This is a genomic window from Rathayibacter sp. AY2B9 (genome assembly GCF_002931595.1).
Classification (GTDB): Bacteria; Actinomycetota; Actinomycetes; order Actinomycetales; family Microbacteriaceae; genus Rathayibacter.
Genome location: NZ_PSUB01000010.1, coordinates 1 through 55,859, shown reverse-complemented (window position 1 = coordinate 55,859; position 55,859 = coordinate 1). Strand labels below are relative to the sequence as shown.

Sequence of the window (55,859 nt, the reverse complement as noted above, 5' to 3'; positions counted from 1 at the left end):
GCGACTCCGCCCACTCGGTGAAGGCCAGGTAGACCGCGTCGTCGTCGACGCGCCCGTCCGCGTCGGGCGTCGGCATCCGGTCGAGCAGCGTCGAGGTCATCCCCCCATCCTCCCAGCCCGCGGCCCGTCGCTCAGGTGCGATCCGTCACGGACGGCCCGTGCGCCCCCGCCTCACGGGCCGCGGGTGACGGATCGGTCCGCCCTAGCGAGGGCGCCGTCGACGAGCCCGACGACGCGGTCGGCATCGGCCAGCACGGAGGGGTCGTGCGAGACGCAGACCACGGTCGCGCCGCGGTCCGCCTCCGCACGCAGGACCGACCGGATCCGCTCCGCACTCGCCGAGTCGAGGCCGGTGGTGGGCTCGTCCAGGAGCAGCAGGCCGGCCCCGCGGGCGAGCCCCTGGGCGAGGAGCGCCCGCTGCCGCTGACCGCCGGAGAGCACCGCGAAGGGCTCCCGGGCGAGCGCGGCGATCTCCATCCGCTCGAGCGCGGTGGCGATCGCGTCCGCCGCGCGCGCGTCGCTGCGGCGGAGGCGGCCGAGCCGGCCCCAGGTGCCCACCGCGACCACGTCGCGCACCGTCACCGGGAGGCGGTCCGGGATCGACGCCCGCTGCGGCACGAAGGCGATCGCTCCGGTGACGTCCCGCGTGCCGGACGTCAGTGGACGCACTCCCGCGATCACCTCCAGGAGCGTCGACTTGCCGGCGCCGTTCGGCCCGGCGATCACGGTGAGCGAGCGCGCGGCGACGTCGAGATCGACCCCCGCGAGAGCGCGGCGGGAGCCGAAGTCGACGTGAGCGCCTCGGAGGCGGACCGGGGGCTCGGGCAGGAGGGAGACGTCCATCCCGACGAGCGTACAGGAGTGATAACTGTTCTCATTATCGTGTACGGTCGGGCACCATGCCCAGCCTCCTCGCCGGAATCCTCGAGCCGTTCGCTCTCGACTTCCTCCAGCGCGCCCTCCTCGGCGGCGTCCTCGTCGCGGTCCTCTGCGGCGTCGTCGGCACCTGGGTGGTCCTCCGCGGGATGGCCTTCCTCGGCGAGGCGCTCGCCCACGGGATGCTCCCCGGCGTCGCCCTCGCGACGGTGCTCGGCGCGCCCGTCCTCGTGGGCGGCGCAGCCAGCGCGGTGCTGATGAGCCTCGGCATCGCGGCCCTGCAGCGGCGCGGACGACTGTCCTACGACACCAGCATCGGCCTGCTCTTCGTCGCCATGCTGGCGCTGGGGGTCATCGTGATCTCGCACTCGGGCAGCTTCGCCACGGACGCGACCTCGATCCTCTTCGGCGACATCCTCGCGATCACTCCCGTCGACATCGGGCTGCTCGCCGCCGCCGCCGGAGTCGGCCTCCTCGTCGCAGCGGCCTTCCACCGCCCGCTCGTCGCCCTGGCGCTGGATCCGCGCATCGCCGCGGTGCTCGGCCTCGGTCCGCGCTCGGCTCAGGGCGCGCTGGTCGGCCTGGTGACCCTCGCCGTCGTCGCCTCCTACCAGGCGGTCGGCTCGCTCCTCGTCGTCGGGCTCCTGCTGGCTCCCGCGGTGGCCGCCGGTCACTGGACCACCCGCATCCCGACCCGGATGCTGCTCGCGTCGATCCTCGGCGCGGCCTCCGTGCTCGTCGGCCTGCTCGTCTCCTGGCACGCGGCCACGGCCGCGGGCGCCTCGGTCGCCGGCACGGCCATCGCGGTCGCCGCGGTGTCCTGGGCGGTCCGCTCGGCCGCGTCGGCCCTCGCGTCCCGGTCGGGCCCTCAGCCGGTCGCCGCATGAGGCCCTGCCGGCACCGCTCCTCCCCCGCTCACCCTCGAAAGGACTCCGTGCACTCCCGAACCACCGCCTCCACCGTCCTCCTGGGCGCTCTCGCGCTGGGCCTGGCCGCCTGCTCGACCGATGCCTCCGCGCCGGCCGCGGACGACACGGGCTCCGGCCACGGCGCCGTCGCGAACGCCGCCGAGCTCGCCGAGCCGCGCCTGGGGCTGACGTCGATCGACCCGTCGGGCGCCGTGTCGCACCTCGACCTCCTCGACGAGACGGTCACCGGCCTCGGCACCATCGGCGCACCGAGCGCGATGACGACCGACGGCCGCTACCTCTTCGCCCAGACCGATGCGGGCGTCGAGATCGTCGACAGCGGCGTGTGGACCTGGGACCACGTGGACCACTTCCACTACTACCGCGCGGACCCCCGCCTGATCGGCACGGTCGAGGGCTCCGGGACGGCCGTCGTCGCCACGACGAACCTCTCGACCACCGGCGGAACCGGACTCTTCTTCCCCGACTCCGGCGAGGCGGTCCTCCTCGACACCGAGGCGCTGTCGAAGGGGGCGATCGTCGAGCGGTTCCGGAAGGACGTCGAGCCCGGACCCGGGATGGTCGTGCCCGTCGGCTCGTCCGCACTGGTGACCGAGGGGTCCGGATCCGGAGCGGCCGTCGCCGGCTACGACTCGGACGGCGAGCCGACGGGCCTCCGCGAGGCCTGCCCCGACCCCGCCGGGACGATCACCACCCGCGTCGGCGCCGTCATCGGCTGCTCCGACGGCGCACTCCTGGCGTCGATCGAGGACGAGGAGCTCATCGTCGAGCGGATCCCCTACCCCGCCGGCACCACCGCGCCACCCGCCGCCTCCTTCGACAACCGCGAGGGCCGCCCCACGGTCGCCGGCCTCGCCGGGGACGCGGGCATCTGGCTCCTCGACACCCGGGAGCGCTCCTGGAGCCTCCTCCCCTCTCCCGCCCCGCTGGCGCAGGTCACCGCGGTGGACGACGCGGACGAGACCGTCCTCGCCCTCGCCGCCGACGGCCGCGTGCTGGTGCTCGACGGCTCCGACGGTGCGGTCCTCGCCGAGACCGCGCCCCTCGTCGCGGACACGACCGCGGACGGCTCGCGGCCCGTCCTGATCGCCGACCAGCAGCGGGCCTACCTCAGCGCGCCCGCCGAGCGGAAGCTGCACGAGATCGACTACGCGGACGGCGCGCGCCTCGCCCGCACCTTCGAGACCGCCACCGAGCCGGCCTTCACGGCGGAGACGGGCCGATGAGGCGCCGCTGGGCCCTCGCGTCCGCCGCGGCGGTCCTGCTCCTGTCGGGCTGCACGTCCGCGGAGGAGGACGAGAGGCCCCTCGTCATCGTCTCCACCAACATCCTCGGCGACGTCGTGGGCGAGCTCGTCGGCGACGAGGCGCAGGTCGTCACGCTGATGAAGCCCGACGCCGACCCGCACTCCTTCGAGATCTCGGCGCAGGAGGCGGCGCGCCTGCGCTCCGCCGACCTCGTCGTCTCGAACGGGCTCGGACTCGAGGAGGGCCTGCAGCAGCACCTCGACGAGGCCTCCGGTGAGGACGTCCCCGCGTTCGTCGCCGGCGACGCCGTCGACGTCCTCGACTACAGCGAGGGCGACGCGGAGGGGAGCCCGGACTCGCACTTCTGGACGGACCCCGGCCGGATGATCGACGTCGTCGACTCCCTCGGGCCCGTGCTCGCCGCGCTCGACGGCGTCGATCCGGCCGCCGTCCGGGACCGGACGGCCGGCTACCGCGCCGAGCTCGAGCGGCTCGACTCCGAGATGGCCGCGGCGTTCGCCGCGATCCCCGCCGAGCGCCGCGCCCTCGTCACCAACCACCACGTCTTCGGGTACCTCGCCGACCGCTTCGACTTCGACGTCGTCGGCGCCGTCATCCCGGGAGGCACGACCCTCGCGGCGCCGTCCGCCTCCGACCTCGCCGATCTCGTCGACGCGGTCGAGCAGACCGGCGTCCCCACGATCTTCGCGGAGTCCTCGTCTCCCGACCGCCTGGTCCAGGCGCTCGCGAGCGAGGCCGACATCCGCGTGGAGGTGGTCGAGCTGTTCACGGAGTCCCTGACGGGGCCCGAGGGCGGCGCTCCCGACTACCTCGCCATGATGCGCGTCAACACGCAGCGCATCGCCACCGGGCTCTCCCCGTGAGCCCTCCGATCCACCACCAGGAAGAAGAAGCACCCATGCAGAATCCCCACGTCCGGCGGGCGGGCCTCGCCCTGATCGCCGCCTGCTCGATCACGGTCCTCGCGGCCTGCTCGTCGAGCTCGACCCCGGCCGCCGAGTCCTCGGCGTCCACCGCACCGGCCACCGAGGCCGCGGCGGCCGCCGGCGCCCGCGTCGCCGTCGCCTACGAGGGCGGCATCCTCGTCCTCGACGGCGAGACCCTCGAGACCGTCGCGGACATGGACTCCGAGGAGTTCACCCGCCTCAACCCCGCCGGCGACGACCGCCACGTCATGGTCACCATGAGCGAGGGGTTCCAGCTCCTCGACACCGCCGCCGGCACCGGCGGCGAGCCGGAGCTGACGGACATCGTCTTCCCCGCGGACACCCCGGGCCACGTCGTCCGGCACGCCGGGAAGACCGTCCTCTACGCCGACGGCACGAGCGACACGACCGTCCTCGAGACCGCCGACCTGGCGTCCTCGGACGGGATGCCCGAGACCGAGACCATCCCGGGAGTCGAGGCGCACCACGGCGTCTCGATCGTCCTCGAGGACGGCACCTTCCTCACCACGGTCGGTGATGCCGACGGGCGCAACGGCATCGAGGTGCGCGACGCCTCCGGCGCCGTGACGGCCACGAACGACCAGTGCCCCGGAGTCCACGGAGAGGGCACGGCCGAGAACGAGGTCGTCGTCTTCGGCTGCGAGAACGGCGCCCTGGTCTACGACGGCGGCGAGATCACGAAGCTCGAGGCTCCGGACCAGCCGTACGGCCGCATGGGCAACGCCTGGGTCAGCGAGACCAGCCCGATCATCGTCGGCGACTACAAGGACGACCGCGACGCCGAGGGCTACCTCCTGCACCGCGTGGCGCTGATCGACACCGAGGCGAAGACCCTCGACGTCGTCGACCTGCCCGAGGGCGTCGAGTACACCTTCCGCGGCGTCGCCCGCGGCCCCGACGACCTGGCGTACATGATTGCCTCGGACGGCGCGATCCACGTCCTCGACCCCGAGACCGGCGAGCTGACCGCCTCCTACCCCGTCGTCGACGCCTGGGAGAGCCCGGTCGAGTGGCAGGACCCGCACCCCGCGATCACGGTCGCCGGGGACATCGCCTACGTGACCGACCCGGCCGCCGACAGCATCCACGCCGTCGACCTCACCACGGGAGAGGTCGTCGCCACGGGCGAGCTCGACGTCACGCCGAACGAGATCGCCGTCGCCGCGAGCTGACCATCGGCACGGAGGAGGGGCGCGGGGCCGTGGGCTCCGTGCCCCTCCTGTTCACCTGGAGGGGCCAGGATCTCCGCATGACGACCGACTTCGATCTCGACCAGGTGGTGCGCGACGTGACCGCGAACGTGCGCAAGAAGTTCCCCGACCACTCCGAGGAGCAGGTCGCGCCGCTCGTGCGCGAGGAGCTCGCGGACCTGCAGGACCGGCCCGTGCAGGACTACCTGACGGTGCTCACGGAGCGAGCGGTCAAGCGCCGCCTCAAGCGCGAGGCGCGCGGGGAGTAGACCGGGTCAGGCGAGCGCCCGCTCGATCGACGCCCGCAGCGCCGGAGCCGGCCGGAGCGCACCCGCCTCCTCCGCTTCGAGGAGCGCCTGCGCGTCCGCCGGGCTGTGCTCGCGGTACCAGCGGTCGACCGGGACGCCGTGCCCGGGCCGGCTCAGCATCTCGACGGCGTCGCCCGCCTCCACCGATCCGCGGTGCAGCACCCGCAGGTACGCGCCGGTGCGCCCCTCGTCGGCGAAGCGCTTCACCCACTGAGGCTCTCCGAGGGCCCGCTGGAACGTCGCGCACGGCGTCCGCGGCATCGTCACCTCGACCTCGACCGCCTCGCCGATCCGCCAGCGCTCGCCGATCACGGCTCCGCTCACGTCGAGGCCCGCGATCCGCAGGTTCTCGCCGAACATCCCCGCGGCAACGGGCCGCCCCAGGCGCTCCGCCCACCAGAGCGCGTCCTCGTCGGAGTAGGCGTAGAGCGCCTTGTCGAGGCCGCCGTGGTGCGCGCGATCGGCCTGCACGTCGCCGTAGAGGCCCAGGTCGCGCACTCCGACGGGACCCTCGACCGGCCGCTTGTCGATCGCGGTCACGCCGACCGTGCCGGAGTCGGGCAGGAGGCGGGCGACGCGGCACACGGCGAGCAGGCGGGGCATGCCGCCATGGTGCCAGCACTAGGCTCGCCGCGTGCGCGACGCGACCGCTCCTCCCCGGCTCGACCCCCTCCTCCTCGACGGCCTCGCCGAGGGGTACGCCGGGGACACGGGCGCCCGGGAGCACGCCGAAGGACTGCGCTTCGCCGGCACCGACCTCACCGGCGCCGATCTCACCGCGGCCTCCTTCAGCGAGTGCGTGCTGGAGGGAGTGGTCCTGGACGGCGCCCAGCTGCGGGCCGCGTCGATCGCGGAGTCGCGGCTCGAGCGGCTGGACGTCCCCGGGCTCTCGGCGCCGCGGAGCCGGCTCCGATCCGTCGAGCTGCTCGCCTCGCGGCTGGGCTCGGCCGAGCTCTACGAGAGCACCTGGGAGCAGGTGCGCGTGGCCGACTGCAAGCTCGGCTACCTGAACCTCCGCGGAGCCGCGGTGCGCGACGTGCTGCTCGAGCGCTGCACGATCGACGAGCTCGACCTGGCGGGTGCGACCGGCACGCGGCTGCGCCTGGTCGACTGCGACGTCCGCTCCCTCGATCTCTCCCGGGCCCGGATCGAGCACCTCGATCTGCGCGGCGCCGAGCTGCACGTGCTCACCGGGCTGGACGGCCTCCGCGGCGCCACCCTCTCCGAGCTGCAGCTCAGCCTCCTGCTGCCGCTGTTCGCGGAGCACTTCGGGGTGCGGGTGGGCTGAGCCGCCGGTCCGCCTAGCGCCGGCGGGCGATCAGCCGCGTCAGAGCGCGGCGGCCGAGGAGGAACACGGCCAGCACGACGGCCGTCACGATCACGAAGCTCCACTGCACGCCCTGCCCGGAGGCGATCCGCAGGAGCATCCCGCCCGCGACGGTCACGGCCCAGACGACGAGCCCGGCGGGCACGATCCGGTCCGGGGAGCGCCACGAGCGCGTGACGACCCAGCCGAGCAGGAGCGCCGCCAGGAACGGCCAGAGCGTGGTGAGCAGGCCGATCAGCGCCGACCCCTCGTCGTGGCTCCCGCGGCCGATCAGCACGAAGACCAGGACGAGCACGGCGTCGAGGGCGAAGCCGAGCCCCGCGTGCCGGGTCATGCGGGCTCCGTCACGAAGTCGATGAGCTGCTCGACCCGGCCCAGCAGCGCCGGCTCCAGGTCCTGGAAGGTGCGCACCCGGCCGAGGATGCGCTGCCAGGCGCGCGCGATGTCGGCCTGCTCCTCGTGCGGCCAGCCGAGCGCCTCGCAGATCCCGTGCTTCCACTCGGTTCCGCGAGGGATCTCGGGCCAGCGCTCCAGGCCGATCCGGCCGGGCTTCACGGCCTGCCAGACGTCGATGTAGGGGTGGCCGACGACGAGGACGTGGGCGCCGTGCGGACCGGCGGCGACCTGCTCGGCGATCCGCGACTCCTTCGAGCCGCGCACCAGGTGGTCGACGAGCACGCCGATGCGGCGCCCCGGACCGGGCCGGAACTCGCGCACCAGCTCGTCGAGGTTGTCGACGCCCTCGATGTACTCGACGACGACGCCCTCGACCCGCAGGTCGTGGCCCCAGACCTTCTCGACCAGCTCGGCGTCGTGCCGACCCTCGACGTAGATGCGGCTGGGCAGGGCGACCCGCGCCTTCGCGTCGGCGACGTGGAAGGAGCCGGAGGCGGAGCGCGCGCGACCGAGGCCGGCGTCGCGCTTCAGCCCGGGCGCCTTGAGCGACACGGGCTTCCCCTCGAGGAGGAACCCGGGCCCCAGCGGGAACACGCGGACCTTGCCGAACCGGTCCTCCAGCCGCACCATCCGCAGCTCCACGCCGAGCACGGCACCCACGAAGCCGGAGGCGACCTCCTCGACCACCAGATCGCGCTCGGCCTCGACCACCGCCACCTCGACCCTGCCGCGGGCGCGCCAGTCGCCGGCGAGCACGTCCTGCCCGTACCTGTCCTCGTCCATCGCACCGAGGGTAGCCGGAGGCGCGCGGGGCGCCGCGCGGACACGGCGCATGCACCTCTGCTTACATGAGCAGATGACCGAGGACCTCGAACCCGCCGCCGAGCTCTTCAAGGTGCTGTCCTCCTCCTCCCGGCTGCGCCTGCTCCGGGCCCTCGCCGAGGAGACGTCGACGGTCGGGCGGCTGGCCGAGGTGACCGGGCTCTCGCAGCCGCTGGTCTCGCAGCACCTGCGGATGCTCCGCACCGCCGGGCTGGTCGCGGTCGAGCGCGTGGGCCGCGAGGCGCACTACTCCGTCGCCGACACCCACGTCACGCACATCGTCGACGACGCTGTCCGGCACGCCCTGGAGGGGTGACCTCCGTCCCTGTCGGGAACGATGATCGCTCTCGATTAGGCGCATCCATTGCAATGCGTTTATGGATCTGGTCGACTGGAGCCCGTCGCGTCCGCGGCCCCCGCATCCGGAAAGGCAGCACCATGAGCACCACCGATCTCCACGCCGAGCACCCCGTCACCGAGCACGAGCACGGCGAGGGCTGCGGCCACCCGGCCGTGCAGCACGAGGACCACGTCGACTACGTCCACGGCACGCACCACCACGCCCTGCACGGCGACCACTACGACGAGCACGAGTCGGAGGCCGAGCACTCGACCGCCGACCACGAGCACGGCGACGCCTGCGGCCACGAGACCGTGCAGCACGACGACCACGTGGACTTCGTCCACGACGGCCACAAGCACGCCGCTCACGCCGGCCACTACGACGAGCACTGAGGCCGTGCGCGACGGGAGGGCTCGCACCCTCCCGTCGGCGCTCAGCCCTGACGGGCCTTGAAGCGCGGGTTCAGCTTGTTGATCACGAAGACGCGGCCCCGGCGGCGGACCACCTGCGAGCCGGGCTGCGCCTTCATCGACCTGAGGGAGTTGCGGACCTTCACGGATGCTCCTGTCGTTAATGAGAACTGTTATCGATAGAGTAGCGGTCCATGGAGCCCCACCACCCCGCACCCCCCGTCCTCGCCGTCACCCTCGTCAGCGCGACCGACCCCCGGGACGCCGGGCGGACCGCCGCGCTCCTCGCCGGCAGGCCCGAGTCCCGGATCGCCTTCGAGGTCGATCCGCCCGGCGCCGACGGTCCCGCTCTCGCCGAGGAGCTCCACCGGCGCCTCGCGGCCGACGCCGACGACGGCCACCGCGGTCACACGGTCGTCGCCCTCGATGGCCGGGCCGACCCGCTCGAGATCGGACTCGTGCTCGAGCACCTCTGCGCGCAGCGGCATCCCGCCGACACCCGCATCGCGATCCTCGACGTGGTCGCCGTGACGTCGACGGAGGAGATCCTGCGCGTGCTCTGCGGCGGCGCGGGCCCCTCCTTCGACTCGGCGGAGCGCCTCGCCGCCCGCCTGGAGTTCTCGAGCCTCATCGCCCTCGCCGAGCCCCTCTCCGAGAGCGACCCCGAGCGGACCGCACTCGTCCGCGACCTCCTGCGAGCACTCGCCCCCACCGCCGATCTCCTCCCCGCCGGTGAGCTCCCGGCGGCGCCACGGAGGCTCCACCCCCGGCGCGCGCACGCGATCGCCTCCTCGATGGGCTGGCAGTGCGCCCTCAACGGGACCTCGCGGCGCCGCGCCTCGGGCACGACCGTCGAGGAGTTCGTGTTCCGCGATCCGCTGCCCTTCCACCCCGGCCGCCTGAGCACGGCGGTCCACGGGGAGCTGGTGGCGGAGAAGGTGGGCCGCATCCTCCGCTCCCGCGGCCTGGTGCGCCTGGCGACGCGCGCCGACCGGGTCGGCTCGTGGTCGGTCGCCGGCGACGTGCTGACGCTGGACCCGACCAGCCTGCTCAGCTGGGACGAGGACGCGCCTCTCGGCCAGGAGCTCGCCTTCTTCGGGACGGGCCTGGACACCGGGAGGCTGACCGCCGTCCTGCAGAGCTGCCTGCTCACCCCCGAGGAGCTGCTGGCCATCCCCGCCGCCTGGGCGGAGTACGCGGACCCCTTCCCGCGCTGGGTGGACGAGCACCGGCACTGAGCCGGGCGTCCTCCGCCGCGCGGGACTCGACGAGCGCGACCCGGCCCCTGCTTCCGAGCGCCGCCCGCCCCGCGCCAGCCGACCGTGCGCCGGGAGTGTGACGCGCGGAGGCTCCCGCCGGGCGGCGGGTGGGTAGGCTGACCGGACAGCACGTGCTCCGGGGTCGGTGGGAATTCCGAACCGGCGGTCACAGTCCGCGAGCCGCAGCCCCTCGAGAGGGGCGGCGGTTGACCTGGTGGAACTCCAGGACCGACGGTGAAAGTCCGGAGGAGAGGCAGCACGAGCGTCGCGCATCACCGCGCGATGCTGAGCGACGGTGCCCGCGCACCGTCGATCGAGACCCCGGAGTTCGGCGACGAACGGAAGAACCGGGAATGACGATCGACTACGAGCACGCGATGCGCCGGGCGCTGGCGCTCGCCGAGCGCGGGCCCGCCCGCGGACCCAACCCGCGCGTGGGCTGCGTGATCCTCGCGCCCGACGGCACCGTCCTCGGCGAGGGCTGGCACCACGGAGCCGGCACCGCGCACGCCGAGGTCGACGCCCTGTCGCACGTCGCGGCGGGCGCCGCCGAGGGCGCGACGGCCGTCGTCTCGCTCGAGCCGTGCGACCACACCGGGCGCACGGGTCCCTGCAGCCGCGCCCTGATCGAGGCGGGCGTCTCCCGCGTCGTCTACGCCGTGCCGGACCCGGGCGAGCGCTCGGCCGGCGGCGGTCGCACCCTCCGCGAGGCCGGCGTCGAGGTGATCGAGGGCGTGCTCGCCGAGGAGGGAGAGCAGTTCCTCCACCCGTGGCTCACCGCGACCCGCCTGCACCGCCCCTTCGTCACGCTCAAGTGGGCCTCGACCCTCGACGGCCGCACCGCGGCGGCGGACGGCAGCAGCCGCTGGATCACCGGAGCGGCGGCCCGTCAGCGCGTGCACGAGCAGCGTGCCGCGCACGACGCGATCCTCGTCGGCACCGGGACCGTCCTCGCCGACGATCCCGCGCTCACCGCCCGCGGCGACGGAGGCGAGCTCCTCGCCCACCAGCCGGTGCCCGTCGTCGTCGGCACGCGCCCCGTGCAGCCGGGCGCCCGCCTGCACGAGCACCCCCGCGCCGTCGTGGTCGAGCGCACCCGCGACCTCGCCGCGGTCCTCGCGCACCTCTACTCCGCCGAGATCCGCAGCGTCTACGTCGAGGCCGGACCGACCCTCGCCTCCGCGCTCGTCGCCGCCGGACTGGTCGACGAGTACCTCGTGTTCCTCGCGCCCGCGCTCCTCGGCGGCCCCCGCCTCGCGCTCGGCGACCTCGGCGTGGAGAGCATCGGCGGGGCCCGGCGCCTCTCCCTCCGCTCGGTCGAGATCCTCGGCGACGACCTCCTCGTGACCGCGCGCCCCGACGTCCTCCCCGCGGGCGGTGCCGGCACCCCGGCCCGCCTTCCCCACGCCCTGCAGATGGAGACCCACTGATGTTCACCGGAATCATCGAGGAGAAGGGCGTCGTGACCGCCGTCGAGGCGGGCGCCGACGCGATCCGCCTCAGCATCCGCGGGCCCCTCGCCGTCGAGGGCGTGCGGCACGGCGACTCGATCGCGGTCTCGGGCGTCTGCCTCACCGTGGTCGAGCACACCGACCAGGGCTTCACCGCCGACGTCATGGCGCAGACCCTGCGGATGTCGACCCTCGACACCGTGGGGGTCGGCGACCCCGTGAACCTCGAGCGCGCCGCGCTGGTCGGCGACCGGCTCGGCGGCCACATCGTCCAGGGCCACATCGACGGCACGGCGACGCTGCTCGCCATCGCACCGGGCGAGGCGTGGCGGGTGCTGCGGTTCTCGCTGCCGACCGGCATCGCTCCGCTCGTCGTCGACAAGGGCTCGATCGCGGTGGACGGCGTCTCGCTGACCGTCTCGGCGATCAGCCCCGCCGCCGAGCCGGAGCAGTGGTTCGAGGTCTCGCTGATCCCCGAGACGCTCGCCGTCACCACTCTGGGCGCGCGCGCGATCGGCGATCAGGTCAACATCGAGACCGACGTCCTGGCCCGCCACGTCGAGCGGATGCTCGCGCTGCGCGCGATCGCGGAGGCCCGCTCATGAGCCTCGCCACCATCCCCGAGGCCGTCGAGGCGCTGCGCGCCGGGCGCCCGATCATCGTCGCGGACGACGAGGGCCGCGAGAACGAGGGCGACGTCATCGTCTCGGCCCAGCTCGCCAGCCAGGAGACGATCGCCTGGATGGTCCGCCACTCCTCCGGGTTCATCTGCGCGCCGATGACCAACGAGATCGCCGACCGTCTCGCCCTGCCGCTGATGGTGGTCGAGAACGAGGACCCGCGCGGCACCGCCTACACGCTGTCCGTCGACGCGGCCGACCGGCTCTCCACCGGCATCAGCGCCTCCGACCGCGCGCACACCCTCCGCGTGCTGGCCGACCCCGAGGCGACCCCGTCCCGCCTGAACCGCCCCGGCCACATCCTGCCGCTGCGCGCCGTCGACGGCGGCGTGCGCGAGCGCGACGGGCACACGGAGGCGGCGGTCGACCTGATGAAGCTCGCCGGCCTGTACCCCGTGGGCGCGATCTCCGAGATCGTCGCCGAGGACGGCGAGATGATGCGGCTGCCCAGGCTGATCGCTCTCGGCGAGCGCGAGGGCGTGCCGGTGACCACGGTCGCGGCCCTCATCGCGTACCTGCAGGAGTTCCACTGCGACGCGGAGGTGCCCGTCACGGTCGCGGTCCCGGAGAGCGCGCGGGTGAGCTTCGAGGTCGAGACCACGGTGCCGACCACCCACGGCCCATTCCGCATCCGCGCCTACCGCGACCGGCAGACCGGAGCGGATCACGTCGCGATCCTCGCGGGAGAGGTCGCCGCGGGGCGGCCCGCACTGGTGCGCGTGCACTCCGAGTGCCTGACCGGCGAGGCGTTCGGCTCGCTGAAGTGCGAGTGCGGACCCCAGCTCGACGCCGCCCTCGACACGATCCAGCGGGACGGCGGCGTCGTCGTCTACCTCCGCGGGCACGAGGGCCGGGGCATCGGCCTGATCAACAAGCTGCGCGCTTACCGCCTGCAGGAGGACGGACTCGACACCCTCGACGCGAACCTCGCCCTCGGGCTCCCCGCCGACGCGCGGGACTACGGAGCGGCGGTCGGGATCCTCGAGGACCTCGGCCTCACCGAGGTGCGCCTGCTCACCAACAACCCCGAGAAGGTCCGCCAACTCACCGACCGCGGCATCGTCGTCGCCGAGCGCGTGCCGCTCGTCGTCGGAGTCGGCGCCTTCAACGAGGGCTACCTCGAGACCAAGCGCGACCGCATGGGCCACACCCTCGACAGCGTCCTCGACCACGACCCCCTCGACGCCGGGATCTCCGGCCTCGCCCTCGACGCCGGGATCGCCGGCGCCACCACGAAGGAGTAGCAATGGCCGGTAGCGGCGCCCCCACCACCTCCCCTCTCGACGGCGCGGGACTGCGCGTCGTCGTCATCGCGGGCACCTGGCACGAGCAGATCAGCGACGGCCTGATCGCCGGAGCGAGCCGAGCCCTCGACGAGGCCGGAGCATCCTGGTCGCTCGTGCGCGTGCCCGGCTCGTTCGAGCTGCCCGTCGCCTCGAAGGCGGCCCTGGAGGCGGGGGCCGACGCGGTCGTCGCCCTCGGCGTGATCATCCGCGGCGGCACCCCGCACTTCGAGTACGTCTCGGACGCCGCCACCTCCGGGCTCACCACCGTCTCGATCCTGACGGGCAAGCCGGTCGGCTTCGGCGTGCTCACCCTCGACACCGAGCAGCAGGGCATCGATCGCGCGGGCCTTCCCGGCTCGAAGGAGGACAAGGGGCGCGAGGCGGCCGAGGCGGCGGTCTCGACCGCTCTGCTCCTCCGCTCGCTGCGCAGCTGAACCACTGCGGGCGGCCCCCGTCCTGGGGCCGCCCGCACACGAACCTGGGAGAACACGGAGTAAAGTGGTCGGGTCGTCACGAGCGACCCCTCTCTCCTCCCCCTCGCCCCAGCGGTCCGCGACGCCCGATCGACGCCCCGCCCCGCCGGCTCGGGGGGAGTCGCCGTCCACACGGAGCCCCTCCCTCATGTCTTCTCCCGCCGTCTCCGACGCGCCAGCAGCCGCCCCGCAGAACTCCCGCGGCCGCGTCATCCTCGCCAGCCTCATCGGCACCTCGATCGAGTTCTACGACTTCTACGCCTACGCGACCGCCGCCGTCCTGGTCTTCCCGTCGCTCTTCTTCGTCAACGAGGACCCGGCCACGGCCCTCCTCGCCTCCTTCGCCGTCTTCGGCGTCGCGTTCATCGCGCGCCCGATCGGGTCGATCATCTTCGGCCACTTCGGCGACCGCGTCGGCCGCAAGGGCACCCTCGTCGCCTCGCTGCTCACCATGGGCGTCGCGACCTTCCTGATCGGCTGCCTGCCCACCGCGCTCACGCCCGGCTGGGAGTTCCTCGCTCCGTTCCTGCTCGTCGTGATGCGCTTCTGCCAGGGCCTCGGCCTCGGCGGCGAGTGGTCCGGAGCCGCGCTGCTCGCGACCGAGAACGCACCGGCCGGCAAGCGCGCCATCTACGGCACCTTCCCGCAGCTGGGCGCACCGATCGGCTTCATCGTCGCCAACGTCCTGTTCCTGGTGCTCGCGAGCACGATGAGCGACGAGACGTTCGCGGCCTGGGGCTGGCGCGTGCCGTTCCTGGCGAGCGCCGTGCTCGTGATCATCGGGCTCTACGTGCGGTTCAAGCTCGTCGAGACGCCCGCGTTCCAGAAGGTCGTCGAGAAGGGCGAGGTCGCCAAGCTGCCCCTCGCCCGCGTCTTCGTCACCAGCTGGCGCCCGCTCATCCTGGGCACCTTCATCATGCTGGCGACCTACGTGCTCTTCTACCTGATGACCACGTTCACGCTGACCTACGGCACCTCACCCGTCGACGGCGCGGTTCCGGGCCTCGGCTACACGCGCAACGACTTCCTCGTCATGCTGATCGTCGGCGTGGTGTTCTTCGGGATCTTCACGCTCGTCTCCGGCCCGCTCGCGGAGCGCTTCGGCCGCCGGCGGACGCTGCTCGTGGTGACCGCGGCGATCCTCGTGTTCGGCCTGCTCTTCGTGCCCCTGTTCAGCGCCGGCTTCGCGGGCGTCATGGCCGTCCTGATCCTCGGCTTCACGCTGATGGGCCTGACCTTCGGCCCGATGGGCGCCGTCCTCCCCGAGCTGTTCCCGACCAACGTCCGCTACACCGGCTCGGCGATGGCGTACAACCTCGCATCGATCCTCGGAGCGGCCCTCGCGCCGATCATCGCGGTCGCACTGTGGAGGGCGGCGGGCGGCAGCACCGTGCTGGTCGGCCTCTACCTCAGCGCCGCGGCCGTGCTGACGCTGATCGCGCTCCTGCTCTCCAAGGAGACGAAGAACGCCTCGTACCACGACAACGTCTCGTAGGACTCCTGCAGAGGACGGCCCGTCGGGATCCCCCGGCGGGCCGTCCGCGTCTCCGCCGCCTCCCTGAGCACCGGGCCCGCCCTCTGGCGGCCTGCTCGCAGCGACGACGGGGCAGAATGGACGGCGATGAGCACCACCACCTCCCGGCGCGGCGGACGACGACCCTCCCGCGACGACGGACCCCGCGCCTCCTTCTCGCAGCTCGTGCCCTACCTGCTCGAGCACCGCGGCATCCTCTCGGTCGTCGTGGTCCTCAGTCTGTTCGGAGCGGCGGCGAGCCTCGGCCAGCCCCTGCTCGTCGGCCAGGTCATCACCCGGGTCCAGTCCGGTCTCGATCTCGGCCCGCTGGTGTGGGCCCTCGTCGGCCTGGTCGTGGCCTCCGGGTTGATCTCGGGCTTCGCGCACTACCTGCTCCAGCGCACCGGCGAGGGGATCGTGCTCTCGAGCCGCCGCCGCCTCGTCGCGCGGCTGCTGCGCCTCCCCATCCGGGAGTTCGACGCGCGCCGCACCGGCGACCTCGTCTCGCGCGTCGGCTCCGACTCCACGCTCCTGCGCGCGGTGCTGACCCAGGGGCTCGTCGACTCGATCGCGGGCTCCCTCGTCTTCGTCGGCGCGATCATCGCGATGGCCGTCATCGACTGGGTGCTGCTGCTGATCATCGTGGCGGTGGTGGCGGTGGCCCTCGGGCTCGCGCTGACCCTCGGCCGCGGCATCCGCACCGCCAGCCGCAAGGCTCAGGAGAAGGTCGGCGATCTGGCCGCGGCAGTCGAGCGCGCCATCAGCGCCGTCCGGACGATCCGTGCCGCCGGAGCCACCGATCGCGAGATCGCGGTCGTCGACCAGCACGCGACGGAGGCGTACCGCCTCGGGATCCGCGTCGCGCACGTCTCGGCCCTCGTGGTGCCGGTGGCGGGGATCGCCATGCAGGTCGCCTTCCTCGCCGTCCTCGGCGTCGGCGGCTACCGCGTCGCGTCCGGCGCGATCGACATCGCCCAGCTGGTCTCGTTCATCCTCTTCCTCTTCATGATGGTGATGCCGCTCGGCAACTTCATCGGCGCCATCACCTCGGTGAACTCGGCGCTGGGCGCCCTCGGCCGCATCCAGGAGATCATCGATCTGCCGATCGAGGGCGACGGCGACGCCTCCGCGGGCGGCCTCGGCGCCGGCGTGGCGGAGGAGGCCATCTCCTTCGAGGACGTGGTGTTCTCCTACGAGGAGGGCGCCGTGCCCGACGCGGCGGCCGTGGCGGACGAGCGCGACCGCACCGTCCTGCGCGGCGTCTCCTTCACCGTGCCGCGCGGCAAGCGCACCGCCCTGGTCGGGCCGTCGGGAGCGGGCAAGAGCACGATCCTCGCCCTCATCGAGCGGTTCTACGACCCGGAGGCCGGCGTCGTCCGACTCGGCGGTGTCGACATCACGGCCATCGACCGCGACGCGCTCCGCGCGCAGATCGGCTACGTCGAGCAGGACGCCCCGGTCCTGGCCGGCACCATCCGCGAGAACCTCGTCCTCGGCCGCCCCGACGCCGACGACGCCGACTGCCTCCGGGTGCTCGAGGCGGTGAACCTGACCGACGTGCTCGAGCGCAACCCGCTCGGCCTGCACGCGCCGGTGGGCGAGAGCGGAGTGATGCTCTCGGGCGGTGAGCGTCAGCGCCTCGCGATCGGCCGCGCGCTCCTGGCGGCCCCGCCGATCCTGCTGCTGGACGAGTCCACGTCGAGCCTCGACGGACTCAACGAGCAGCGCCTGCGCCTGGCGATCGACGCGGTCGCCGAGAACCGGACCCTGCTGGTGATCGCGCACCGCCTGTCGACGGTGGTCGATTCCGACCGCATCGTCGTGCTGCAGAAGGGCGAGGTCGTGGGAGTCGGCACCCACTCCGAGCTCGTCGAGTCGACGCCGCTCTACCGGGACCTCGCCAAGCACCAGCTGCTCGTCTGACGGACGCCGCAGCGGCGTCTCGCGACCGCCGCTGCCTCATGCCGGTCGACCAGCCGCGCAGCGGCGTGTCGAGACGCCCGCACGTCTCGCCCGGCAGCCTGCGCCCGCTCGTCCCTCAGCGCGGCGGCAGCCGCAGAGCCCCGTCGAGCCGGATGGTCTCGCCGTTGATCATGGGGTTCTCGACGATGTGCCGCACCAGGGCCGCGAACTCCTCGGGGCGTCCGAGGCGGGCCGGATGCGGCGTCGCCGAGCCGAGCGCCTCGCGGGCCCTGTCCGGCAGCCCGGCGAGCAGGGGCGTGTCGAACGTGCCCGGTGCGATCGACACCACGCGCACGAGCCGGGCCGCGAGCTCGCGCGCGAGCGGCAGGGTCATCGCCGCCACGGCTCCCTTCGACGCGGCGTAGGCCGCCTGTCCGATCTGCCCCTCGAAGGCGGCGACGGAGGCGGTCGTGACCAGGACTCCCCGCTCCCCATCGATCGGCTCCCGCTCGGCGATCGACGCCGCGGCGAGGCGCAGCACGTTGAGCGTCCCGGTCGTGTTGATCCGCAGCACCCGGTCGAACTGCTCGAGCGGCAGCGGCCCGTCGCGTCCGAGCAGCCGCCCGGGTGTGGCCACGCCCGCACAGCTCACGGCGACGCGCAGCTCCCCCGCCGCCGCCACGGCGCGCGAGACGGCGTCCGGATCGAGGACGTCCCCGGCGATCAGCTGCACGGAGGCGGGCAGACGCGCGGCCTCCACCGCGTGCGGCAGGTCGAGCACGACCACGTGCGCTCCTGCGGCGTCGAGCGCCGTCGCCGTCGCGGCTCCCAGTCCGGATGCTCCCCCCGCGATCAGCGCGGACGTCCCCTCGAGTCGCACGGTCAGCCCGCCGGAGCGGGGGTGGAGTCGGCGTCGGGCTCGTCGGTCGGCTCGCTGCCGGGCTCCCCCGTCGGATCACTGCTCGGCTCTCCGGACGCGAGCGCCTGCGCCGAGCAGTCGGTCAGGGTGGCGTCGTAGGCGTCACGGGCGCGCTGCGCCGCCAGGCGGACCTCCTCCTCCGCGAGCGGGCTCGCGAGCGGCGGCCGGTCGCTCAGGCCGTAGCGGGCGAGGCAGTCGCTGATCAGGCGGGTCATGCGCGCGCCGCTCTCGGGATCGGCTGTGCCGGTGGGCGCCGGGGCGGCGGTCGCGACGGAGCCGGAGTCGCGGACGGTCCCGTCCGGCACCTCCGCGGCGGGAGCGGAGCAGGCGGTGAGGCTCAGTGCGAGCGCGACTCCGACGAGCAGCGCGACGGGCGGGCGGAGCGTCGTGCGCAGGAGCATGGACGACCTCGTTCGTGACGGCTGCGGGCGGGAGTGCGGCCACGGTAGCGCAGTCGATGCTTCCGGCGAGCGCTGGGCGCGCTCTCAGGTCTCAGTGGCACCCCCAACGGGGCACAGGCGCACCTCTCAGGAGGGCTCGGCGAGCGCCCACATCGCGACCGCCGACGCCGCAGCGACGTTGAGCGAGTCGATCCCGTGCCGCATCGGGATCTGGACGGCGACATCGGCGGCGGCGAGCGCTTCGGCGGTGAGACCCTGCCCCTCGGTGCCGAGCACGAGGGCGACGCGCTCCGGAGCGCGGGCGGCGAAGTCCCGCAGGGGCACCGCCTCCGGGGTCAGAGCCATCGCCGCGATCGTGAAGCCCGCTCCGTGCAGGAGCCGCTGCGTCGACGGCCAGTCGCCGACGCGCGTCCAGGGCACCTGGAGGACCGTTCCCATGCTCACGCGGATGGCGCGGCGGTAGTACGGATCGGAGCAGCGCGGCGTCACCAGCACCGCATCGGCTCCGATGGCCCCGACGGAGCGGAAGATCGCGCCGACGTTGGTCGGGTCGACCACGTCCTCGAGCACGACGACGCGGCGCGCTCCCGCGAGCAGGCCGGCCGGGTCGGGCAGCACGGGCCGGTCCATCGCCGCGATCAGACCGCGGTGCAGGGTGTACCCGGTGAGCTCGGCCAGGAGCTCACCCGGGCCCGTGAAGACGGGCACGTCGAAGCGGCCGACCAGGCGCTCGGCCTCGCCGGCCGAACCGCCGAGGGCGAGCACCGAGCGCGGCCGGTGCCCGGCGGCGATCGCGCGCTCGAGCACGAGCGCCGACTCCGCGATGTACAGGCCGTGCGGGCCGCGGGCGTTCTTCAGCGCGACGTCGGTCGCGTGCGCGTAGTCGCGCAGCCGCGGGTCGTCGAGCGCGGTGACCTCGATCCGCTCCACCGGATCAGGCGAAGGGGTCGGGGGTGAGCGTGTACTTGGTGCTGAGGTACTCGTGGATCCCCTCGAGTCCGCCCTCGCGGCCGAGGCCCGACTGCTTCACCCCGCCGAAGGGCGCCGCCGCGTTCGACACCACGCCGACGTTGAGGCCCATCATCCCGGTGGCGAGCCGCTCGATCATCCGCTGACCGCGGGCGAGGTCGCGCGTGAAGACGTAGGACACCAGTCCGTACTCGGTGTCGTTGGCGAGCGCGACGGCGTCGTCCTCGTCGGTGAACGGCACGATCGCGAGGACCGGGCCGAAGATCTCGGTGCGCAGGATCTCGCTCTCCCGGTCGACCCCCGCGAGCACGGTCGGCCGGTAGAAGTGGCCCGCCCCCTCGATCCGATCGCCGCCGGTGAGCAGGCGCGCGCCGCGGGAGACGGCGTCCTCCACCAGCGCGGACGCCTTCTCGACCGCGCGCTCGTCGATCAGCGGGCCGATGGTCACTCCGTCCTCGGTGCCGCGGCCGACGCGCAGAGCGCGCACGCGCTCCACGATCCGCGCGGCGAACTCCTCGGCGATCGACTCGTGCACGAAGAAGCGGTTGGCGGCCGTGCAGGCCTGGCCGATGTTGCGGAACTTCGCGAGCATCGCGCCCTCGACCGCCCGGTCGAGGTCGGCGTCCTCGAACACGACGAAGGGCGCGTTGCCGCCCAGCTCCATCGAGGTCCGCAGCACGTTCTCGGACGCCTGCTGCAGCAGCGTGCGCCCGACGGGAGTGGAGCCGGTGAAGGACACCTTCCGCAGGCGGGGATCCGACAGGATCGGAGCCGACACGGCTCCCGCCGAGGACGTGGTGACCACGTTGAGCACGCCGTCGGGGAGCCCCGCCTCGGCGAGCAGCGCCGCGAAGGCGAGCGTGGTGAGCGGAGTGAGCTCGGCCGGCTTCACGACGACGGTGCAGCCCGCCGCCAGCGCCGGAGCGATCTTCCGCGTCGCCATCGCGAGCGGGAAGTTCCAGGGGGTGATCAGGTAGCAGGGGCCCACCGGGTGCTGCGAGACGATCATCCGGCCGCTGCCCTCGGGCGAGACTCCGTAGCGTCCGCTGATGCGCACCGCCTCCTCGCTGAACCAGCGGAGGAATTCGCCGCCGTACACGACCTCGCCCCTCGCCTCCGCGACCGGCTTGCCCATCTCGAGCGCCATCAGGAGCGCGAACTCCTCGATGCGCTCCTGCAGGAGGTCGAACGCCCGCCGGAGGATCTCGCCCCGCTTCCGCGGCGCCGTCGCGGCCCACGACGGACCGGCGGCGACGGCGGCGTCGAGCGCCCGGACCCCGTCCTCCGGAGTCCCGTCGGCGATCGAGACCAGGACCGCTCCGGTGGCCGGGTCCTCGACGTCGATCGAGCCGCCGCCGGAGGCGTCCACCCACTCACCGCCGATCAGCAGCTGCGTGGGGATGCGGGCGAGCAGAGCGGTCTCGGCGGCGCGGGACGCGACGGAATCAGTCACAGGAGGGAACCACTTCTTCGGATCGGAGCGCGCAGACCGCGCCGGGAGGAGCTTCTCGTCCTCCCAGTGTAGGACGGGCGATCGCTCCGGGGGCGGTGTCGCCGGGAGCCGCGAGGAGCTGCGCCTCCCTGAGCCCTGTGGAGGGACGAGCCCTCAGACGGACCGCTCGACGCGGATTCCCGCCTCCGTGAGCTCGCGCAGCGCCGCGGCACTCGCCTCCTCGGAGACGCCCGCGATCAGGTCCTCGAGCACGCGGACCTCGAGCCCCGCCCGTCGCGCGTCGAGTGCCGAGGCGCGCACGCAGTGGTCGGTCGCGAGTCCCACGACGTCGAGCGCGGTGACGCCCCGCTCCGCGAGCACGGCGCCGAGCTCCTCGCCCGCCTCCGTCGTGCCCTCGAAGGCCGAGTAGGAGGGACGGCCCTGTCCCTTGAGGATCTGCACGTCGATCCGAGCGGTGTCCAGGGCCGGATGGAACCGCGCGCCGTCCGTGCCGGCGACGCAGTGGACGGGCCAGCTGTCGACGAAGTCCGGCTCCACCGCGAAGTGGCCGCCGTTGTCGGAGTCGCCCTCGTGCCAGTCGCGGGAGGCCAGCACCGCGGAGTACCGGTCGGCGTGCGCCGCCAGATGCGCGGTGATGCCCTGGGCGACGGCCGCGCCGCCTGTGACGGCGAGCGCGCCGCCCTCGGTGAAGTCGTTCTGCACGTCGACGATCAGGAGTGCGGTGGTCATCGTGGGCCTTCCGGGAGGAGGTGGAGGAGGAGGAGGAGGAGCGGGAGGTCGACCCGCCCGCGTCAGGAATCGGAGAGCGAGGATCCGCAGCGGTAGACGCCCGTCACGAGGGTGTCGATCGCGGTCTTCGCCGTGTCGGAGACGTCGCCGAGAGCGTAGACCGCGAAGGTCAGCTCGGTGCCGTCCACCGCGGTGACCACGCCGGCCAGTGTGTAGCCGGTGTCGATCCAGCCCGTCTTCGCGCGCACCGCGCCGTCGGCCGCGGCGTTGTCGCCGGCGAAGCGGTCGGAGTAGGAGAGCGAGCCCGTCCGGCCCGACACCGGCAGGCCGTCCAGGAGGATCCCCAACTGCCCCTCGCGGGCCTGCACCTTCCGGAGCAGCTCGGTGAAGTACGCCGGCGCGACCGCGTTGTCGTCGCTCAGGCCGGAGCCGTCGACGATCGCGATCCCGGACGTGTCGACGCCGTAACCGGCGAGCCCCTGCAGCACACCGGCCTGCTCGGCAGCGAAGTCGCTGCCCGCGCCGGTGCGGATCGCGACGAGCCGCGCGAGCATCTCGGCGATCGCATTGTCGGAGACGAGCAGCATCTGCTGCACGAGCGTGCCGACCGGAGCCGACTCCACCGTGCCGAGAACCGCGGCGCCCGCGGGAGCGGTCCCGGTGGAGACCACGGGCGAGCCGTCCAGCTCGTCGGCGAACGCCTCTCCGGCCCGGCCGACCGGATCCGTGCCGCGCTCGGAGGTCGAGGCCGTGGGGTCCTCGCGATCGCCGTCCACCTGGAGCGCCGTGATCTCGGGCATGTAGCCGTCGACCTGCTCCTTGCGGTTCCAGCTCGGCTGCCAGGTCTCGCCCGAGTAGAGGGAGGAGTCGAGCACCAGCGACGTGATCGGCGTCCCGGCGGTGGACGGGTCCGCCTCCCAGGCGCTCTCGACCTGCGCCGCGAGGTCGTCGAGGTGGGCCGCTCCGGCGTAGGTCGACTCCCGGCCGGTCGGGAGCCGGGTCAGGGTGAGGTCTCCCCCGCCGACGAGGACGACGCTTCCGGGCTCGCTCCCGCGGACCACGGTGGTGGCGATGCGCGTGTCCGGGCCGAGGACCGCGAGCGCCGACGCGGCCGTGAGGATCTTGAGGGCGGAGGCGGTGCGGGACGCGGTCCCGCCCCCGCGGTCGAACAGGACCTCGCCCGTCGCGGCGTCGACCACACGCGCCTGCATCGAGCCCAGGCGCGGGTCGGCGGCGAGCCCCGCCACCGAGCAGGTGCGGAGCGCCTCGGCCGCCGCTTCGGCGGTGGGCCGCGCCGTGGCCGTCGGCGTCGGTGCGGGAGTCGCGGTGGCGGTCGGGGTCGAGACGACGGGCAGCGCCCCGGGCTCCGCGGCGCTGCCGAGGGCCGTCCCCACGCCGAAGGCGCCGCCACCGAGCACGGCGGCCACGAGCACCGCGGCGACCACGAGAGTGCGGCGACGGCGGGGAGGAGGCGTATCGGTCATCCGCAACAGGGTAGCGACGCGAGTTCGACGCGACCTGGACGCCGCGGATGAGGCCGGGAACTCGCGGATCCGGCCGGGACGTCGCGGATGACGGGAGAGGGAGCCGCCTGTGGGAATCGAACCCACGACCTTCTCATTACGAGTGAGACGCTCTGCCGACTGAGCTAAGGCGGCGTGCACGCGGGGCCTGAGCCCCGGACACGATTACACAGCATAGCCTGCTCGCGCCCCCGGGCGTGAATCAGGACGGTGCGGTCGAGCAGAGGCTCCGCGACGGCGGCGGCGACCGCCGCACTCGGCTCAGGCGAGCGCGCCACGGAGCTCCTCGAAGGAGCGGGCGATGCGTCCGGGCAGGGCCTCCCGGCCGTCGTGATCGACCCAGGCCGCCCAGGCGTGGCGGACGGCGGCGAGCCCGAGGAGCGTCAGCATCCGCGCCCGGCTGCGCACCCGCTCCGCGTCGTCGTCCTCCTGGCCGAGACGCTCGGCGACGAGCCCCTCGACCGCGAGCTCGAACTCGCGCATGCCCGCGATCTTCAGACCGACCAGATGCGGGTGCTCGCGGAAGAGCGCGCGGCGGAGGACGTGCAGCTCCCGGTCCTCCTCGAGCGGCTCCTCCATCGCGGCGACGAAGACCCGCTGCAGGTCCTCGAGCACGGCGCCCCGGCCCGCGACGAACGCCGCCGCCGTCTCGTCGGCGATGACCGGGAGCCCGCCGACCAGCGCGTCCTCCTTCGAGGCGAAGTAGTTGAAGAAGGTGCGCGTGGAGACGTCGGCGGCGCGCGAGACGTCGTCGATGGTCACGCGCTCCGGCCCGCGCTCGCTAGCGAGGCGGAGGACGGCGATCTCGATCGCCCGCCGCGTGGCCAGGCGCTTGCGCTCGCGGAGCCCGGGCTGCTGCTCGCGGGGCCGCTCCTGCTCGGTCAGCACTGCGGATCCACCTCCGGGACGGTCCCCTCGAGCAGGTACGCGTCGACCGCGTCGTTCACGCAGGACGTCGACTTGTTGTAGGCCGTGTGGCCCTCGCCGTCGTAGGTGACCAGGTGACCGGCGGAGAGCTCGCCCGCGAGCGCCTGCGCCCACACGTAGGGCGTCGCGGGATCGTTCGTGGTGCCGACGACCAGGATGGGCGCCGAGCCCTCCGCGGTGATCGGCTCGCGGGAGCCCTCGAACGCCGCCGGCCACTCGCTGCAGAGGATGTCGCCGTAGGCCATGTAGCGGCCGATCGTCGGCGCGGCCTGCTCGAGAGCGGCCTCGTCGGCGCGCATCGAGGCGGTGTCGGCGTCGTAGGAGTAGTCGACGCAGTTGATCGCGAGGAACGCCTCGGTGGTGTTGTCCGCGTACCGGCCGTCCGCGTCGCGCCCGTTGTAGGCGTCCGCGTACTGGAACGCGACCGCGGCGTCGCCCCGGCGGACGCCGGCCAGCATCTCGCTCAGCGCTCCCCACGCCGTGGCGTCGTAGAGCGGGTAGACGATCGCGGTGAACAGCGTGCTCGCGCCGAGCTCACGGCCGTCGGCGGCCCGGATCGGCGAGGCGTCCACGTCCTCGAGCATGCGCTTCAGCTGGGCCATCCCCGCGTCGACGGTGCCGGTGAACGGGCAGTCGTCCGAGCGGAGGCAGTCGGCGAGGTAGGCGCGCAGTGCGCTCTCGAACCCCTTCGCCTGCTCGCGCACCACGTCGAACGAGGTGGCCGCCGGATCGATCGCGCCGTCGAGGACGAGGCGGCCGACCCGGTCCGGGAACAGCCCGGCGTAGGTCGCTCCGAGGAACGTGCCGTAGGAGTAGCCGAGGTAGTGCAGCGTCTCATCGCCGAGCGCCGCGCGCAGCACGTCGAGATCACGGGCGGCGCTCGGGGTGCCGACCTCGGGCAGCAGCGGCCCGCCGCGCTCCTGGCAGGCGGCGGCGAACGCAGCGGCGGACGTGCGCTGCGCCTGGATCCACTCGTCGCTGCCCCGCTCCCCGGGCGTGATGTCGTAGAGGTAGGAGTCGAGGCCCGCGGCGTCGAGGCAGGAGACCGCGGTGGAGGCGCCCACTCCGCGCGGATCGAAGCCGACGACGTCGTACCGGGCGGCGAGCGCGGAGTCGACCGCGTAGTCGGCGCTGTCGCGGATGAAGTCGACGCCCGACGCTCCCGGTCCGCCCGGGTTCACGAGCAGGGAGCCGATCGCCGGTCCCTTCGTCGCGGGTCGGCGCACCAGGGCGATCGACGCCGTCTCCCCCGAGGGGTCGTCCCAGTCGAGCGGGACTGTCGCGTCGGTGCAGAGAGCGCCGTCGCCGCAGTCGTCCCAGACCAGCACCTGCGAGTAGTAGCGCTCCAGGGAGTCGTCGACGGTCTGCGGATAGGGGGTGGAGGTCCGGTCGACGCTCGGGCCGGGCGCGAAGCAGCCGGTCAGGAGGGACGCGGCCGCGACGAGCGCGACGACGACGGCCGACCGGCGCCCCCGCCTCACGCGGCCACCGGACGGCGCGCCGCGACGACGAGCAGCGCCTCGAGAGCGAGGACCGGGGAGACGTTCGCGTCGATCCGCTGCCGGGCGGTCGCGATCGCGTCGAGGACGGCGAGCGTGCGGTCGTGCGGAGTCGCGTCGGCGAGCGCGGTCATCTCGGTCCGGACCTCCTCGTTGATGACGCCGCCGGGCGCTCCGAGCTGGAGGCGCACCACGTCGCGGTAGAGGGAGAGCAGGTCGACGAGGATCCGGTCGAGGCCGTCGCGGAGGCTCCGCGTCGCGCGTCGCTTCTGATCCTCCTCGAGCGCCCGCAGCTGCGAGCGGAGCTGCGCGGGCACGGTGCCCCCGGGCTCGACGCCGAGCGAGCGCAGCGCCTGCTGCCGCTCGGCCTCGTCGCGCTCGAGCGTGATCGCCTTGGCGTCCTCGGTCGCGACCTCGATCATCCGCGCAGCGCCGAGCACCGCGTCCGAGACGCCGCGGAGGCGCAGGGCGATGCGGAGCGTCTCCTCGCGGCGCTCGCGCGCGTTCGCGTCGGTCGCCAAGCGGTGCGCCATCCCGATGTGGCTCTGAGCCTGGCGGGCGGCGCGCTCGGCGGTCTCGGGGTCGACCCCGTCGCGGCGCTCGAGGAGACCGGCGACGTCCTCGATGCTCGGCACGCGGAGCCGCACGGAGCGGACGCGGGAGCGGATGGTGGGGAGCAGATCGGCCTCGCTCGGGGCGCACAGGATCCAGACCGTGCGCTCCGGCGGCTCCTCGAGCGCCTTCAGCAGCACGTTGGACGTGCGCTCGCTCATCCGGTCGGCGTCCTCGATGACCATGACGCGGTAGCGCGACACCGAGGGCGAGTACTGCGAGCTGCTGACCAGCCGCCGCACCTCGTCGATCGAGATGATCACGCGCTCGGTCGTCAGCACGGCGAGGTCGGGATGGGAGCGGGCGGCGACCTGACGGCAGTCCGGGCACTCCCCGCAGCCGCCGTGGCGGCAGAGCAGTGCGGAGGCGAACGCGTAGGCGAGGTTCGAGCGGCCGGACCCGGGAGGGCCGGTGATGAGCCAGGAGTGCGTCATCGACGACGACTCCCGGCCACGGTCGTCCCGGGGCGTCGAGGCGTCCTGCAGGGCGCCGATGGCGTGCTCCTGCCCGACGAGCTGGCTCCAGACGGTCATGCCACCAGGCTAACCGCGAGCACCGACAGCCGACGCGCCGTCGAGGAGCGCGGCGACCCGCTCCCGCACCGCGGCCGCGATCTCCTCGACGGGGAGAGCGGCGTCCACGACGAGGAAGCGCTCGGCGTCCGTCTCGGCGATCGCCAGGAACGCCTCGCGCACGCGCCCGTGGAACTCCGCCTTCTCGGCCTCCAGCCGGTCGAAGCGGGTGCGGGCCGCGTCGAGCCGGCCCCGCGCGACGGCGGGGTCGAGGTCGAGCAGGACGGTGAGGTCGGGCCTCAGGTCGCGGGTGGCCCATTCCGAGAGCCGCCGGACCTCGACGGCGTCGAGGACCCGCCCGGCTCCCTGGTAGGCGACGGAGGAGTCGATGTAGCGGTCCTGCACGACGACCTCGCCGCGCTCGAGCGCCGGTCGCACGAGCGTCCCCATGTGCTGGGCGCGGTCCGCCGCGTAGAGCAGGGCCTCGGCCCGCGGGTCGATCTCGCCGCGGTGGTGCAGAACGATCTCGCGGATCTGCAGGCCCACCTCGGTGCCTCCGGGCTCGCGGGTGCGGACGACGGTCTCGCCCCGCGTGCCCAGCCACTCCTCGAGCAGCCGGGCCTGCGTGGTCTTGCCCGCGCCGTCCCCGCCCTCGAGGGTGACGAACAGCCCGGTCACGACTCCGTCGCGTCCGACGTCTCGGCGGCGGCCGCCGCGGCCGCGCGGCTCGCGGCGGTGGCGCGGGGCGCGGCGGGCTTCTTCGCTGCGGTCGTCTTCTTGGCGGCCGCCGTCGTCTTCGCCGCGGTCGTCTTGGCCGCCGTCGTCTTGGCCGCCGTCGTCTTGGCCGCCGTCGTCTTGGCCGCCGTGGTCTTGGCCGCCGTGGTCTTGGCCGCGGGCTTCCTGGCCGGCGCGCGCTTGGCCGGAGCCTTCTTGGCCGGGCCCTTCGCGCGCTTGTCGGCGAGCATCTGGACCGCCTGCTCGAAGTCGATCTCCTCGATCGTGAGGCCCTTGGAGATCGTGACGTTGGTCTCGCCGTCGGTCACGTAGGCGCCGAAGCGTCCGTCGCGGATCCGGATCGGCTTGCCGCTGACGGGGTCCGCCTCGAACTCCTTCAGCGCGCTCGACGCGCGTCGCGCCCCGTACTTCGGCTGGGCGAAGATCTCGAGCGCCGTCGGCAGGTCGACCTCGAAGATCTGGTCCTCGCTGGTGAGCGACCGGCTGTCGGTGCCCTTCTTGATGTACGGGCCGTACCGGCCGTTCTGAGCCGTGATCGGCTCGCCGCTCTCGGGGTCGTCGCCGACCGTGCGCGGCAGGTCGAGCAGGCGCAGCGCCGTCGCCAGGTCGATCGACGCGACGTCCATCGACTTGAAGAGGGAGGAGGTGCGCGGCTTCACGACAGCGGGCTTCTTCGCGCCGCGCTTCGCGGGCGCGGGCTCGACGACCTCCCCGGTGGCGGGATCCGCCGTGGTCTCCGGCTCCGGATCGACCTCGGTCACGTAGGGGCCGAAGCGCCCGTCCTTGACGACGACGGTCTTGCCCGAGTCGGGGTTGCTTCCCAGCACGCGGTCGGTCTGCACCGGGGCGTCGACGAGTTCCTGCGCCTTGGCGGGCGTGAGCTCGTCGGGAGCCAGCTCGAGCGGCAGGTTGACGCGACGCGGCGTCTCCTGCCCCTCCTCCTGGGCCACCTCGAGGTAGGGGCCGTACTTGCCGATGCGCAGGGTGATGTCGTCGGTGATCCGGACGGAGTTGATGCTCTTCGCATCGATCTCGCCGAGGTTGTCCACGACGTGTCGGAGCCCGGGGTGCGTGCCTCCGCCGAAGTAGAAGCGGTTGAGCCAGGCGACGCGGTCCTCCTCGCCGCCGGCGATGCGGTCGAGGTCGCCCTCCATCTCGGCGGTGAAGTCGTACTCCACCAGGTCGGAGAAGAAGTCCTCGAGAAGCCGGACCACCGAGAAGGCGATCCAGTTGGGCACGAGGGCGGTGCCGCGCGGAGTGACGTAGCCGCGGTCGACGATGGTGGAGATGATCGACGCGTAGGTGGAGGGCCGGCCGATGCCGAGCTCCTCGAGCGCCTTAACCAGGCTCGCCTCCGTGTAGCGCGGGGGCGGCGAGGTCTCGTGGCCCTTGGCCTCGACCTCGGCGACGACCAGGCTCTGGCCGACCTCGAGCACCGGCAGCTTGGCGTCCTTCTCGTCGCGGGCGCCGTGACGCTCCTCGTCGCGCCCCTCCTCGTAGGCGAGCAGGAATCCGCGGAAGGTGATGACGGTTCCGGAGGCGGTGAACTCGGCGGTCTTCGCGACGTCGCCGGCCGGCTCGGCGAGCAGCGTCACGGTGGCGGTCGAGCCCTTGGCGTCGGCCATCTGCGAGGCGACGGTGCGCTTCCAGATGAGCTCGTAGAGGCGGAGGTCGTTGCCGCGGAGGGTGCCCGAGAGCTGGTCCGGGGTGCGGAAGGTCTCGCCCGCGGGCCGGATGGCCTCGTGCGCCTCCTGCGCGTTCTTGTTCTTGCCGGAGTACAGGCGGGGCTTGTCCGGGACGGTCTCGGCTCCGTAGAGGGACGCGGCCTGGGTGCGTGCGGCGTTCAGCGCCTGCTGCGAGAGCCCGGGCGAGTCGGTCCTCATGTAGGTGATGAAGCCGTTCTCGTAGAGCGACTGCGCGACGCTCATCGTCTGGCGCGCCGAGAAGCGGAGCTTGCGCGCCGCCTCCTGCTGGAGCGTGGACGTGGTGAACGGGGCGGCGGGGCGGCGCGAGTACGGCTTGGACTCGAGGTTCGAGACCCGGACCGTGGTGGCGGGGTCGCGCAGCGCCTCGGCGAGGGCACCGGCGGTGGACTCGTCGAGGACGGTGACGTCGCCCTTCAGCTGACCGCGGTCGTCGAAGTCGCGGCCGCTTCCGATCCGCTTGCCGTCGAGCCGAGCCAGGCGGGCGTCGAAGCCCGCCGCGGCGTCCGACTCGGGCGCCAGCACGGTGGCGAGGTCCCAGTAGCTCGCCGACACGAACGCCAGGCGCTCCCGCTCGCGGTCGACCACCAGGCGGGTCGCGGCCGACTGCACCCGGCCGGCCGAGAGCCCGGGGCCGACCTTGCGCCACAGCACGGGCGAGATCTCGTAGCCGTAGAGGCGGTCGAGGATGCGGCGGGTCTCCTGGGCGTCGACCAGGGAGGTGTCGATGTCCCGGGTGTTGTCGCGCGCCTTCTGGATCGCGTCCTTCGTGATCTCGTGGAAGACCATGCGGTGCACGGGGACCTTGGGCTTGAGCTCCTCGAGGAGGTGCCACGCGATGGCCTCACCCTCGCGGTCCTCATCAGTGGCGAGGTAGAGCTCGTCGGCGTTCTTCAGCGCGCGCTTGAGGTCGGCGACCGTCTTCTTCTTCTGGTCGGACACGACGTAGTAGGGCTCGAAGCCGTTGTCGACGTCGACGGAGAACTTGCCCAGCGGGCCCTTCTTCAGCTCCGGGGGGAGGTTCTTCGGCTCGATGAGGTCGCGGATGTGCCCGACGGAGGCGAGCACCTCGTAGCCGTCGCCCAGGTACTGGGCGATGGTCTTGGCTTTCGCCGGCGACTCGACGATCACCAGCTTCTTCGTGCCGGACACAGTTCTCCTCGATTGGTGCTGTCGGGTCGGACGACCAGTGGTCCGACGTCCCCTGCTGCGGGGAGACGGTGCGCGGCGACGTGGTGCGGGGAACGGCGACGCGTCCCCATCGGCGGGGGCGCCCGACAGGCACACCATACACACTGACCCCGGACGTGCTGCCCCCTCCCGAGGACACGGGGACGTCGGGAGGACGCTGGACACGGCCTCGGAGCCGCCTGCCCGGCCTGCCGTCGACGGGGGTGACGCGCGGCGCCGATCGGCGCATGATGAGGCATGGCAACGACGCACACCACCACGACCTCCGCCTACACGGCCAAGCTCCTCGACGGACCGCTGGAGGGCAAGACCCTCCGCCGGGGATACGGCGACGATCAGGCCCCCGCCGCACGCCTCGAGATCCCCGGGGCGAGGGCGGGCTCCCGCTACATCTACCTCCTCGCCGGCGGCCTCGAGCACGACGAGGGCGCGGGCGCCCTGCCGACCGCCGCCGCGTACCGGTACCAGCGACTCTCCTCCGATTGACGCGCTCCCGCGGCGTCGTCCGCACCTCGGTCCGGGCGACTCCCGCTGCTGCCTCCGCCCTCAGGGCGGCGGGCCGGCCCTCGACCGCGCCGTGAGGGAGAGCGGACCCGCGGCGACGGCCGCCTCCGTTCTCGCGACGCCGCCGTCGACGTCGCAGAGGACGAGCTCGGCGCCGTTCGCGCGGGCCACGGCGGCGGCACGTTCGCACGGATCCCCGGCCAGCAGGCCGGAGGCGACGTCGGCCGCTGCCAGGGACGAGGCGTCCGCGGCGGCGACCGCTCGCTGGTGCCCGACGACTCCTGCGCAGCCGGCGAGGACGGCGGCCGTCACCAGGATCGTGCCCGCGACGACTCCGATCGCCACGACCGCGGCCGATCCCTCCTCCCGGTCGCGGACAGCCCCGGGGAGCCGGCGGATCATCCGCCCCCGCCCAGCGCGCAGGACCGGACCGAGACCGGGAGCGAGACCGCCGGGAGCGGGTGCAGCCGGGCCGCGACGTCGACGCAGACCAGTCCGTCCTGCTCCCCCGCCGTGAGCGACGACCCCGTCACCCGGGCGAGCGGCGCGCGGGGGTCGTCGCCCCGGGCCGCGGACCGGGCCGCGTCGGCGGCCGCGTCGACGAGCCGGACGTACTGCGCCGAGGCCGCTACCGACCCCAGGCACAGCGCCAGCACCGCGACCACCGCCGGGAGCACGAGCGCGAGCTCGGCAGTGGCCGAGCCCTCCTCCTGGACGAGCCGCCCGCGCAGCAGCGGAAGGCCTCTCATCCCGCCGCGGTGAGCGCGCGGGTCACCAGGTCGGTCAGGATGCTCCGCACCTCGTCGCCCTTGAGGATGACCACGAGCAGCCCGGCGAAACCGACCGCGGCCATCGTCGCGATCGCGTACTCCGCCGTCGCCGACCCCTCCTCGTCGCCCAGAGCGCCGAGGCCTCCCCACCCGGGTCGGCGCCACTCGACGCGCCCCGCGGAGACGTCGATGCCCGTTCCTCCGCCGGACGCCGCACCTCCGCCGCTCCTCGAGCCCCGGCTCGCTCCGGGCACACCACTTCCCGCATCCCTGCTCCTACCGAGTCCTCGACTCCGGGAGACTCCCCCGCCGCTGATCGCCGTGTCACTTCTCATCCGTCCTGCTCCGTTCCGCCCCGCTCCGTGCCCCTCCTCCGAGGATCGCTGACTCCCGATCCCGCCGATCGACCCTCCGGCCGATCCGTGGAGACGCCTCCCGATCCCGCCCCTGTGGAGGAGCGGTCGACCGCGTCACGCCGCCACCGAGAACGTCGAGAGCAGCACCGAGACGACCATCGGAGCCACTCCGAGCAGCAGGAACGCCGGCAGCACGCAGACTCCGAGCGGCAGCATCAGGGTCACGCCGAGCCGAGCGGCTCGCTCCCGCGCCCCCGAGGACGCCCGTGCCCGGACCAGAGCCGCCTCGCTCCGGAGCAGGCGTCCCGCCGGCACGCCCGCCGCCGCGGAGAGGGCGAGCACCGGGTCCGCGTCGGAGAGCACGCGCTCGCCCGAGTCGAGCCCGCACTCAGCGAGCGCCGCCACGACCCGGGCGCGCGACGACTCGATCGAGCCGCCACCGGCCAGCGCCACCGAGAGGAGGTCGAGCGCGAGCCCGGGCGCCGGATCGGCCGGGGCCGCGCTTCGGACGAGGCGCCGCGTCCACGCGTGCGCGGCCGCCATCAACCCGGCTCCCCCGACCAGGCAGACCGCACCGGGCACCGTCCCGAGGAGCACGCCGACCACGTCGAAGCCCAGCAGTGCCCCCAGACCCAGCGCCGCCAGCGGCAGCGCGCTTACGACCCTCCCGGTGGCGGAGGGACCGGCCAGAGCCACCTCGATGTCCCGGCGGGCGCGCGCCAGCTCGCGCAGGGACTCCGCCAGCTCGCCGAGAGCGGCGGCGACCGGCGCGCCGGAGTCGGCGGCCACCCGCCACGCGGCGGCCAGCGCCGCCCACGCAGTCGTCTCACCGGTGTCCGGCGCTCGCCGTCGCGGCCGCTTCCGCTCCGAGCCGCTCCGCCGCGAAACCGGCGTCCCGCGCAGCAGCGCCTCCGTCACGTCGCCCCCGCGGCCGGCCTCCTCCGACGCCGCCCGGAGCAGTCGCCGCCGCCGCGCGTCCCCGCTGTCCGCCCCCTCCGCCCCCGCGAGATGCCTGAGGGCCGACGCGGGAGCCACTCCCGCCGCGAGGAGGACGGCCAGTCGGTGCACGACGGCCGCGACCTCGTCCAGCCCGTCGCGGCCCGTCACGCGCTCGACCTCGAGGCGCTCGGGAGCGACCCGTCCTCGACCCTCAGGCGGCCGGCCGCGTCGAGCGCGAACGTCCCGAATGCCGCCAGCCGCCGCCGCCCGGCGCGGCGCTCGAGGTGGAGCACCAGGTCGATCGCGCTGACCGTCTGGCGGGCGATCGCCTCGGGCCCGAGCCCCGCGAGGACCCCGAGCGCCTCGAGACGCGCGGGCACGTCCTCGAGGGAGTTCGCGTGGAGGGTCCCCGCACCGCCGTCGTGCCCGGTGTTCAGCGCGGACAGCAGCTCGCGCAGCTCGACGCCGCGGCACTCGCCGAGGACCAGGCGGTCCGGACGCATCCGCAGCGCCTCCCGCACGAGCCGGTCCAGGCCCACGGCACCGGCGCCCTCAAGGTTGGGCTGCCGCGCCTCGAGCGAGACGACGTGCGGGTGCGCCGGCCGGAGCTCGCCGACGTCCTCGATGGCGACGATCCGCTCGGTCGGCGCCGCGCACCCGAGCAGGGCGCCGAGCAGGGTGGTCTTGCCCGATCCACCCGCTCCCGTGATCAGCAGGTTCCACCGCTCGCGGACCGCCCGGCGCAGAAGCCGCACTCCGTCGTCGTCCAGCATCCCCGCTGCCTGCAGCTCCCCGAGCGTCCAGGAGTCCGACCGCGGCACCCGCACCGACACGAGCGCTCCCCCGGTCGCCACCGGCGGCAGCACGACGTGCACACGGACCCCGTGGCGGAGCCTGACGTCCACGCACGGGCTCGCCTCGTCGACGTGCCGTCCACCGGCCGCGACCAGCGCGACGGCCAGCCGCCGTGCTCCGGCGGCGTCGAGCGTCCACTCCGGCACCCGCTCGGCACCGCCGCCCCGGTCGATCCAGAGGCCCGCGCCGCCGTTCACGAAGAGGTCGGTCACCGCGGGGTCCGCGGCGTGCGGCGCGAGCAGCCCGAGGCCGGCGGCGGCGGGCCGCACCGGCAGCGGGTCGCGGCGGTGCTCGGCGGGGACGAGGGGGACGAAGTCGCGGGTCATCCCGGCACGCTAGGAGCCCGTTCCGCGCGCCGGGGCGCTCCCTGCCCGATCGGAGGAGAGACGCCCGCGTCGGCGCCTGTGGAGGAACGACCCGGGCCGAACGCGCGCGCAGGAGCGGCCCGGCGCTCTCGGCAGGGAGCCCCTCCGAGGAGGGTCCCCACGGCGCAGAGAAGCCCAGTCGACGAGGAGACGTCCCGGCATCGCGGAAACGCCCCCGCGAGCAGGGCTCGAGCGGGGGCGTCCCTCCGCCGGATCCGGCGGGAAGAAGGGGGCGGCACCCATTGGGGGGAACAGGTGCCGCCTCGGCGGCGCTGGATTGGGGGGAATCACTTGCGCCGCTGGGCCGAAGTTCATTCGGCCGTATGCAACTGTAGGGGACGGATCGCGATTCGCCAAGCCCGGATCCTGTTCTCTGCGGACTCTTATCCGACACCCGCCCCGCACCCAGCTTGCGGCGCTCGGCGATCCGCGCTGGAGGCGGGCGCTACGGTGGTGCGACGCCGACCGCGCGGGCCGGCGAACGTCTCACTCGCGAAGGAGCGAATCGCAGATGTCCACTCCCCCCGACGCCCCGGCCGCCGACCGGAACGCCATCGACAACCTCCTCCACGAGACCCGCCGGTTCCCGCCGCCGGCCGATCTCGCCGCCGGAGCGGTCGCGACCGCCGCGCTCTACGACGAGGCCGCGGCCGACCGCCTCGCCTTCTGGGCCGACCGGAGCCGAGAGCTCCTGCACTGGCACCGACCGTTCACGCGCACCCTCGACTGGAGCGAGCCCCCGTTCGCGAAGTGGTTCGACGACGGTGAGCTGAACGTGGCCTACAACTGCCTCGACCGCCACGTCCTGGCCGGCCACGGCGACCGCGTCGCCCTGCACTGGGAGGGCGAGCCCGGCGACTCCCGCTCGATCACCTACGCCGAGCTCACCGCCGAGGTGAAGCGCGCCGCGAACCTGCTCACGAGCCTCGGCGTCCGCGCCGGCGACCGCGTCGCGATCTACCTGCCCATGATCCCGGAGGCGGTCATCGCGATGCTCGCCGTCGCCCGGCTGGGGGCGGTCCACTCCGTCGTCTTCGGCGGATTCAGCGCCGAGAGCCTGCGCGCGCGCATCGACGACGCGGAGGCGACACTCGTCATCACCGCCGACGGCGGCTGGCGCAAGGGCGCCGTCTCGCCCCTGAAGCCGGCGGTCGACGCCGCGCTCGCCCTCGGCGGCGAGTCCAGCGTCCAGCACGTCCTGGTCGTGCGCCGCGGAGGCAATGAGGTCGCCTGGCACGAGGGGCGCGACCTCTGGTGGCACGAGGAGATCGTGGCGGTCGACGCCGACCACGTCGCCAAGCCGTTCCCCGCCGAGCAGCCCCTCTTCATCCTCTACACGAGCGGCACGACCGGGAAGCCCAAGGGCATCCTGCACACCAGCGGCGGGTACCTCACCCAGGTCGCCTTCACGCACCGCGCGGTCTTCGACCTGCACCCCGAGTCGGACGTCTACTGGTCGACCGCGGACGTGGGCTGGATCACCGGGCACAGCTACGTCGTCTACGGCCCGCTCGCCAACGGCGCCACCCAGGTGATGTACGAGGGCACTCCGGACAGCCCGCATCCCGGCCGCTGGTGGGAGATCGTCGAGAAGCACGGCGTGACGATCCTCTACGCGGCGCCCACGGCGATCCGCTCCTTCATGAAGCTCGGCCGGCAGATCCCGCAGCGCTTCGACCTCTCGAGCCTGCGCCTGCTCGGATCGGTCGGCGAGCCGATCAACCCGGAGGCGTGGGTCTGGTACCGCGACGTCATCGGCGGCGGCCGCACCCCCATCGTCGACACGTGGTGGCAGACCGAGACCGGCGCGATGATGGTGTCCCCTCTGCCCGGCGTCACGACGCTCAAGCCCGGGTCCGCGCAGGTCGCTCTGCCGGGCATCTCGATCGACGTGGTCGACGACTCCGGGACGCCGGTCGGCGCCGACGAGGGCGGACTGCTCGTGATCACCGAGCCCTGGCCGGCGATGCTGCGCGGCATCTGGGGCGACCCGGAGCGCTACGTCGAGACCTACTGGTCGAAGTTCGGCGACCGCTACTTCGCGGGCGACGGAGCGCGTCGCGACCAGGACGGCGACCTCTGGCTCCTGGGGCGCGTGGACGACGTGATGAACGTCTCCGGCCACCGCCTCTCGACGGCCGAGATCGAGTCGGCCCTCGTCTCGCACCCGGTCGTCGCCGAGGCGGCCGTCGTGGGAGCCGCGGACGAGACCACCGGCCAGGCCGTGGTCGCGTTCGTGATCGCGAAGGCGAGTCAGGCCGAGGCGCTGGCCCACGGACACGACGAGCTCGAGGCCACCCTGAAGGCGCACGTCGCCGAGCACATCGGCGCGATCGCCCGCCCGAAGCGGATCTTCGTGGTGCAGGAGCTGCCCAAGACCCGCTCGGGGAAGATCATGCGCCGGCTGCTGCGCGACGTGGCGGAGGGACGTGCCGTGGGCGACACGACGACGCTCGCGGACACGCAGGTGATGGCGGTGATCTCCTCCGCGATCGCCGCGGACTGACCGGGCGCCGCCCCCTCCCGCCGCGTGGGCCGGAGGGGGCGGTGCGTCAGTCGAAGGCGACGATCAGCTCGACCTCGACGGGAGCGCCGAGGGGCAGCTCCGCCACCCCGACGGCCGAGCGCGCGTGACGGCCGGGCTCGCCGAACACGTCGCCGAGCAGCTCCGAGGCGCCGTTGATCACGCCGGGCTGCCCGGTGAAGCCGGAGGCGGACGCGACGAAGCCGGTGAGCTTCACGATCCGCGTCACCCGGTCGAGCGATCCGATCGCGTCGGCGACGGCCGCGAGCGCGTTGAGGGCGCAGGTGCGGGCCAGCTCCTTCGCCTGCTCGGGCGACACCTCGGCGCCGACCTTGCCGACCAGCGGCAGAGCGCCGTCGACGAAGGGGATCTGCCCGGCCGTGTAGACGAGGCCGCCGTGCACGACGGCGGGGACGTAGGCGCCGGCGGGGACCGCGACCGCGGGCAGCTCGACGCCGAGCTCCGCGAGACGCTCGGCGATCACGCGCCGGCCTCGGCGACGGGGCGCTTGAGGTACGCGACGAGGCCGCCCTCGGGACCGGTCACGATCTGGACCAGCTCCCAGCCCTCGGATCCCCAGGTGTTCAGGATCGCCGTGGTGTTGTGGATCATCAGCGGGGTGGTGATGTACTCCCAGCGCGGGACGGACATGGCTCTCCTCGGGTGCGGCCGGTGCGGGACGACTGCTGAGCGCCGCGCGTCGGCGGGATGAGCGCCGCGGCTCGTCCGAGCGCGGCGACTACGCTGATTCTATGTCGGGGCAGGGCGGGACCAGAGTCGTGAAGACCATCGGGGGCGCCGTCGGCGGTCTGATCGGCATCGTCGCCATGAGCGTCGTCGCGGGAGTCCTGGTGGCCGCCTCGGTGACGCCGGCGATCGCGCTGAGCGGCATGGCCGCCGGCAACACGGTGGAGATGTTCGACAACCTCCCCGAGTACCTCGAGATCGGCACGCTCGCCGAGAAGAGCGACGTGTACGCGAAGGACTCCTCCGGCGGCGACGTGCTGCTCGCCTCCTTCTACGCCCAGAACCGCGTCGAGGTGGGCTGGGACGAGATCTCGCCGTTCGTGAAGGACGCCGTGGTCGCCTCCGAGGACCCCCGCTTCTACGAGCACGGCGGCATCGATCTGCTCGGCACCGTCCGCGCGGCCGCGACGACGGCCATGGGCGGGGACGTCCAGGGCGGCTCCTCCATCACGCAGCAGTACGTCAAGAACGTGCTCGTGCAGAAGGCGGAGGCGCTCAGCGATCCGATCGAGCGCGACGCGGCCTACCGCGAGGCCACGGAGACCACTCCGGAGCGCAAGGTCGCCGAGATGCGGCTCGCCATCGGGCTCGAGAAGGAGTATCCGAAGAACGACATCCTGCTGGGCTACCTCAACATCGCCCTGTTCGGCGGCACCGTCTACGGCGTCGAGGCGGCTGCCCGCTACTACTTCGGAGTGAGCGCGAAGGACCTCTCGCTCGCGCAGTCCGCCGCGCTCGTCGCGATCGTGAACAACCCCGAGAAGTTCCGCTTCGACCGGCCCGGCGACCCGGCGAACCCCGCCGCGGAGGGCTACCCGCAGACCCGGGACCGGCGCGACTACATCGTCACCCGCATGGACCTCGAGTCGAAGGTGACGTCCGAGCAGGCGCAGGCGGCCGTCGCCGAGCCCGTGACGCCGAACATCACCGAGCCGAGCACCGGCTGCCAGACGGCCGGAGTCGCGGCCTTCTTCTGCGACTACGTCACCTGGGTCATCAAGAACGACGACGCGTTCGGTGCGAGTCAGGACGAGCGCGACGCCACCTTCAAGCGCGGCGGCTACCGGATCTACACGACCCTCGACTCCGACCTGCAGCAGGCCGCCGTCTCGGCCACCGACGACTGGGTGCCCAAGTCGATGGCGAACGTGAACATCGGCAGCGCGAGCGTCTCGGTCGAGGTCGGCACCGGCCGCATCCTCGCGATGACCCAGAACAAGGACTACTCCAACGATCCGGACCTGACGGGCCCCAACTACACGAGCGTCAACTACAACACCGACTTCGGGTACGGCGGCTCCTCGGGATTCCAGGTCGGCTCGACCTACAAGGTGTTCACCCTCGCGGAGTGGCTGCAGGAGGGGCACTCGCTCGGCGAGAGCGTCGACGGCACCCGCCGCGCCTACACGACCTTCCGTGACAGCTGCGAGCCCGACGGCGTCTACTACGGCGAGTCCTGGAACCCCGGGAACGACGAGGGCGGCAACGGAGGAGTGACCACGGCTCTGCAGGCCACGACCGGCTCGATCAACACCTCGTTCGCCGCCATGGCCCAGCAGCTGGACCTCTGCGGCATCCGCAACACGGCGCTGGCGATGGGCGTGCACCGTGCCGACGGGACCGAGCTGCAGAAGCTCGCGCCGACCATCCTCGGCACCAACGAGATCGCTCCGCTCACGATGGCCACGGCCTTCGCCGGCTTCGCGAACAAGGGCACCGTCTGCACGCCCATCGCGATCGACCGCATCGTCGACCGCACGGGCGCCGACGTCGCGCCGCCCGCCTCCGAGTGCAGCCAGGGGATGTCCGAGGAGGTGGCCGCGACCGCCGGCTACGCCCTGCAGCAGGTGGTGACGGGCGGCACCGGCGCCCCCTCCAACCCCCGCACCGGGGTGCCGCACATCGGCAAGACCGGCACCACGGACGACGCGCTGCACACGTGGATGGTCGGCGCGAGCACCGAGGTCGCCACCGCCACCTGGGTCGGCAACGTGACCGGCTTCACCTCCATGCGCGGATTCAGTCTCAACCGGGTGAACGCCGGTCAGGTGCGCCACCAGATCTGGCCGCGCATCATGCGCGTCGCCGACGCCAAGTACGGCGGGACGGCGTTCCCGGCTCCGGTCCGCTCGCTCGTCGACGCTCCGCAGGAGGCCGTGCCCCAGGTCACCGGCCAGAGCCCCTCTGCGGCGGCCTCACGCCTGCGCTCCGTCGGCTTCACGGTCCGCGTCGACACTTCTCCGGTCCCCTCCGACCGCCCGGCAGGGACGGTCGCGCAGACGAACCCGCCCGCCGGGTCGCGCGTCTCCCGGGGCGCGGAGATCACCCTGCAGATCAGCGCCGGACCGGGCGCCCCGCCCCGCGCGGGCTGAGCCCCTGCACCCCCGGCTGCTCCCGAGGGAGCGTCCGGCAGAATGAACGCGGCCGCGCTCGCGGCCGACGTGCGAGAGAAGGACCCATGACCGGACGCACCCGTCGCCCCCTCACCACCGCCCTCGCGACCGTCGCCGCGGCCGGAGCCGTCGCCGCGGCCTGGGGCATCGGCGTCGAGCGGACGCTGTTCACCGTCCGGCGCACGTCGTTCCCGGTGCTGCCCGCCGGTTCCGAGCCGATCCGCGTCCTGCACGTGTCGGACCTGCACATGGCCCCGTGGCAGAGCAAGAAGCAGGAGTGGATCCGCTCGCTCCTCGCCCTGGCCCCCGACGTCGTGGTCGACACCGGCGACAACCTCGGCCACCGCGACGGCGTGCTCGGCATCCGCCGGGCCCTGGAGCCCTTCGCCGGGATCCCCGGCGCCTTCGTCAACGGATCCAACGACTACTTCGGCCCTCGGATCAAGAACCCGCTCCGCTACTTCGTCGGCCCCTCCAAGAACCCCACGCAGCACGAGGCCGATCTCGACACCGACGGGCTGACCGTCTTCTTCTCGGACGGGCTCGGCTGGGTGGACCTCAACAACCGCGCCGAGAGCATCACGGTGAAGGGGACGCGCATCGAGTTCTTCGGCGTCGACGACCCGCACATCGGCCTCGACCGCATCGACCTCGTCGCCGGAGCCGTGGACGAGCTGCGCGGCGCGGAGGACGGACCGGCCGGGGTCAGCATCGGCGTGGCGCACGCGCCCTACCAGCGCATCCTCGACGACTTCGTCGCCCGCGGCGCCGAGGTGATCCTCGCCGGGCACACGCACGGCGGGCAGGTCTGCGTCCCGGGCTTCGGCGCCCTCGTCACCAACTGCGACATCCCGCGCGACAAGGTCGCCGGCTCGACGACGTGGGACAACGGACTGCGCAGCTCGTACCTCAACGTGTCGGCCGGAGTCGGCACCTCGATCTACGCACCGGTGCGCTTCGCCTGCCGGCCCGAGGTGACCCTCGTCACGCTCACTCCGGCGGCCTGACGAGGGGTGTCCGACGGCGGTCCGGAAATCGGCTACTATTGTCGAGGCTCGTGAGCGGTTCTCCGTGATGAGCACACCGGGGTGTGGCGCAGCTTGGTAGCGCGCCTCGTTCGGGACGAGGAGGTCGTGGGTTCGAATCCCGCTACCCCGACCGGTGAGAAGCCCGGCCAGGATCGATGATCCGGCCGGGCTTCGTCGTTCCCGGGGCGTTCTCGGAATTCTGCTGTGGCGGGGCTCGCCCGCAGGCGGATGCTCGCCCGGGCCGGAGCCCGGTCGACGACGGAGCCGGCGCGATCACCGCCCCGCGCTCTCCGGCTCGAGCACCCCTGTCGGCGTCCCGAGCGTCCTGCGCACGGGCGTGCCTCCAGCCCACTCCCCCGCGCCTCCCGGCCCGATCCCAGCAGCCGGGAGCGAGACTGTTCTTCCGCCGTCGTCGCCGCCCCCGCCCGACGACCGACGAGAGGAGCACCGTGACCCGGTCGCTCACCCGCCTCACCCTCGCCATCGGCGTGCCCTACGTGGTCGCGCTCGCAGCGATCGCCTTCTGGCCGACGCCCGTCGATGCGGGAGTGCGGGGGGATCTCGGCCGAGTGACCTCCTGGTTCGCCCGGCACGGCCTCCCGATGGTCGACTACGCGTTCATCGAGTCGACTGCCAACATCGCCCTGTTCGTGCCCCTGGGGCTGCTCCTGGCCCTCAACCTGCGGCTCCGGAGGGCGTGGGTCGCCGTCGCCGTCGGCGCCGTCGTGAGCTCGCTCATCGAGGCGGGCCAGCTGCTCTTCCTCTCGGCGCGCTTCGCCACCGTCGACGACGTCGTGATGAACACCTCCGGCGCCCTCCTCGGCGCGGTCGCCGGCGTCCTGCTCCGGATGGTCGTCCGCGCACGACGACGCCGGAGGGCGGCGGAGTGGGACGACGCCTTCGCGCACATCCCCCTCCGCGGCACCTCCGGCGTCGTGGCGGACCAGCCGAGCCGCGTCAGCTGAGACGACGGCTCCGCCGCGTCAGCGGCCGAGGCCGCGGTACTCCCAGCCGGCCGCACGCCAGGCGGCGGGGTCGAGGCAGTTGCGACCGTCGACGAGGAAGGTGTTGGCCACCTTCGCCGCCGTGGCCGCGGGGTCGAGGGCGCGGAACTGCTTCCACTCCGTCACGACGACCACGGCGTCGGCACCGGCCAGCGCCTCGTCGACGTCGGTCGTGTAGGTGATCTCGGGGTAGCGGCGGCGCGAGTTCTCGATCGCCTCGGGGTCGGTCGCGACCACGGTCGCACCGAGGTCGTGCAGGCGCGCGGCGACGTCGAGCGACGGCGAGTCGCGGATGTCGTCCGACTCCGGCTTGAACGCCAGACCGAGCACCGCGATGCGGCGGCCCTCGACGGAGCCGCCCAGGCCCTCGGTGACGAGGTCGACGACGCGCTGGCGGCGACGCAGGTTGATCGCGTCGACCTCCTTGAGGAAGGCGACGGACTCGCCGACGCCGAGCTCGTCGGCGCGGGCAGAGAAGGCTCGGATGTCCTTCGGGAGGCAGCCGCCTCCGAAGCCGATGCCCGCGTTCAGGAAGCGGCGGCCGATCCGCACGTCGTAGCCGATCGCGTCGGCGAGCTGCGTGACGTCCGCGCCGGTGACCTCCGCGATCTCGGCGATCGCGTTGATGAACGAGATCTTGGTGGCGAGGAAGGCGTTGGCCGAGACCTTCACCAGCTCGGCGGTGGCGTAGTCGGTGACCACGAGCGGGGTCTCGGCCGCGAGCGCCGTCGCGTAGACCTCGTCGAGGGTCGCCTTCGCCGCTGCTCCGGCCTCGCCCGCGGGCACGCCGTAGACGAGCCGGTCGGGGCTGATCGTGTCCTTGACGGCGAAGCCCTCGCGGAGGAACTCGGGGTTCCAGGCGAGGGTCGCACCGGAGGAGGCGATGCGGTCGGCCAGGCGGGCGGCGGTGCCGACGGGGACGGTCGACTTGCCGACGACGAGGGAGTCCGCCTCGAGGTAGGGCAGGAGACCGTCGATCGCCGAGTCGACGTAGGTCATGTCCGCGGCGTTCTCGCCCGGCTTCTGCGGGGTGCCGACGGCGACGAAGTGCACGGCCGCACCGGCGGCGTCGGCCATGTCGGTCGAGAAGCGCAGACGCCCGGAGGCGACGCCGGAGGACAGCAGCTCCGGGAGGCCGGGCTCGAAGAACGGCGCGGTGCCGGCGGCCAGGGCGTCGATCTTCTTCTGGTCGACGTCGATGCCGATGACGTCGTGGCCGAGCTCGGCCATGGCGGCAGCGTGGACGGCACCGAGGTAGCCGCAGCCGATGACAGAAAGCTTCACAGGGGTTCTCCGAATCGTGGCGGGTTCGTGTCGCGGTCGCGACGGTGAGGAGGAGCGATGCGATGCGGCGAGGCGTCAGCGCGCCCGCGGACGCGCGACTACCGCCGCGCCAATGCTCTCAGATCACGGGAGACGTCGGCGACAGCCGCCGCGATCTGCGCCGCCACGCGCTCGTGCACGGCCTCGCTGCGGCCGATCGGGTCCTCGATGTCGTCGCCGCCCTCGCCCCGCGGGGCGCGCCCGCGGTGGGCGGCGGCGAGCCGCACGACGGCGCGGAGCCGCGCGGCGGGGTCCTCGACCGTCGGCAGCGGCACCTCCCTCACGACGAACGGCAGCACGCGGGCGAACTCGAGCAGCGTGAAGCCGCGGAGGAGGAGCGACGGAAAGCGCCGGGAGGCGTCGACCAGGTGGTCGCGCGTCATCGTGAGCAGGAGGTCGGCGTCGCCGACGATCGCGTCGCCGAGCACCGCGCTCGTGTGCGCGGCCGGGTCTCCCCCGTGCTGAGCCGAGAAGCGGGCCGAGACCGGGTCCATCGGCAGCCCGTCGCGCGTCCTCACTCCGGCGCTCGTGAACGCGAAGAGTGGACCTCCCGCGGGCGAGGTCGCGTCGGAGAGCGCGGCGCGCAGCAGCTGCTGCGCCATCGGCGACCGGCAGATGTTGCCGGTGCAGACCGAGAGCACGGTGAAGACGGGGGCGGCGGAGGCGGCGACCGGTTCGTCCGGTCGCCAGCTCCGGCGGGCGGGGCGGGCGGAGTCGTCTCCCGGGAAGATCATCGCGGGGCGCTCAGGCCGAGGTCGACGCGGGCTCGGGCTCGACGGCCGTGTCCGGGCGGGCGCCCGATCGCTCGGAGCCGTAGTAGCTCGTGTAGTAGTACCCGTAGCCCCGGCCGACCTGGCCGCGCGCGGGCACGCGGTTGAGGATCACGCCGAGGGTGTGGCCGCTGACCCGCTCGAGGTTCTGGATCGCCTTGCCCAGCTCGTCGGTCGTCGTCCTGCCCGCGGAGATGACCACGAGCGCGCCGTCGGTGCGGGCGGTGAGGATGGCGCCGTCCGTGACGGGCAGGAGCGGCGGCGCATCGACGATCACGATGGCCTCGCGGGCGATCTCGTGCAGGAGGATGTCCATGCCGTTGGAGCCGAGCAGCTCGGACGGGTTCGGCGGGATCGACCCGGCCCCGAGCACCCAGAGGTTGCCGGACGGGCCCCACGGCTGCAGGACGTCCTGCAGCTCCGCCTTGCCGATCAGCAGGTCGGTCAGACCGACGCCGGGCACGAGGCCGAACGACTTGGCGACGGTGGGCTTGCGGAGGTCGCCGTCGACGACGACGGTGCGCTGACCGGAGGCGGCGAGCGTCACCGCGAGGTTCGCGGTCACCGTCGACTTGCCGTCCGAGGGCAGCGGGCTCGTCACGACGATGATGCGCGGCGGGCTGTCGATGTTCATGAACTGCAGGTTCGTGCGGAGCTCGCGCAGCGCCTCGGCGAGTGCGTGCTTGCCGTCGGCCTTGATGTAGTCGGTCGTGTCGGCCTCGGGGACGATGCGGTTGGTCTCGCTGAGGCGCTTGTCGACGGGGAGGGTGCCGACCACGGGGAGGTCGAACAGGCGCTCGACCATCTCGGCGGTGCGGATGCGCCGGTCCAGCGTGTTGCGGACGAACGCGTAGACGAGGCCGAGGACGAGGCCCGCGAGCGCGCCGACCGCGAGGACGAGGCGCAGGTTCGGGAACGCCGGCGAGGACGGGAGCGCCGCGGTCTGCAGGACGGTGAGGGAGACCGTGTCGCCGACGCCCGTCTCCTGGTTGACCTGCTGCACCTTGGTGGCGATGGCCGCGACCCAGGCGTCGGCGAGCTTCTGCGCGCCCTCGGGGGTGGAGGCGGTGGCGCTGACCTTCATCACCGGGGCGACCGTGTCGGCCTGCACCGCGATCGCCGAGATCAGCGTGGCGGGCGAGACGTCGAGGCCGAGGCTGTCGATCGCGATCTGCGCCACGTCGCGCGAGGTGGCGATCGGGACGTACGTGGCGAGGCTCGACTTGGCGACGGACTGCGCGATCTGCTGCGTGTAGATCGCCTGGCTGTCGTCGGCACCGGTGGTGGCGACGGAGACGAGGCCCTGCGAGTCGGCGACGTACCGCGGCTTCTGCGTCAGCGACCAGCCGAAGGCGACGAGAGTGCCGAGGAGGATCGCCGCGACGATCGGGATCCAGTGGTCGCGCAGGAGCCGGAGGACGTCTCGAAGTTCCACAGAGTCAGATTTCCTTCGCTGGTACGGATCACGCGGCGGGCGCCGGAGACGGGTTCTTCCGAATTCTGACACAGCGCTTCCGCGCCCTCGGCGCCAGGCGCGTCAACCGTGCCACCCGTCGGGGGTGGGCTCCGGCGGAGTCCCTCTCGTGATCACTCCGAGGCCCTCGAGCTCGACGACCGCCGACTCGACGACCGCCTCCGCATCGACGCCGGCGGGCGGCGGGCCCGCCTCCTCGAGCACCGCGGCGACGAGACCAGGCAGATCGGAGCCCCGGCCGGCGTGGCGCCAGATCGTCGGGCCGATGCCGGACAGGCGCACGAGGGTGCCGCCGCAGAACACGAGCAGCTGGCCGTCGGCGAGCTCCACCGCGTCGTTCGCAGGGGTGCGCAGGACGGTGCCGGGCAGGGCCTCGCCCACAGGGTCGAGCTGCACGGAGACCACCTCGGACCAGGCGGACGGGGCCTCGGCGCCGAGGGACGCGAAGACCTCCTCGACCAGGTGCACCACGCTCGCGGCCTCGGAGTAGACCAGTCGCCGGACGCCGCCCAGCGCCGAGAGGGTGCGGACGAGATCGGCGATCGGCCGCGGGCGGGCCGAGAGGTACGAGGTCTGCGGCACCAGATCCTCGATCGCGTCGACCGGGTCGACGTGCTCGAGGAAGGGCGTCCCGACGCCGTCGCGGCGCTCGAGCAGGAGGACGCCCGCCAGCCGCAGGGGCGCCTCCGGGACCGGTCGGAGGGCGAGCGACCCGGGGGCCAGCTGCGCCTTCGGCGCCGATCCGGTCAGCGGCTTAACCGACAGCGGCTTGGGATAGGGCAGGACGCGCCCCTCCGGGGTCACGCCGACCGTCTCGTCGGTGACGTAGCCGAAGCGGGACCCGAGCGTCCGGGCGATGGTGGTCTTGCCGGTCCCGGAGGCGGCGACGAAGGCCAGCACGCGGCCGGACTCGTCGGAGATCCCGCAGGCGTGGAGCATCAGCAGGTCGGCGCGCCTGGCGCCGATCGCCTCGAGGGTCAGGGTCGAGGTCAGGGACTCCTCGAGCTGCGCGAGCGTGGCGCTCGAGACCCGGGGCGAGCCGTCGACCGGGACGGAGGGGTCGTGCCCCACCTCGGCGAGGACGTCGCGTGCTCCCGCGTCGGGCTCGGACGCGCAGGCCGCCCAGCTGTCGGCGATCCGCGCCGCGTCCTCGTCGCCGACGCCGCGTCCGAAGACCACGCGGAACGGGGTCTCGAGGACCGAGACGGACAGGGTGCGGGGCTCGGCGCCCCTCCCCCCGGCGATCAGTACGCCCCGTCGCGGGCGAGGACGGCGCGCGCGGTCTTGAAGAGGATGACGATGTCGCCGGTCATCGACCAGTTCTCGACGTAGTACAGGTCGAGGCGGACGGTGTCCTCCCACGAGAGGTTCGAGCGTCCGCTGACCTGCCAGAGCCCGGTGATGCCCGGCTTCATCAGGAAGCGGCGGTGCACGTGCTCCTCGTACTGCTCGACCTCGCGGGCCAGCGGCGGGCGGGGGCCGATCAGGGACATGTCGCCGCGAAAGACGTTCAGGAACTGGGGCAGCTCGTCGAGGCTGAAGCGCCGGAGGATCGCACCCACCCGGGTGACGCGCGGGTCCTTCGCCATCTTGAAGAGGATCGAGTTCCCCTCCGCACGCTGCTGCGACGCGAGAGCCGCCAGTCGCGCCTCCGCGTCGACGACCATCGAGCGGAACTTCAGCATCTCGAAGGTCGCGCCGTTCAGGCCGATGCGCTCCTGCCGGAAGAGCACGGGCCCGGGGCTGGTGACCTTGACCAGCACGGCGACGACGACGAGCACCGGCGCGCTGAGGATGATCAGCATGGTCGACGCCAGGATGTCGAAGAGGCGTTTGGCGAACCGCTGGCGGCCGTCGAAGCGCGGGGTCTCGACGTGGATCAGCGGAAGGCCCGCGACGGGGCGGGTGTGGATGCGCGGACCGCCGATGTCGGTGAGGCTCGGCGCCACGACGAGGTGCTCGCGCCCGGGCTCGAGCGTCCAGCTCAGCTCGCGGATCCGCTGCGGCGCCAGCTCGTCGGAGCTCGTGACGACCACCGTGTCGGCACCGGTGGCGTCCATCACGGCGCGGACGCCGTCGATCCCGGTGAACCCGTGGACCGCGAGGCCCGAGAGCTCCTGCTCGCTCCGCAGCGCGTCCGCACCGCCGACCGAGGTCGAGACGGCGCCGACGAGCTTGTAGCCGGCCTCGGTGCCGCGACGCAGCTCGCGCGCGGTGTGCAGGACGCTCGCGCGGGAGCCGAGGAGCACGACCTGGCTCGAGAAGCGGCCCGCCCGGCGCTGCCGGGTGAGCCAGGAGCGCCAGACCAGGCGGCCGACGCAGATCAGCACGATCCCGGCGGGGAACGCCGTGATGATGTAGCCGCGCGCGAGCAGGATCTGGAGCAGGTAGGCGATGATCGCGACGATGCCGAAGAGCCAGATGGAGGCGTCGACGACGCGGCGGTACTCGACGTAGCCGGTGCCGACGATCCGGCGGTCGCGCGTGTCGAAGACCTGGAGGGCGAGGAGCCAGCCGACCGACAGGGCGACGGACACCCAGGTGTAGCTGACCGCGATGTCGGCGGGGTTCTTGAACCCCAGGTCCGAGTTCAGGTTCAGGTCGAACCAGAAGAGCTGCGTGCCGAAGACGGAGAGGACGATCGCGACGACGTCCGTGATGAGCAGCCGTCGCCGGTAGTCCTGCTCCCACGACGGCCGACGCCTCAGCGGTGCCCCTTGCGCCGTCATCGTTTCCCCCGACCTTTCCTGCTGCTTCGAAAGGCGTAATTCCGTTTCCGGTGTTGTCACGTCGTCAGGCTACCCACTTCCTCGTTTCGGAGGGGTGTCGCGCCGGTGAGGAACGCTCGACCGGTCAGCCGCGGAGCCGGCCGCGACTCTCCTGGAGGTAGCACGCGCCGCACAGCGACTCGTAGGTGACCGCCGTTCCGTCGATCGCGACCTGATCGCCGTCGAACACGAAGCGGCCGTCCACGACGCGCCCGTTGAAGATCGCTTTGCGCCCGCACCGGCAGATCGTCTTCAGCTCCTCGAGGCTGTGGGCGATCTCCAGGAGCCGCCTGCTGCCCGGGAACGCGGCGGTGCGGAAGTCCGTGCGGATGCCGTACGCCAGGACGGGCACGTTCTCGAGGATGGCGATCCGGAGCAGATCGTCGACGTGCGACTCCGGCAGGAACTGCGCCTCGTCGACGAGCAGAGCGCTCACGTCGCGCTTCGACTCGGCCAGGACGCGGGCCCGGGCCGCGGTGAAGACGGCCACCGGGTCCCCGTCGGGCTCGAACAGGATGTCCACCGGACGGGTCACGCCGAGCCGCGACACGATCAGCTCCTCGCCCTTCGTGTCGACGGCCGGCTTGGCCAGCAGCACCCGGTGCCCGCGCTCCTCGTAGTTGTGCGCGGCCTGCAGGAGCGACGTGCTCTTCCCGCTGTTCATCGCTCCGTAGCGGAAGTACAGCTTGGCCATCAGGTCTCCTCGGGGCGGGTCCGGAGGCGGGGCCCCCGGGGTGAGCAGGGGCCGGTCACGGGAGGAACCCGTCCTCGCCGGCGCGGCGGATCAGATCGGCCCGGCGGCTCGCGGGCCTGCCGACGGCGACGTACTTGCGGCGCACGCGCTGCAGATAGGTCTTCGCGGTCTCGAACTGCACGTTCATCTTGGCGGCGACCTCGGGGGTGCTCGATCCGGACGCGTAGAGGCGCAGCGCCTCCAGCTCGCCGGCGCTGAGCCGTGGGCGCTGCTGCGCCGCGACTCCGGACGGCAGGGGCCGCCACTGCGCGGACGAGACGTCGGCAGAGCGCATCTCGAGAGCGGCGCGGGTCTGCTCCATCACCTCGGCGAGCGGGCGCGACTTCGCCAGGTGCCGCACCGCTCCGGCCTTCAGGGCGCGCTCGCGGACCTCGTCGTCCTCGCTCGCGGAGAGCGCCACGACCGCGGCTCCGGCCGCCCGGCAGGTCCGGATCCGCGCCTCGATCGAGATCGGCTCGCGCAGCTCGACGTCCATCACGACCACCTGGGTGGGGAAGACATCGCTCGTCACCAGGTCGTGCCAGGTCGAGGCGGCCACGACGACCTCGAAGTCCGGGGCGTGGGTGCGGATCCACGCGCTCGTCGCCGCGAGCAGGTCCTCGCGCGGGTCGAGCAGGCCGAGCCGGACCGCACGGGGTGCCGCGTCGCGGGCGCTCCGGGCGGAGGAGCCCGAGGGCTCACCGGAGCGGGTGACCATGCGGACGATCCTAGCCGCGGCCGGGCCCGCCCCCGGCTCAGAACAGCGTCGGCTGCCCGACGCCGGGCAGGATCGCGGCGCGCTCCGGCCCGAGCTCCCCGACCAGCAGCCCGTCGTGCTGGAGAGAGCGCCGCTCGCCGCCGAGGGTCCGCAGCGTCCCGAGCGAATTCAGGGCGGAGGACTTGACGGAGCCGGTGGCAGGGTCCTCTTCGCCGCGCTCGAGCCCGTGCGCGCGCATCAGCGGGCGGATGCGCGCGGAGAGCCAGCGCCGGTACTCGAGAGGCGCGTAGGCGTCGCGGCCCGGGTAGAGCGCTCGGTACTTGTCGACCAGCTCGGGGTGCTCCTGCCCGAGCCACTGCAGGAACCACTCCTTCACCCCGGGCTTGAGGTAGAGGGTCGAGTACATGATCGTGCTGGCGCCCGCCTCGCGGCAGGCCCGGAGCGACTCGTCGAGGTGCGCCCGTGTGTCGGTGAGGAACGGCAGGATCGGCATCAGGAACACCGAGCAGTCGAAGCCGGCCTCCCGTGCTGCGGTGACCGTCGCCAGCCTGGCCGCCGCGGTCGGCGCACCCGGCTCGACGGAGCGCTGGAGGCCCTCGTCGTAGACGGCGATCGACACTCCGAGGTCGACCGGGACGTGCTCGGCGGCCTCGCGGAGCAGCGGCAGGTCTCGCCGCAGCAGCGAGCCCTTCGTGAGGATCGAGATCGGGGTGCCCGAGGCGGCGAGCGCGGCGATGATGCCCGGCATCAGCCGGTAGCGGCCCTCGGCGCGCTGGTACGGATCGGTGTTGGTGCCGAGTGCCACGGGGTGCCGCTCCCAGCTCGGCTTCGCGAGCTCCCGGGTGAGGACCTCGGCGACGTTCACCTTCACGACGATCTGCGAGTCGAAGTCGCGGCCGCCGTCGAACTCGAGGTACTCGTGCGTGGGCCGGGCGAAGCAGTAGGTGCAGGCGTGGGTGCAGCCGCGCATCGGGTTGATGCTCCAGCCGAACGGCATCTTCGAGGAGGTGTGCACGCGGTTGAGCGCCGACTTCGCGAGCACCTCGTAGAAGGTGATGCCCTCGAACTCCGGTGTGCGCACAGTCCGCACCAGGTCGGTGAGCTTGACGAGCCCGGGCAGCGCGGCCTCGTCGGCCGTGCCGATCGACTGCCCGCTCCACCTCACGGAGCCATTAGAACATACGTTCGAACGGGTCGCACCCGATCAGACCGAGGCGGACAGCTCCAGCGTCTCGGCGGTCGCGGTGACCGTCTGCTCGGCCTTCTCGGGCGCGTCGTTGAGCGTCGAGCCGTAGCTCGGCACCAGTGCGCGAATCCGAGGCTCCCAGGCCTTCATCCGGTCGGGGAAGCACTTCTGCACGATGTCGAGCATGATCGGCACGGCGGTCGAGGCTCCGGGCGAGGCGCCGAGCAGGCCGGCGATCGTGCCGTCCCCTCCGGTGATGACCTCGGTGCCGAACTGCAGCACGCCGCCCTTCTTCTCGTCCTTCTTCATCACCTGGACGCGCTGGCCAGCGGTGATCAGGTACCAGTCCTCGTCGCGGGCGGTGGGCAGGAACTCGCGCAGGGCCTTCATCTTCTTGCCACGGCCGGCGAGCACCTCGCCGATCAGGTACTTCATCAGGTCGAGGTTGTCGCGGGCGACCGCGAGCATCGGGCCGATGTTGTGCGGCCGGATCGACAGGGGCAGGTCGAGCCACGAGCCCCGCTTCAGGAACTTGGGCGTGAAGCCCGCGTAGGGGCCGAAGAGGAGGGACGACTCGCCGTCGACGACGCGCGCATCGAGGTGCGGCACCGACATCGGGGGCGCGCCGACGGCGGCCTTGCCGTAGACCTTCGCCTTGTGCCGGGCGACCAGCTCGGGGTTGTCGGTGCGGAGGAACTGCCCCGAGATCGGGAAGCCTCCGAAGCCCTTGATCTCGGGGATGCCCGACTTCTGCAGGAGGTGCAGCGCACCGCCGCCGGCGCCGACGAAGACGAAGCGGGCGGTCACTGACTGGGGCGTGCCTCCGACGACCTGCTTGAGGTCGAGGCGCCAGGTGCCGTCCTTCTGCCGGGTGATGTCGGTGACCTCGCGGCCGGTGTCGAGCGTGCCGCCGTGGGCGACGACGTGGTCGAACAGCTGGTGGGTCAGCGAGCCGAAATCGACGTCGGTGCCGGCCGGCATGCGCGTCGCCGCGTAGGGGCCGCCGCCGGCGGGACGCTGCTCCATCAGCAGGGGCGCCCACTCGTGGATGGTCTTGACGCTCTCGGTGAACTCGATGCCGGCGAACAGCGGCTGGTCCTTGAGGGCCTCGTAGCGCTTCCGGAGGTACTCGACGTTGGCCTCGCCGTGCACGAAGGTCATGTGCGGCGCCGGGTTGATGAAGCTGGAGGGCTCGCGGATGTCGCCGGACTCCACCAGGCTCGACCAGAACTGGCGCGAGATCTGGAACTGCTCGTTGATCTGGATCGCCTTGGCCGGGTCGACGGAGCCGTCGGCCGCCTCGGGCATGTAGTTCAGCTCGCAGAGGGCCGCGTGACCGGTGCCCGCGTTGTTCCACGGGTTCGACGACTCCTGCGCCACGTCGCCGAGGCGCTCGTAGGCGGCGATCGTCCAGTCGGGCTGCAGCTGGGTGATGAGTGCGCCGAGCGTGGCGCTCATGATGCCCCCACCGATGAGGGCGACGTCGACCGGTTCCGAGGAGTTCACGAGAGTCGAGTTTACGCTCGCCCGCGGACGCCGCGGCCGGGAGGGGCCCTGCTCCCCCATCAAATTCGCGGCTTTTCCACCCGGAGGGGGCCGGAGCGCTCGGCGCCGGCCCCGTCCACGCCGGTCAGGAGACGGGCTGCTTCGCCGCGATGAGCTCGGCGATCTGCACGGCGTTCAGGGCCGCGCCCTTGCGGAGGTTGTCGTTGCTGATGAAGAGCGCGAGGCCGCGTCCCTCCGGGGCGCCCTCGTCGGCGCGGATGCGGCCGACGAAGCTCGGGTCCTTGCCCGCGGCCTCCAGCGGAGTCGGCACCTCGCGCAGCACGACGCCGGGCGCGTCGGCCAGCAGCTCGCGAGCACGCTCGGGGCTGAGGGCGGAGGCGAACTCGGCGTTGACGGAGAGCGAGTGGCCGGTGAACACGGGGACGCGCACGCAGGTGCCCGAGACCAGCAGCTCCGGGAGCTGGAGGATGCGGCGGCTCTCGTTGCGGAGCTTCTTCTCCTCGTCGGTCTCGTTCGAGCCGTCCTCGACCAGGCTCCCCGCGAACGGGATGACGTCGAAGGCGATCGGGGCGACGTACTTGTCCGGCGCGGGGAAGTCGACCGCCGAGCCGTCGTGCACCAGGTCGAGCAGGTGCTCGTCGGCGACGGCGGCGCGGACCTGGCCGGCCAGCTCGTTCGCTCCGGCCAGTCCGCTGCCGGACACGGCCTGGTAGGTGCTGACGATCAGGCGCGTGAGCCCCGCCTCGCGGTCGAGGACCTTGAGGATCGGCATCGCGGCCATCGTGGTGCAGTTGGGGTTGGCGATGATGCCCTTGACCGCCTGGTCGATGGCGTGGGGGTTCACCTCGCTGACGACCAGCGGGACCTCGGGGTCCATCCGCCAGGCGCTGGAGTTGTCGATCACGGTGACGCCGGCCGCGGCGAAGCGGGGCGCCTGCGCGCGCGAGCCGGTGGCTCCGGCCGAGAACAGGGCGATGTCGAGCCCCGACGGATCGGCGGTCTCCACGTCCTCGACCACGACGTCCTCGCCGCGGAACGGCAGCGTCGTGCCCGCCGAGCGGGCGGTGGCGAAGAAGCGGATGGACGCGATCGGGAAGTCGCGCTCCTCGAGGAGGCGGCGCATCACCTTCCCGACCTGGCCGGTCGCGCCGACGACGCCCACGTGGAGGGGGGTGCTGCTCATGCTGTGCTCTTTCGTCCGTGCGGCGCGCGGGCCGCTCGTGGCGGGGGGATCGAGGGAGAGGGTACCGGTCGCTCCGGCCGCTCGGGAGGAACGGCCGGATCGCGAGGGTGTCCGGCCGTCAGCGGCCGGTGCCGGCGTAGACGACGGCCTCGTCCTCGGCGTCGAGCCCGAAGGCGGTGTGCACGACGCGCAGGGCCTCGTTCACGGTGTCGGCGCGGGTGACGACCGAGATGCGGATCTCGCTCGTGGAGATCATCTCGATGTTGATCCCGGCCTCGTAGAGGGAGCGGAACAGCTTCGCGGAGACGCCGGCGTTGGTGCGCATCCCGGCGCCCACGAGCGCGAGCTTGGCGATCTGGTCGTCGTACTGCAGGGACTCGAAGCCGACCTCGTCCTTCTCGGCGTTGAGAGCCATGAGGACCGTCTGGCCGTCGGCCTTGGGCAGGGTGAACGAGATGTCGGTGCGGGCGGTGGCCGCAGCCGACACGTTCTGCACGATCATGTCGATGTTGGAGCCGGTCTTGGCCACGATCGTGAAGATCTGCGCGGCCTTGCCCGGGATGTCGGGGACTCCGACGACGGTGATCTTCGCCTCGTTCAGGTCGGCGGCGACTCCGGCGATGATGGGCTCTTCCACGGCTTGTCCGTTCTGCTCGGCGCCGGCGGTCTCGGCGTTGTAGACGATGGTGCCCTCGTTGGGGCTGAAGGAGGAGCGCACGTGGAGCGTGACTCCGTGGCGGCGGGCGAACTCGACGGCGCGGATGTGCAGCACCTTCGCTCCCGCGGCGGCCAGCTCGAGCATCTCCTCGCTGGTGATGCGGTCGAGCTTGCGGGCCTTCTTGACGACCCGCGGGTCGGCGGTGAAGACGCCGTCGACGTCGGTGTAGATCTCGCAGGTGTCGGCGCCGAGTCCTGCCGCGAGCGCGACGGCGGTGGTGTCCGAGCCGCCGCGGCCGAGGGTGGTGATGTCCTTCGTGTCGCGGTTGAAGCCCTGGAAGCCCGCGACGATGACGACGGCGTTCTCGTCGAGCGCCTCGCGGAGGCGGACCGGGGTGATGTCGACGATGCGGGCGGCGCCGTGCTGCGCGTCCGTGATCATGCCGGCCTGGCTGCCGGTGAAGGAGCGGGCCTCGAAGCCCATGCTCTTGATCGCCATCGCCAGCAGCGCCATCGAGATGCGCTCGCCCGAGGAGAGCAGCATGTCGAGCTCGCGAGGGGCGGGGATGGGCGTGACCTGGTGGGCGAGCTCGAGCAGGTCGTCGGTGGTGTCGCCCATGGCCGAGACGGCGACGACCACGTCGTTGCCCGCCTGCTTGGTGGCGACGATCCGCTTCGCGACCCGCTTGATGCTCTCCGCGTCGGCGACGGAGGACCCGCCGAACTTCTGGACGATCAGGCTCACGTGCTGCTCCCGTGTCGGTGGCTGGACCGCCGTCGCGACCCGACGGGCGAGTCTACCGGTCGACCGCATGCCGGAGCGGTCATGCGACTCCGGCGGCCGCGTCAGTTCTCGACGAGCCGGCGGCCCTCGAAGGCGCGGCCGAGGGTGATCTCGTCGGCGTACTCGAGGTCTCCGCCGACGGGCAGCCCGGAGGCCAGGCGGGTGATGCGGATGCCGAGGGTGCTGAGCATGCGCGAGAGGTAGGTCGCCGTCGCCTCGCCCTCGAGGTTCGGGTCGGTCGCGATGATGACCTCCTGCACCTCCCCGTCCGCGAGCCGCTGCAGCAGCTGGCGGATGCGGAGCTGATCCGGGCCGATGCCGTCGATCGGGCTGATCGCGCCGCCGAGCACGTGGTAGAGCCCGCGGAACTCGCGGGTGCGCTCGATCGCCGGGACGTCCTTCGCCTCCTCCACGACGCAGATGACGGCGCGGCTGCGGCGCGGATCGCGGCAGATCCCGCAGGTCGCCTCCTCCGCCACGTTCCCGCAGATGTCGCAGAAGTGCACACGGCCGCGCAGCTCGAGCAGGATCTCGGCGAGCCGGGTGACGTCGAACGTCTCGGTCTGCAGGATGTGGAACGCGATGCGCTGGGCGGACTTCGGGCCGATGCCGGGGAGCCGGCCGAGCTCGTCGATCAGCTCCTGGACGATGCCTTCGTACATGCGGTCGCCTCCTCTCGGGTGGGGCGGACGGCATCTCCTCGATGGCGACCTCGTCCC

General features: G+C 73.0%; 56 protein-coding genes, 2 tRNA genes and 1 riboswitch (1 of these 59 running past the window's edge). Of the genes, 21 read left to right on the top strand and 37 right to left on the bottom strand.

Annotated elements, in window-relative coordinates:
- Together C5C25_RS10970 and aztA are read right to left on the bottom strand one after the other, a co-directional pair.
- Window positions 1–100, bottom strand: partial view of an RNA helicase gene (locus C5C25_RS10970; RefSeq protein WP_104250621.1) — the beginning only. It extends 2,426 nt beyond the left edge of the window; 100 of the gene's 2,526 nt are visible here — the first part of the coding sequence; it begins with the start codon at window positions 98–100; the stop codon falls past the left edge of the window.
- 71 nt (window positions 101–171) lie between these two features.
- Window positions 172–843 (bottom strand): zinc ABC transporter ATP-binding protein AztA, encoded by a 672-nt coding sequence (aztA, locus tag C5C25_RS10965; protein WP_104250620.1) that lies wholly within the window; start codon window positions 841–843, stop codon window positions 172–174.
- Between the two features lie 56 nt (window positions 844–899).
- Between aztA and aztB the strand changes: the two genes are divergently transcribed.
- From aztB to C5C25_RS10940, 5 genes are all read left to right on the top strand, one after another.
- Entirely contained in the window at window positions 900–1,763 is an 864-nt protein-coding gene (gene aztB / locus C5C25_RS10960; protein WP_104250619.1) for a zinc ABC transporter permease AztB, read from the top strand.
- 47 nt (window positions 1,764–1,810) lie between these two features.
- Window positions 1,811–3,031, top strand: a complete 1,221-nt coding sequence (locus C5C25_RS10955) for an ABC transporter (RefSeq protein ID WP_104250618.1) — start codon at window positions 1,811–1,813, stop codon at window positions 3,029–3,031.
- Window positions 3,028–3,936 (top strand): zinc ABC transporter substrate-binding protein AztC, encoded by a 909-nt coding sequence (aztC, locus tag C5C25_RS10950; RefSeq protein ID WP_104250617.1) that lies wholly within the window; start codon window positions 3,028–3,030, stop codon window positions 3,934–3,936. The genes C5C25_RS10955 and aztC overlap by 4 nt, the downstream gene beginning before the upstream one ends.
- A 35-nt stretch (window positions 3,937–3,971) precedes the next feature.
- Window positions 3,972–5,192, top strand: coding sequence for a zinc metallochaperone AztD (gene aztD, locus C5C25_RS10945; protein ID WP_104250616.1), 1,221 nt, complete (start codon window positions 3,972–3,974; stop codon window positions 5,190–5,192).
- 77 nt (window positions 5,193–5,269) lie between these two features.
- Window positions 5,270–5,479 (top strand): three-helix bundle dimerization domain-containing protein, encoded by a 210-nt coding sequence (locus C5C25_RS10940; RefSeq protein WP_104262881.1) that lies wholly within the window; start codon window positions 5,270–5,272, stop codon window positions 5,477–5,479.
- Between the two features lie 6 nt (window positions 5,480–5,485).
- Here C5C25_RS10940 and C5C25_RS10935 read toward each other — a convergent pair whose 3' ends face one another.
- Complete coding sequence (locus C5C25_RS10935) at window positions 5,486–6,121, bottom strand: MOSC domain-containing protein (protein ID WP_104250614.1); 636 nt, start codon at window positions 6,119–6,121, stop codon at window positions 5,486–5,488.
- Between the two features lie 31 nt (window positions 6,122–6,152).
- Between C5C25_RS10935 and C5C25_RS10930 the strand changes: the two genes are divergently transcribed.
- Entirely contained in the window at window positions 6,153–6,806 is a 654-nt protein-coding gene (locus tag C5C25_RS10930) for a pentapeptide repeat-containing protein (protein WP_104233714.1), read from the top strand.
- Window positions 6,807–6,819: 13 nt separating this feature from the next.
- On the opposite strand, the gene C5C25_RS10925 is transcribed toward C5C25_RS10930, so the two are convergent.
- Complete coding sequence (locus tag C5C25_RS10925) at window positions 6,820–7,179, bottom strand: DUF3054 domain-containing protein (RefSeq protein ID WP_104250613.1); 360 nt, start codon at window positions 7,177–7,179, stop codon at window positions 6,820–6,822.
- Complete coding sequence (locus C5C25_RS10920; RefSeq protein WP_104226898.1) at window positions 7,176–8,024, bottom strand: DUF3097 domain-containing protein; 849 nt, start codon at window positions 8,022–8,024, stop codon at window positions 7,176–7,178. The genes C5C25_RS10925 and C5C25_RS10920 overlap by 4 nt, the downstream gene beginning before the upstream one ends.
- Window positions 8,025–8,097: 73 nt before the next feature.
- Here C5C25_RS10920 and C5C25_RS10915 point away from each other — a divergent pair, with 73 nt between their 5' ends.
- A complete protein-coding gene (locus C5C25_RS10915) occupies window positions 8,098–8,379 on the top strand; it encodes a helix-turn-helix transcriptional regulator (RefSeq protein WP_104222235.1) in 282 nt (93 codons plus the stop codon).
- A gap of 122 nt (window positions 8,380–8,501) precedes the next feature.
- Window positions 8,502–8,798 (top strand): hypothetical protein, encoded by a 297-nt coding sequence (locus C5C25_RS16855; RefSeq protein WP_104222233.1) that lies wholly within the window; start codon window positions 8,502–8,504, stop codon window positions 8,796–8,798.
- 41 nt (window positions 8,799–8,839) lie between these two features.
- On the opposite strand, the gene ykgO is transcribed toward C5C25_RS16855, so the two are convergent.
- Complete coding sequence (gene ykgO, locus C5C25_RS10905) at window positions 8,840–8,962, bottom strand: type B 50S ribosomal protein L36 (protein ID WP_104226896.1); 123 nt, start codon at window positions 8,960–8,962, stop codon at window positions 8,840–8,842.
- A 48-nt stretch (window positions 8,963–9,010) separates the two neighbouring features.
- Here ykgO and C5C25_RS10900 point away from each other — a divergent pair, with 48 nt between their 5' ends.
- The 7 genes from C5C25_RS10900 to C5C25_RS10870 all read left to right on the top strand — a co-directional run bounded on the left by C5C25_RS10900 (window position 9,011) and on the right by C5C25_RS10870 (window position 17,401).
- Window positions 9,011–10,054: a GTP-binding protein gene (locus C5C25_RS10900; protein WP_104250612.1), complete on the top strand. Its 1,044-nt coding sequence runs from the start codon at window positions 9,011–9,013 to the stop codon at window positions 10,052–10,054.
- Between the two features lie 150 nt (window positions 10,055–10,204).
- A riboswitch (FMN riboswitch) is annotated at window positions 10,205–10,337 on the top strand.
- Between the two features lie 91 nt (window positions 10,338–10,428).
- Window positions 10,429–11,505 (top strand): bifunctional diaminohydroxyphosphoribosylaminopyrimidine deaminase/5-amino-6-(5-phosphoribosylamino)uracil reductase RibD, encoded by a 1,077-nt coding sequence (gene ribD / locus C5C25_RS10895; RefSeq protein ID WP_258069395.1) that lies wholly within the window; start codon window positions 10,429–10,431, stop codon window positions 11,503–11,505.
- On the top strand, window positions 11,505–12,131 hold the full coding sequence (locus C5C25_RS10890) for a riboflavin synthase (protein WP_104250611.1): 627 nt from the start codon (window positions 11,505–11,507) through the stop codon (window positions 12,129–12,131). Before ribD ends, C5C25_RS10890 begins: the two co-directional genes overlap by 1 nt.
- Window positions 12,128–13,450 carry a GTP cyclohydrolase II gene (ribA, locus tag C5C25_RS10885; protein ID WP_104250610.1) on the top strand — a complete coding sequence of 441 codons (1,323 nt, stop codon included), beginning with the start codon at window positions 12,128–12,130 and terminating at the stop codon, window positions 13,448–13,450. The genes C5C25_RS10890 and ribA overlap by 4 nt, the downstream gene beginning before the upstream one ends.
- A 2-nt stretch (window positions 13,451–13,452) precedes the next feature.
- The gene (gene ribH, locus C5C25_RS10880; protein WP_104250609.1) at window positions 13,453–13,926 is read left to right on the top strand and encodes a 6,7-dimethyl-8-ribityllumazine synthase; all 474 of its coding nucleotides are present in this window, start codon (window positions 13,453–13,455) and stop codon (window positions 13,924–13,926) included.
- A 187-nt stretch (window positions 13,927–14,113) separates the two neighbouring features.
- Window positions 14,114–15,460: an MFS transporter gene (locus tag C5C25_RS10875; protein ID WP_104222221.1), complete on the top strand. Its 1,347-nt coding sequence runs from the start codon at window positions 14,114–14,116 to the stop codon at window positions 15,458–15,460.
- A 126-nt stretch (window positions 15,461–15,586) separates the two neighbouring features.
- Window positions 15,587–17,401: an ABC transporter ATP-binding protein gene (locus C5C25_RS10870; RefSeq protein ID WP_104233721.1), complete on the top strand. Its 1,815-nt coding sequence runs from the start codon at window positions 15,587–15,589 to the stop codon at window positions 17,399–17,401.
- A 115-nt stretch (window positions 17,402–17,516) separates the two neighbouring features.
- Here C5C25_RS10870 and C5C25_RS10865 read toward each other — a convergent pair whose 3' ends face one another.
- From C5C25_RS10865 to topA, 12 genes are all read right to left on the bottom strand, one after another.
- Window positions 17,517–18,260, bottom strand: a complete 744-nt coding sequence (locus C5C25_RS10865; protein ID WP_104250608.1) for an SDR family NAD(P)-dependent oxidoreductase — start codon at window positions 18,258–18,260, stop codon at window positions 17,517–17,519.
- A 2-nt stretch (window positions 18,261–18,262) separates the two neighbouring features.
- A complete protein-coding gene (locus tag C5C25_RS10860; protein WP_104250607.1) occupies window positions 18,263–18,700 on the bottom strand; it encodes a hypothetical protein in 438 nt (145 codons plus the stop codon).
- Window positions 18,701–18,826: 126 nt separating this feature from the next.
- The gene (locus tag C5C25_RS10855; protein WP_104250606.1) at window positions 18,827–19,630 is read right to left on the bottom strand and encodes an RNA methyltransferase; all 804 of its coding nucleotides are present in this window, start codon (window positions 19,628–19,630) and stop codon (window positions 18,827–18,829) included.
- Between the two features lie 4 nt (window positions 19,631–19,634).
- The gene (locus tag C5C25_RS10850) at window positions 19,635–21,122 is read right to left on the bottom strand and encodes an NAD-dependent succinate-semialdehyde dehydrogenase (RefSeq protein ID WP_104250605.1); all 1,488 of its coding nucleotides are present in this window, start codon (window positions 21,120–21,122) and stop codon (window positions 19,635–19,637) included.
- A 153-nt stretch (window positions 21,123–21,275) separates the two neighbouring features.
- Window positions 21,276–21,851, bottom strand: coding sequence for a nicotinamidase (locus C5C25_RS10845; RefSeq protein WP_104227241.1), 576 nt, complete (start codon window positions 21,849–21,851; stop codon window positions 21,276–21,278).
- A 62-nt stretch (window positions 21,852–21,913) separates the two neighbouring features.
- Entirely contained in the window at window positions 21,914–23,335 is a 1,422-nt protein-coding gene (gene dacB, locus C5C25_RS10840; RefSeq protein ID WP_104250604.1) for a D-alanyl-D-alanine carboxypeptidase/D-alanyl-D-alanine-endopeptidase, read from the bottom strand.
- Between the two features lie 101 nt (window positions 23,336–23,436).
- A tRNA-Thr gene (locus C5C25_RS10835) sits at window positions 23,437–23,509 on the bottom strand.
- Window positions 23,510–23,635: 126 nt separating this feature from the next.
- Window positions 23,636–24,262 (bottom strand): TetR/AcrR family transcriptional regulator, encoded by a 627-nt coding sequence (locus C5C25_RS16555; protein WP_219814404.1) that lies wholly within the window; start codon window positions 24,260–24,262, stop codon window positions 23,636–23,638.
- Window positions 24,256–25,782 (bottom strand): alpha/beta hydrolase, encoded by a 1,527-nt coding sequence (locus tag C5C25_RS10825; protein ID WP_104250603.1) that lies wholly within the window; start codon window positions 25,780–25,782, stop codon window positions 24,256–24,258. Before C5C25_RS10825 ends, C5C25_RS16555 begins: the two co-directional genes overlap by 7 nt.
- Window positions 25,779–26,945 (bottom strand): DNA polymerase III subunit delta', encoded by a 1,167-nt coding sequence (locus C5C25_RS10820; RefSeq protein ID WP_104250602.1) that lies wholly within the window; start codon window positions 26,943–26,945, stop codon window positions 25,779–25,781. Before C5C25_RS10820 ends, C5C25_RS10825 begins: the two co-directional genes overlap by 4 nt.
- Before the next feature lie 9 nt (window positions 26,946–26,954).
- Window positions 26,955–27,602, bottom strand: a complete 648-nt coding sequence (gene tmk / locus C5C25_RS10815; protein ID WP_104250601.1) for a dTMP kinase — start codon at window positions 27,600–27,602, stop codon at window positions 26,955–26,957.
- A complete protein-coding gene (gene topA / locus C5C25_RS10810) occupies window positions 27,599–30,514 on the bottom strand; it encodes a type I DNA topoisomerase (RefSeq protein ID WP_104250600.1) in 2,916 nt (971 codons plus the stop codon). The genes tmk and topA overlap by 4 nt, the downstream gene beginning before the upstream one ends.
- 276 nt (window positions 30,515–30,790) lie before the next feature.
- Here topA and C5C25_RS10805 point away from each other — a divergent pair, with 276 nt between their 5' ends.
- Window positions 30,791–31,039 carry a hypothetical protein gene (locus C5C25_RS10805; RefSeq protein ID WP_104222197.1) on the top strand — a complete coding sequence of 83 codons (249 nt, stop codon included), beginning with the start codon at window positions 30,791–30,793 and terminating at the stop codon, window positions 31,037–31,039.
- Between the two features lie 60 nt (window positions 31,040–31,099).
- On the opposite strand, the gene C5C25_RS10800 is transcribed toward C5C25_RS10805, so the two are convergent.
- The 5 genes from C5C25_RS10800 to C5C25_RS10780 form a co-directional block, all read right to left on the bottom strand.
- Window positions 31,100–31,459 (bottom strand): Rv3654c family TadE-like protein, encoded by a 360-nt coding sequence (locus tag C5C25_RS10800; protein ID WP_104250599.1) that lies wholly within the window; start codon window positions 31,457–31,459, stop codon window positions 31,100–31,102.
- Entirely contained in the window at window positions 31,456–31,806 is a 351-nt protein-coding gene (locus C5C25_RS10795; RefSeq protein ID WP_104250598.1) for a TadE family type IV pilus minor pilin, read from the bottom strand. Before C5C25_RS10795 ends, C5C25_RS10800 begins: the two co-directional genes overlap by 4 nt.
- Entirely contained in the window at window positions 31,803–32,081 is a 279-nt protein-coding gene (locus C5C25_RS10790) for a DUF4244 domain-containing protein (protein WP_258069394.1), read from the bottom strand. Before C5C25_RS10790 ends, C5C25_RS10795 begins: the two co-directional genes overlap by 4 nt.
- A 216-nt stretch (window positions 32,082–32,297) precedes the next feature.
- Window positions 32,298–33,290 carry a type II secretion system F family protein gene (locus C5C25_RS10785; protein WP_104250596.1) on the bottom strand — a complete coding sequence of 331 codons (993 nt, stop codon included), beginning with the start codon at window positions 33,288–33,290 and terminating at the stop codon, window positions 32,298–32,300.
- Complete coding sequence (locus C5C25_RS10780; protein WP_104237723.1) at window positions 33,287–34,303, bottom strand: TadA family conjugal transfer-associated ATPase; 1,017 nt, start codon at window positions 34,301–34,303, stop codon at window positions 33,287–33,289. Before C5C25_RS10780 ends, C5C25_RS10785 begins: the two co-directional genes overlap by 4 nt.
- 550 nt (window positions 34,304–34,853) lie before the next feature.
- On the opposite strand from C5C25_RS10780, the gene acs reads away from it, so the two are divergent.
- Window positions 34,854–36,848: an acetate--CoA ligase gene (gene acs, locus C5C25_RS10775; protein WP_104233737.1), complete on the top strand. Its 1,995-nt coding sequence runs from the start codon at window positions 34,854–34,856 to the stop codon at window positions 36,846–36,848.
- A 46-nt stretch (window positions 36,849–36,894) separates the two neighbouring features.
- On the opposite strand, the gene C5C25_RS10770 is transcribed toward acs, so the two are convergent.
- Window positions 36,895–37,350 carry a RidA family protein gene (locus tag C5C25_RS10770; protein ID WP_208543361.1) on the bottom strand — a complete coding sequence of 152 codons (456 nt, stop codon included), beginning with the start codon at window positions 37,348–37,350 and terminating at the stop codon, window positions 36,895–36,897.
- The gene (locus C5C25_RS16550; protein WP_164861113.1) at window positions 37,347–37,517 is read right to left on the bottom strand and encodes a hypothetical protein; all 171 of its coding nucleotides are present in this window, start codon (window positions 37,515–37,517) and stop codon (window positions 37,347–37,349) included. The genes C5C25_RS10770 and C5C25_RS16550 overlap by 4 nt, the downstream gene beginning before the upstream one ends.
- 101 nt (window positions 37,518–37,618) lie before the next feature.
- Between C5C25_RS16550 and C5C25_RS10765 the strand changes: the two genes are divergently transcribed.
- The 4 genes from C5C25_RS10765 to C5C25_RS16850 all read left to right on the top strand — a co-directional run bounded on the left by C5C25_RS10765 (window position 37,619) and on the right by C5C25_RS16850 (window position 41,999).
- Window positions 37,619–39,985, top strand: coding sequence for a transglycosylase domain-containing protein (locus tag C5C25_RS10765; RefSeq protein ID WP_104250595.1), 2,367 nt, complete (start codon window positions 37,619–37,621; stop codon window positions 39,983–39,985).
- A gap of 86 nt (window positions 39,986–40,071) precedes the next feature.
- Window positions 40,072–41,013: a metallophosphoesterase gene (locus C5C25_RS10760; RefSeq protein WP_104250594.1), complete on the top strand. Its 942-nt coding sequence runs from the start codon at window positions 40,072–40,074 to the stop codon at window positions 41,011–41,013.
- Window positions 41,014–41,090: 77 nt separating this feature from the next.
- Window positions 41,091–41,164: transfer RNA gene (locus tag C5C25_RS10755), tRNA-Pro, on the top strand.
- Between the two features lie 319 nt (window positions 41,165–41,483).
- Window positions 41,484–41,999, top strand: coding sequence for a VanZ family protein (locus C5C25_RS16850; protein ID WP_258069393.1), 516 nt, complete (start codon window positions 41,484–41,486; stop codon window positions 41,997–41,999).
- A gap of 18 nt (window positions 42,000–42,017) precedes the next feature.
- Here the strand turns inward: C5C25_RS16850 and C5C25_RS10745 are convergent, their stop codons facing one another.
- The 12 genes from C5C25_RS10745 to recR all read right to left on the bottom strand — a co-directional run bounded on the left by C5C25_RS10745 (window position 42,018) and on the right by recR (window position 55,802).
- Window positions 42,018–43,322, bottom strand: coding sequence for a UDP-glucose/GDP-mannose dehydrogenase family protein (locus C5C25_RS10745; protein ID WP_104222179.1), 1,305 nt, complete (start codon window positions 43,320–43,322; stop codon window positions 42,018–42,020).
- A gap of 98 nt (window positions 43,323–43,420) precedes the next feature.
- On the bottom strand, window positions 43,421–44,095 hold the full coding sequence (locus C5C25_RS10740) for a low molecular weight phosphatase family protein (protein ID WP_104250592.1): 675 nt from the start codon (window positions 44,093–44,095) through the stop codon (window positions 43,421–43,423).
- 10 nt (window positions 44,096–44,105) lie between these two features.
- Window positions 44,106–45,566: a polysaccharide biosynthesis tyrosine autokinase gene (locus C5C25_RS10735; protein WP_159939611.1), complete on the bottom strand. Its 1,461-nt coding sequence runs from the start codon at window positions 45,564–45,566 to the stop codon at window positions 44,106–44,108.
- Between the two features lie 102 nt (window positions 45,567–45,668).
- Window positions 45,669–46,784 (bottom strand): hypothetical protein, encoded by a 1,116-nt coding sequence (locus tag C5C25_RS10730; protein WP_104250591.1) that lies wholly within the window; start codon window positions 46,782–46,784, stop codon window positions 45,669–45,671.
- 65 nt (window positions 46,785–46,849) lie between these two features.
- Complete coding sequence (locus C5C25_RS10725) at window positions 46,850–48,334, bottom strand: sugar transferase (RefSeq protein WP_104222171.1); 1,485 nt, start codon at window positions 48,332–48,334, stop codon at window positions 46,850–46,852.
- 124 nt (window positions 48,335–48,458) lie between these two features.
- Window positions 48,459–49,067, bottom strand: a complete 609-nt coding sequence (locus tag C5C25_RS10720) for a thymidine kinase (RefSeq protein ID WP_104227256.1) — start codon at window positions 49,065–49,067, stop codon at window positions 48,459–48,461.
- A gap of 55 nt (window positions 49,068–49,122) precedes the next feature.
- A complete protein-coding gene (locus C5C25_RS10715; RefSeq protein WP_104237728.1) occupies window positions 49,123–49,824 on the bottom strand; it encodes a LuxR C-terminal-related transcriptional regulator in 702 nt (233 codons plus the stop codon).
- A gap of 37 nt (window positions 49,825–49,861) precedes the next feature.
- Window positions 49,862–50,989, bottom strand: coding sequence for an Rv2578c family radical SAM protein (locus C5C25_RS10710; RefSeq protein ID WP_104222165.1), 1,128 nt, complete (start codon window positions 50,987–50,989; stop codon window positions 49,862–49,864).
- Window positions 50,990–51,028: 39 nt separating this feature from the next.
- On the bottom strand, window positions 51,029–52,576 hold the full coding sequence (locus C5C25_RS10705; RefSeq protein ID WP_104250590.1) for a malate:quinone oxidoreductase: 1,548 nt from the start codon (window positions 52,574–52,576) through the stop codon (window positions 51,029–51,031).
- A 64-nt stretch (window positions 52,577–52,640) separates the two neighbouring features.
- Complete coding sequence (locus tag C5C25_RS10700; protein WP_104250589.1) at window positions 52,641–53,699, bottom strand: aspartate-semialdehyde dehydrogenase; 1,059 nt, start codon at window positions 53,697–53,699, stop codon at window positions 52,641–52,643.
- A 118-nt stretch (window positions 53,700–53,817) separates the two neighbouring features.
- A complete protein-coding gene (locus C5C25_RS10695; RefSeq protein WP_104222160.1) occupies window positions 53,818–55,101 on the bottom strand; it encodes an aspartate kinase in 1,284 nt (427 codons plus the stop codon).
- 101 nt (window positions 55,102–55,202) lie between these two features.
- On the bottom strand, window positions 55,203–55,802 hold the full coding sequence (gene recR, locus C5C25_RS10690; RefSeq protein ID WP_104222157.1) for a recombination mediator RecR: 600 nt from the start codon (window positions 55,800–55,802) through the stop codon (window positions 55,203–55,205).
- Window positions 55,803–55,859: the final 57 nt, after the last annotated feature.

Bases quoted from the DNA above. Each gene is read 5' to 3' on its own strand.
- aztA (WP_104250620.1), bottom strand. From the start codon at position 843: ATGGACGTCTCCCTCCTGCCCGAGCCCCCGGTCCGCCTCCGAGGCGCT.
- aztB (WP_104250619.1), top strand. From the start codon at position 900: ATGCCCAGCCTCCTCGCCGGAATCCTCGAGCCGTTCGCTCTCGACTTC.
- aztC (WP_104250617.1), top strand. From the start codon at position 3,028: ATGAGGCGCCGCTGGGCCCTCGCGTCCGCCGCGGCGGTCCTGCTCCTG.
- aztD (WP_104250616.1), top strand. From the start codon at position 3,972: ATGCAGAATCCCCACGTCCGGCGGGCGGGCCTCGCCCTGATCGCCGCC.
- C5C25_RS10940 (WP_104262881.1), top strand. From the start codon at position 5,270: ATGACGACCGACTTCGATCTCGACCAGGTGGTGCGCGACGTGACCGCG.
- C5C25_RS10935 (WP_104250614.1), bottom strand. From the start codon at position 6,121: ATGCCCCGCCTGCTCGCCGTGTGCCGCGTCGCCCGCCTCCTGCCCGAC.
- C5C25_RS10925 (WP_104250613.1), bottom strand. From the start codon at position 7,179: ATGACCCGGCACGCGGGGCTCGGCTTCGCCCTCGACGCCGTGCTCGTC.
- C5C25_RS10920 (WP_104226898.1), bottom strand. From the start codon at position 8,024: ATGGACGAGGACAGGTACGGGCAGGACGTGCTCGCCGGCGACTGGCGC.
- C5C25_RS10915 (WP_104222235.1), top strand. From the start codon at position 8,098: ATGACCGAGGACCTCGAACCCGCCGCCGAGCTCTTCAAGGTGCTGTCC.
- C5C25_RS16855 (WP_104222233.1), top strand. From the start codon at position 8,502: ATGAGCACCACCGATCTCCACGCCGAGCACCCCGTCACCGAGCACGAG.
- C5C25_RS10900 (WP_104250612.1), top strand. From the start codon at position 9,011: ATGGAGCCCCACCACCCCGCACCCCCCGTCCTCGCCGTCACCCTCGTC.
- ribD (WP_258069395.1), top strand. From the start codon at position 10,429: ATGACGATCGACTACGAGCACGCGATGCGCCGGGCGCTGGCGCTCGCC.
- C5C25_RS10890 (WP_104250611.1), top strand. From the start codon at position 11,505: ATGTTCACCGGAATCATCGAGGAGAAGGGCGTCGTGACCGCCGTCGAG.
- ribA (WP_104250610.1), top strand. From the start codon at position 12,128: ATGAGCCTCGCCACCATCCCCGAGGCCGTCGAGGCGCTGCGCGCCGGG.
- ribH (WP_104250609.1), top strand. From the start codon at position 13,453: ATGGCCGGTAGCGGCGCCCCCACCACCTCCCCTCTCGACGGCGCGGGA.
- C5C25_RS10875 (WP_104222221.1), top strand. From the start codon at position 14,114: ATGTCTTCTCCCGCCGTCTCCGACGCGCCAGCAGCCGCCCCGCAGAAC.
- C5C25_RS10870 (WP_104233721.1), top strand. From the start codon at position 15,587: ATGAGCACCACCACCTCCCGGCGCGGCGGACGACGACCCTCCCGCGAC.
- C5C25_RS10860 (WP_104250607.1), bottom strand. From the start codon at position 18,700: ATGCTCCTGCGCACGACGCTCCGCCCGCCCGTCGCGCTGCTCGTCGGA.
- C5C25_RS10845 (WP_104227241.1), bottom strand. From the start codon at position 21,851: ATGACCACCGCACTCCTGATCGTCGACGTGCAGAACGACTTCACCGAG.
- dacB (WP_104250604.1), bottom strand. From the start codon at position 23,335: ATGACCGATACGCCTCCTCCCCGCCGTCGCCGCACTCTCGTGGTCGCC.
- C5C25_RS10820 (WP_104250602.1), bottom strand. From the start codon at position 26,945: ATGACCGTCTGGAGCCAGCTCGTCGGGCAGGAGCACGCCATCGGCGCC.
- C5C25_RS10805 (WP_104222197.1), top strand. From the start codon at position 30,791: ATGGCAACGACGCACACCACCACGACCTCCGCCTACACGGCCAAGCTC.
- C5C25_RS10800 (WP_104250599.1), bottom strand. From the start codon at position 31,459: ATGATCCGCCGGCTCCCCGGGGCTGTCCGCGACCGGGAGGAGGGATCG.
- C5C25_RS10795 (WP_104250598.1), bottom strand. From the start codon at position 31,806: ATGAGAGGCCTTCCGCTGCTGCGCGGGCGGCTCGTCCAGGAGGAGGGC.
- C5C25_RS10780 (WP_104237723.1), bottom strand. From the start codon at position 34,303: ATGACCCGCGACTTCGTCCCCCTCGTCCCCGCCGAGCACCGCCGCGAC.
- acs (WP_104233737.1), top strand. From the start codon at position 34,854: ATGTCCACTCCCCCCGACGCCCCGGCCGCCGACCGGAACGCCATCGAC.
- C5C25_RS16550 (WP_164861113.1), bottom strand. From the start codon at position 37,517: ATGTCCGTCCCGCGCTGGGAGTACATCACCACCCCGCTGATGATCCAC.
- C5C25_RS10765 (WP_104250595.1), top strand. From the start codon at position 37,619: ATGTCGGGGCAGGGCGGGACCAGAGTCGTGAAGACCATCGGGGGCGCC.
- C5C25_RS10760 (WP_104250594.1), top strand. From the start codon at position 40,072: ATGACCGGACGCACCCGTCGCCCCCTCACCACCGCCCTCGCGACCGTC.
- C5C25_RS10740 (WP_104250592.1), bottom strand. From the start codon at position 44,095: ATGATCTTCCCGGGAGACGACTCCGCCCGCCCCGCCCGCCGGAGCTGG.
- C5C25_RS10725 (WP_104222171.1), bottom strand. From the start codon at position 48,334: ATGACGGCGCAAGGGGCACCGCTGAGGCGTCGGCCGTCGTGGGAGCAG.
- C5C25_RS10720 (WP_104227256.1), bottom strand. From the start codon at position 49,067: ATGGCCAAGCTGTACTTCCGCTACGGAGCGATGAACAGCGGGAAGAGC.
- C5C25_RS10715 (WP_104237728.1), bottom strand. From the start codon at position 49,824: ATGGTCACCCGCTCCGGTGAGCCCTCGGGCTCCTCCGCCCGGAGCGCC.
- C5C25_RS10705 (WP_104250590.1), bottom strand. From the start codon at position 52,576: ATGGGGGAGCAGGGCCCCTCCCGGCCGCGGCGTCCGCGGGCGAGCGTA.
- C5C25_RS10700 (WP_104250589.1), bottom strand. From the start codon at position 53,699: ATGAGCAGCACCCCCCTCCACGTGGGCGTCGTCGGCGCGACCGGCCAG.
- recR (WP_104222157.1), bottom strand. From the start codon at position 55,802: ATGTACGAAGGCATCGTCCAGGAGCTGATCGACGAGCTCGGCCGGCTC.